Source organism: Pedobacter namyangjuensis, from assembly GCF_003313325.1.
GTDB classification, from domain to species: domain Bacteria; phylum Bacteroidota; class Bacteroidia; order Sphingobacteriales; family Sphingobacteriaceae; genus Pedobacter; species Pedobacter namyangjuensis.
This window is the reverse complement of record NZ_QMHQ01000003.1, coordinates 536,433-594,103: the sequence shown is the minus strand read 5'-3', so window position 1 is coordinate 594,103 and position 57,671 is coordinate 536,433. Positions and strand designations below refer to the sequence as shown.

General features: G+C 36.3%; 52 protein-coding genes (2 of these 52 cut by a window edge). 24 read left to right on the top strand and 28 right to left on the bottom strand.

Annotation, left to right across the window (positions count from 1 at the left end; genetic code table 11):
• The 6 genes from DUT69_RS14455 to DUT69_RS14430 form a co-directional block, all read right to left on the bottom strand.
• On the bottom strand, positions 1–74 hold the 5' end (the start) of the coding sequence (locus tag DUT69_RS14455) for a SusF/SusE family outer membrane protein (protein WP_113653952.1). Its footprint begins 1,708 nt before the window's first position; only the first 74 of its 1,782 coding nucleotides appear in the window; the start codon lies at positions 72–74; the stop codon falls past the left edge of the window.
• A gap of 6 nt (positions 75–80) precedes the next feature.
• On the bottom strand, positions 81–851 hold the full coding sequence (locus tag DUT69_RS14450) for a hypothetical protein (protein ID WP_113653951.1): 771 nt from the start codon (positions 849–851) through the stop codon (positions 81–83).
• A gap of 11 nt (positions 852–862) precedes the next feature.
• Entirely contained in the window at positions 863–1,360 is a 498-nt protein-coding gene (locus tag DUT69_RS14445) for a DUF5004 domain-containing protein (protein WP_113653950.1), read from the bottom strand.
• A gap of 13 nt (positions 1,361–1,373) precedes the next feature.
• On the bottom strand, positions 1,374–2,747 hold the full coding sequence (locus tag DUT69_RS14440) for a RagB/SusD family nutrient uptake outer membrane protein (protein ID WP_113653949.1): 1,374 nt from the start codon (positions 2,745–2,747) through the stop codon (positions 1,374–1,376).
• A gap of 21 nt (positions 2,748–2,768) precedes the next feature.
• Positions 2,769–5,831, bottom strand: coding sequence for a SusC/RagA family TonB-linked outer membrane protein (locus DUT69_RS14435; protein WP_113653948.1), 3,063 nt, complete (start codon positions 5,829–5,831; stop codon positions 2,769–2,771).
• 446 nt (positions 5,832–6,277) lie between these two features.
• Positions 6,278–7,288: a LacI family DNA-binding transcriptional regulator gene (locus DUT69_RS14430; RefSeq protein WP_113653947.1), complete on the bottom strand. Its 1,011-nt coding sequence runs from the start codon at positions 7,286–7,288 to the stop codon at positions 6,278–6,280.
• A 42-nt stretch (positions 7,289–7,330) separates the two neighbouring features.
• On the opposite strand from DUT69_RS14430, the gene DUT69_RS14425 reads away from it, so the two are divergent.
• The 5 genes from DUT69_RS14425 (at position 7,331) to DUT69_RS14405 (ending at position 12,476) form a co-directional block, all read left to right on the top strand.
• Positions 7,331–8,524 (top strand): alpha/beta hydrolase-fold protein, encoded by a 1,194-nt coding sequence (locus DUT69_RS14425; RefSeq protein WP_113653946.1) that lies wholly within the window; start codon positions 7,331–7,333, stop codon positions 8,522–8,524.
• 52 nt (positions 8,525–8,576) lie between these two features.
• A complete protein-coding gene (locus DUT69_RS14420) occupies positions 8,577–9,596 on the top strand; it encodes a threonine aldolase family protein (RefSeq protein WP_113653945.1) in 1,020 nt (339 codons plus the stop codon).
• Position 9,597: 1 nt separating this feature from the next.
• Positions 9,598–11,109 carry an acetyl-CoA carboxylase biotin carboxylase subunit gene (gene accC / locus DUT69_RS14415; protein ID WP_113653944.1) on the top strand — a complete coding sequence of 504 codons (1,512 nt, stop codon included), beginning with the start codon at positions 9,598–9,600 and terminating at the stop codon, positions 11,107–11,109.
• A gap of 76 nt (positions 11,110–11,185) precedes the next feature.
• On the top strand, positions 11,186–11,773 hold the full coding sequence (locus DUT69_RS14410) for a riboflavin synthase (RefSeq protein ID WP_113653943.1): 588 nt from the start codon (positions 11,186–11,188) through the stop codon (positions 11,771–11,773).
• 244 nt (positions 11,774–12,017) lie between these two features.
• Positions 12,018–12,476 (top strand): DUF4268 domain-containing protein, encoded by a 459-nt coding sequence (locus DUT69_RS14405; RefSeq protein ID WP_113653942.1) that lies wholly within the window; start codon positions 12,018–12,020, stop codon positions 12,474–12,476.
• On the opposite strand, the gene DUT69_RS14400 is transcribed toward DUT69_RS14405, so the two are convergent.
• On the bottom strand, positions 12,457–13,611 hold the full coding sequence (locus DUT69_RS14400; protein ID WP_113653941.1) for a tetratricopeptide repeat protein: 1,155 nt from the start codon (positions 13,609–13,611) through the stop codon (positions 12,457–12,459). The two genes, DUT69_RS14405 and DUT69_RS14400, sit on opposite strands and share 20 nt — an antisense overlap.
• A gap of 136 nt (positions 13,612–13,747) precedes the next feature.
• Here DUT69_RS14400 and DUT69_RS14395 point away from each other — a divergent pair, with 136 nt between their 5' ends.
• Complete coding sequence (locus DUT69_RS14395) at positions 13,748–14,047, top strand: hypothetical protein (RefSeq protein WP_113653940.1); 300 nt, start codon at positions 13,748–13,750, stop codon at positions 14,045–14,047.
• Positions 14,048–14,066: 19 nt separating this feature from the next.
• On the opposite strand, the gene DUT69_RS14390 is transcribed toward DUT69_RS14395, so the two are convergent.
• Positions 14,067–15,842: a sensor histidine kinase gene (locus DUT69_RS14390; protein WP_113653939.1), complete on the bottom strand. Its 1,776-nt coding sequence runs from the start codon at positions 15,840–15,842 to the stop codon at positions 14,067–14,069.
• 134 nt (positions 15,843–15,976) lie between these two features.
• Between DUT69_RS14390 and DUT69_RS14385 the strand changes: the two genes are divergently transcribed.
• Positions 15,977–16,564 (top strand): porin family protein, encoded by a 588-nt coding sequence (locus DUT69_RS14385; protein ID WP_113653938.1) that lies wholly within the window; start codon positions 15,977–15,979, stop codon positions 16,562–16,564.
• Positions 16,565–16,658: 94 nt separating this feature from the next.
• Here the strand turns inward: DUT69_RS14385 and DUT69_RS14380 are convergent, their stop codons facing one another.
• The 3 genes from DUT69_RS14380 to DUT69_RS14370 all read right to left on the bottom strand — a co-directional run bounded on the left by DUT69_RS14380 (position 16,659) and on the right by DUT69_RS14370 (position 20,264).
• Complete coding sequence (locus DUT69_RS14380; protein WP_113653937.1) at positions 16,659–17,576, bottom strand: YihY/virulence factor BrkB family protein; 918 nt, start codon at positions 17,574–17,576, stop codon at positions 16,659–16,661.
• A 321-nt stretch (positions 17,577–17,897) separates the two neighbouring features.
• Positions 17,898–19,028, bottom strand: coding sequence for a 4-hydroxyphenylpyruvate dioxygenase (gene hppD / locus DUT69_RS14375; protein WP_113653936.1), 1,131 nt, complete (start codon positions 19,026–19,028; stop codon positions 17,898–17,900).
• A gap of 69 nt (positions 19,029–19,097) precedes the next feature.
• Positions 19,098–20,264, bottom strand: a complete 1,167-nt coding sequence (locus tag DUT69_RS14370; RefSeq protein WP_113653935.1) for a homogentisate 1,2-dioxygenase — start codon at positions 20,262–20,264, stop codon at positions 19,098–19,100.
• Positions 20,265–20,507: 243 nt separating this feature from the next.
• Here DUT69_RS14370 and rpiA point away from each other — a divergent pair, with 243 nt between their 5' ends.
• The 4 genes from rpiA to DUT69_RS14350 all read left to right on the top strand — a co-directional run bounded on the left by rpiA (position 20,508) and on the right by DUT69_RS14350 (position 23,767).
• A complete protein-coding gene (gene rpiA / locus DUT69_RS14365; protein ID WP_113653934.1) occupies positions 20,508–21,194 on the top strand; it encodes a ribose-5-phosphate isomerase RpiA in 687 nt (228 codons plus the stop codon).
• 101 nt (positions 21,195–21,295) lie between these two features.
• Positions 21,296–22,294 (top strand): fumarylacetoacetate hydrolase family protein, encoded by a 999-nt coding sequence (locus tag DUT69_RS14360; RefSeq protein ID WP_113653933.1) that lies wholly within the window; start codon positions 21,296–21,298, stop codon positions 22,292–22,294.
• A 155-nt stretch (positions 22,295–22,449) separates the two neighbouring features.
• Positions 22,450–22,758 (top strand): four helix bundle protein, encoded by a 309-nt coding sequence (locus DUT69_RS14355; protein WP_240186728.1) that lies wholly within the window; start codon positions 22,450–22,452, stop codon positions 22,756–22,758.
• A 121-nt stretch (positions 22,759–22,879) separates the two neighbouring features.
• Positions 22,880–23,767 carry a flavin reductase family protein gene (locus tag DUT69_RS14350; protein ID WP_113653932.1) on the top strand — a complete coding sequence of 296 codons (888 nt, stop codon included), beginning with the start codon at positions 22,880–22,882 and terminating at the stop codon, positions 23,765–23,767.
• Between the two features lie 7 nt (positions 23,768–23,774).
• Here DUT69_RS14350 and DUT69_RS14345 read toward each other — a convergent pair whose 3' ends face one another.
• The 6 genes from DUT69_RS14345 to DUT69_RS14320 all read right to left on the bottom strand — a co-directional run bounded on the left by DUT69_RS14345 (position 23,775) and on the right by DUT69_RS14320 (position 29,529).
• Positions 23,775–24,308: a C40 family peptidase gene (locus DUT69_RS14345; RefSeq protein ID WP_113653931.1), complete on the bottom strand. Its 534-nt coding sequence runs from the start codon at positions 24,306–24,308 to the stop codon at positions 23,775–23,777.
• Positions 24,309–24,435: 127 nt separating this feature from the next.
• Positions 24,436–24,807, bottom strand: coding sequence for a hypothetical protein (locus tag DUT69_RS14340; protein WP_113653930.1), 372 nt, complete (start codon positions 24,805–24,807; stop codon positions 24,436–24,438).
• A gap of 91 nt (positions 24,808–24,898) precedes the next feature.
• Positions 24,899–25,600, bottom strand: coding sequence for an SDR family NAD(P)-dependent oxidoreductase (locus DUT69_RS14335; RefSeq protein WP_113653929.1), 702 nt, complete (start codon positions 25,598–25,600; stop codon positions 24,899–24,901).
• A 73-nt stretch (positions 25,601–25,673) separates the two neighbouring features.
• A complete protein-coding gene (locus DUT69_RS14330; protein ID WP_113653928.1) occupies positions 25,674–27,458 on the bottom strand; it encodes an aromatic amino acid hydroxylase in 1,785 nt (594 codons plus the stop codon).
• A gap of 384 nt (positions 27,459–27,842) precedes the next feature.
• Complete coding sequence (locus tag DUT69_RS14325) at positions 27,843–28,319, bottom strand: GtrA family protein (protein WP_113653927.1); 477 nt, start codon at positions 28,317–28,319, stop codon at positions 27,843–27,845.
• Positions 28,320–28,443: 124 nt separating this feature from the next.
• Positions 28,444–29,529, bottom strand: a complete 1,086-nt coding sequence (locus tag DUT69_RS14320; protein WP_113653926.1) for a calcium:proton antiporter — start codon at positions 29,527–29,529, stop codon at positions 28,444–28,446.
• A 152-nt stretch (positions 29,530–29,681) separates the two neighbouring features.
• Here DUT69_RS14320 and DUT69_RS14315 point away from each other — a divergent pair, with 152 nt between their 5' ends.
• Positions 29,682–30,881, top strand: coding sequence for a C40 family peptidase (locus DUT69_RS14315; RefSeq protein ID WP_113653925.1), 1,200 nt, complete (start codon positions 29,682–29,684; stop codon positions 30,879–30,881).
• 2 nt (positions 30,882–30,883) lie between these two features.
• A complete protein-coding gene (gene arsC / locus DUT69_RS14310) occupies positions 30,884–31,225 on the top strand; it encodes an arsenate reductase (glutaredoxin) (protein WP_113653924.1) in 342 nt (113 codons plus the stop codon).
• A 123-nt stretch (positions 31,226–31,348) separates the two neighbouring features.
• Here arsC and DUT69_RS14305 read toward each other — a convergent pair whose 3' ends face one another.
• Together DUT69_RS14305 and DUT69_RS14300 are read right to left on the bottom strand one after the other, a co-directional pair.
• The gene (locus DUT69_RS14305; protein ID WP_240186727.1) at positions 31,349–31,984 is read right to left on the bottom strand and encodes a hypothetical protein; all 636 of its coding nucleotides are present in this window, start codon (positions 31,982–31,984) and stop codon (positions 31,349–31,351) included.
• A 209-nt stretch (positions 31,985–32,193) separates the two neighbouring features.
• Entirely contained in the window at positions 32,194–33,834 is a 1,641-nt protein-coding gene (locus DUT69_RS14300) for a glycine--tRNA ligase (RefSeq protein WP_113653922.1), read from the bottom strand.
• Between the two features lie 363 nt (positions 33,835–34,197).
• Here DUT69_RS14300 and DUT69_RS14290 point away from each other — a divergent pair, with 363 nt between their 5' ends.
• From DUT69_RS14290 to DUT69_RS14250, 9 genes are all read left to right on the top strand, one after another.
• Positions 34,198–35,118, top strand: a complete 921-nt coding sequence (locus DUT69_RS14290; RefSeq protein WP_113653920.1) for a glycerophosphodiester phosphodiesterase family protein — start codon at positions 34,198–34,200, stop codon at positions 35,116–35,118.
• Between the two features lies 1 nt (position 35,119).
• Entirely contained in the window at positions 35,120–35,830 is a 711-nt protein-coding gene (locus DUT69_RS14285) for an ATP-binding cassette domain-containing protein (protein WP_113653919.1), read from the top strand.
• Positions 35,830–36,372, top strand: a complete 543-nt coding sequence (locus tag DUT69_RS14280) for a hypothetical protein (RefSeq protein WP_113653918.1) — start codon at positions 35,830–35,832, stop codon at positions 36,370–36,372. Before DUT69_RS14285 ends, DUT69_RS14280 begins: the two co-directional genes overlap by 1 nt.
• A 165-nt stretch (positions 36,373–36,537) precedes the next feature.
• Positions 36,538–37,059: an acyloxyacyl hydrolase gene (locus DUT69_RS14275; protein ID WP_113653917.1), complete on the top strand. Its 522-nt coding sequence runs from the start codon at positions 36,538–36,540 to the stop codon at positions 37,057–37,059.
• A gap of 98 nt (positions 37,060–37,157) precedes the next feature.
• Complete coding sequence (locus DUT69_RS14270) at positions 37,158–37,790, top strand: porin family protein (protein WP_113653916.1); 633 nt, start codon at positions 37,158–37,160, stop codon at positions 37,788–37,790.
• 170 nt (positions 37,791–37,960) lie between these two features.
• Positions 37,961–38,695, top strand: a complete 735-nt coding sequence (gene gldF, locus DUT69_RS14265; protein ID WP_113653915.1) for a gliding motility-associated ABC transporter permease subunit GldF — start codon at positions 37,961–37,963, stop codon at positions 38,693–38,695.
• The gene (gene gldG, locus DUT69_RS14260; protein ID WP_113653914.1) at positions 38,683–40,434 is read left to right on the top strand and encodes a gliding motility-associated ABC transporter substrate-binding protein GldG; all 1,752 of its coding nucleotides are present in this window, start codon (positions 38,683–38,685) and stop codon (positions 40,432–40,434) included. The genes gldF and gldG overlap by 13 nt, the downstream gene beginning before the upstream one ends.
• 32 nt (positions 40,435–40,466) lie before the next feature.
• Positions 40,467–41,591, top strand: a complete 1,125-nt coding sequence (gene dnaN, locus DUT69_RS14255; RefSeq protein WP_113653913.1) for a DNA polymerase III subunit beta — start codon at positions 40,467–40,469, stop codon at positions 41,589–41,591.
• 289 nt (positions 41,592–41,880) lie between these two features.
• On the top strand, positions 41,881–42,564 hold the full coding sequence (locus tag DUT69_RS14250; protein WP_113653912.1) for a VTT domain-containing protein: 684 nt from the start codon (positions 41,881–41,883) through the stop codon (positions 42,562–42,564).
• Positions 42,565–42,848: 284 nt separating this feature from the next.
• Here the strand turns inward: DUT69_RS14250 and DUT69_RS14245 are convergent, their stop codons facing one another.
• The 7 genes from DUT69_RS14245 to DUT69_RS14215 form a co-directional block, all read right to left on the bottom strand.
• Positions 42,849–43,805 carry a zinc dependent phospholipase C family protein gene (locus DUT69_RS14245; RefSeq protein ID WP_113653911.1) on the bottom strand — a complete coding sequence of 319 codons (957 nt, stop codon included), beginning with the start codon at positions 43,803–43,805 and terminating at the stop codon, positions 42,849–42,851.
• 40 nt (positions 43,806–43,845) lie between these two features.
• Positions 43,846–44,259 (bottom strand): hypothetical protein, encoded by a 414-nt coding sequence (locus tag DUT69_RS14240; protein WP_113653910.1) that lies wholly within the window; start codon positions 44,257–44,259, stop codon positions 43,846–43,848.
• A 170-nt stretch (positions 44,260–44,429) separates the two neighbouring features.
• On the bottom strand, positions 44,430–45,521 hold the full coding sequence (locus DUT69_RS14235; protein WP_113653909.1) for a DUF695 domain-containing protein: 1,092 nt from the start codon (positions 45,519–45,521) through the stop codon (positions 44,430–44,432).
• 45 nt (positions 45,522–45,566) lie between these two features.
• Complete coding sequence (locus DUT69_RS14230) at positions 45,567–46,799, bottom strand: DUF3999 family protein (protein ID WP_113653908.1); 1,233 nt, start codon at positions 46,797–46,799, stop codon at positions 45,567–45,569.
• Positions 46,780–49,146, bottom strand: a complete 2,367-nt coding sequence (locus tag DUT69_RS14225; protein WP_113653907.1) for a DUF2339 domain-containing protein — start codon at positions 49,144–49,146, stop codon at positions 46,780–46,782. The genes DUT69_RS14230 and DUT69_RS14225 overlap by 20 nt, the downstream gene beginning before the upstream one ends.
• An 805-nt stretch (positions 49,147–49,951) precedes the next feature.
• Entirely contained in the window at positions 49,952–51,814 is a 1,863-nt protein-coding gene (hscA, locus tag DUT69_RS14220) for a Fe-S protein assembly chaperone HscA (RefSeq protein ID WP_113653906.1), read from the bottom strand.
• 270 nt (positions 51,815–52,084) lie between these two features.
• On the bottom strand, positions 52,085–53,320 hold the full coding sequence (locus DUT69_RS14215) for a glycosyltransferase (protein ID WP_113653905.1): 1,236 nt from the start codon (positions 53,318–53,320) through the stop codon (positions 52,085–52,087).
• A gap of 250 nt (positions 53,321–53,570) precedes the next feature.
• Between DUT69_RS14215 and miaE the strand changes: the two genes are divergently transcribed.
• On the top strand, positions 53,571–54,152 hold the full coding sequence (miaE, locus tag DUT69_RS14210; protein WP_113653904.1) for a tRNA-(ms[2]io[6]A)-hydroxylase: 582 nt from the start codon (positions 53,571–53,573) through the stop codon (positions 54,150–54,152).
• On the opposite strand, the gene DUT69_RS14205 is transcribed toward miaE, so the two are convergent.
• Together DUT69_RS14205 and DUT69_RS14200 are read right to left on the bottom strand one after the other, a co-directional pair.
• On the bottom strand, positions 54,149–55,228 hold the full coding sequence (locus tag DUT69_RS14205) for a DUF3810 domain-containing protein (RefSeq protein ID WP_113653903.1): 1,080 nt from the start codon (positions 55,226–55,228) through the stop codon (positions 54,149–54,151). The genes miaE and DUT69_RS14205 overlap by 4 nt on opposite strands.
• Before the next feature lie 76 nt (positions 55,229–55,304).
• A complete protein-coding gene (locus tag DUT69_RS14200; RefSeq protein ID WP_113653902.1) occupies positions 55,305–56,639 on the bottom strand; it encodes a dihydroorotase in 1,335 nt (444 codons plus the stop codon).
• Positions 56,640–57,226: 587 nt separating this feature from the next.
• Here DUT69_RS14200 and DUT69_RS14195 point away from each other — a divergent pair.
• A protein-coding gene (locus DUT69_RS14195; RefSeq protein WP_113653901.1) for a DEAD/DEAH box helicase crosses the window boundary here: on the top strand, positions 57,227–57,671 show its beginning. It continues 896 nt past the right edge of the window; the window shows 445 of its 1,341 coding nt (coding positions 1–445); its start codon is at positions 57,227–57,229; its stop codon lies beyond the right edge, outside the window.

The window sequence follows — 57,671 nt, the reverse complement described above, 5'->3', positions numbered from 1 at the left end:
CTAAAATCAGTTTTTTTACAACCTATTGCAATTGCTACAACTGCTAATAGGATATATAATATTTTGCTTTTCATTGGATTTTAGTTAAAAACAGTGTAGGTTACTTCTGTAACTGGACCTGTTGTTGCTACGTTTGCACCTGTGGCATCCTTAATGCTTCCGGTAAATTGATAGCTAAATTTGCTCAATTTTGTTCCCGCAGTTAGCGTAATAAGTCGCTCAGGAATAAAAGAGTAAGAAAATAAAGTTGCCGATTCTTTTGTAGTTACTAAGGCATTTCTTGTTGCAACCACTGCGCCTAAATCGTTGTAGAAAGTTAAAGTAACCTTTACATCAAACATACGTTGCAGATTTTGTTCAGTAGCTAAATTTTGGTGAAAATATACCGTAGTCATATCAGTTTGATCTAATTTAGAAGGGAATACACGAAATTGATTTGGTGTAAATACTAACGGATCAAATTTGTAAGGTTTATAATCTGGAGTTTGTTTAGTTCCATCTTTACTTTTTCCTAAAAAACCGAAGTTTATCAGCTCTGCCGGACTTTGACCAAATAAGGTTGTAGCAGTAAATTTAAAGGTGAAAATATTGCCCGAAACTCTAGTCATTTTTGCGGCCTCAGAAGAGCTTCCCCATTGTCCGTTGGTAAGCGCATCTTTACCGCCACCAACGCCATCGTTAGAAAACATCCATAAATACACATCGGTTTGTCCTGCCATCGGCGTTCCGGTTACATCTAATCTAATCGTTACCTCATCTTCAGCAGTAAAAGTAGCCGGACTTAATGTTACTTGAGCAAATGCAAAAGCAGTGCTCAACGTTAATATAAAAGATAATATTAATTTTTTCATGATAAATCAGCTTACTTTTTAGTGAATTGATAAGTGTAGCTTAGAATGGCTTTACCATTGGATTTTTTTACTTTTTTAAGGTAAAACTTTCCAGACTTAAGTTCTGCGTAAGAACCTAAGGTTAACTCTGAAGTTACTGTGCCGTTTTTAAGCGTAATAATTGTTGGTGCAATGGCATTGTCTACTGCCCAGGTTCCAGTATTAAAATCAGCAATTTTTGGAGAGTTGCCCGGCGTAATTGTAAAGTTAGTAGGTGCACCACTTGCATCGCCTTGCAAAGCGATGGTTAAATCTTTATAAGGATAGACTGCGGTAATGTCTAATTCTTTATAAGGAAAACCTTTTGTAGCGGCATCTTCATCTTTTTGGGTAACTTTTGTTAAGCCCCAAGTGCCTTGCAGTTCTTTAACCACGTTAGTGTCTGAACCAATTGGTCCAAATTCTTCTGGCTTACAGCTTCCTAATAAAATGAAGCAAATTGCCATGATAATATATTTAATGTTTTTCATTTTAAATCAGTTATTAGTTACAACCACCTTCTGGATTACGTTGAAAAGCTGTATTAGTAGCCATTTCGCCTTGCGGGAATTGCAATACTAAACCCGGACAATTCCAAACTGCACCACGTTTATCAATGTTCTCGCCTTTGGCACCAATACGTTTAATTTCAGAAATTCTGTTTCCTTCGCCAGCAAATTCGATGCTGCGCTCCAAACGGGCATTGCTTTTAATTAAGCTTGCCGAAGATGCTAACGGGATAGATTTAGTGCCTCCGTAAGCCCTTGCCAAAATATCATTTACATCTTGAGCACCCACAGTGAGGTTTGTTCCAGTTTCTGCAGCCGCTTCTGCTCTGATAAGTTTCATCTCTGTTAAGTAAAGCACAGGAACTTCGAATCTATCGGCATTGTATTTCTTGGTTACAATAAAACCTGGATATTTTACATTATCGTACAATGCTTTACGCACATCTGTAGGCGTATTTACGCTTGCATAAAACGCGGCAGAAAATCTTAAAGTTGGCAAGTTAAAGTCTGAACGAAATTGTCCTCTAAGTTCGCCTCCTGGCTCAAAAACGCCTCTTGTATTTATTAACTTGAAAATAGCTTCAGGGTTTGCAGTTTCTGAGAAACGATTGGCATAAGTTCCCAAAGTAAATTTATTACTGGTTATTACCTGGTTAGCATATAAATAAGCGTTTTGGAAATCGTTCATTTGGAAATAAACTTTTGCCAATAAAGCTTTTGCCGCCCATTTAGTTGCATAACCACCATTTTCATCCGGCAATTTGTTTTCAGCAATTTTCAAATCTGCAATAATAGCATCGTAAACCTCTTTTACCGTAGCTCTTGTGCCTTGAGATATTTGAGTAGAAGTTCTCAATGGCACACCAAGATGGCTGTTGTCTGTAGTGAAACCATAAGGTTGTGCAAATAATTTAACCACTTCAAAATGGCTAATCGCTCTTATAAATCTCGCATCGCCTTCTAAATTATCTCTTAAAGCAGATGTTTTATCCAAGTTTTCTAAAACTGTATTTGCTCTAAAAATGGCTTGATAAATGTCAGTATACATTCCATTTTTGAAATCTCCGAACACAGAAGTTTTACGATTGAAGATCTCACCAAAATCGGTATTCAATTGCGATCCGTCTAGTTGATCGGCGAGCAACTCGTTAATAACCTGTATTTTTCCGCCAAACATTTGTCCGCCGGCTACAATTTGATAAGCCGATACCATTACCGCCTTAACAGAAGCCTCGTCTACTAATGCCTTATCTTTTGGTATAGCTTCAACAGGATCGCTTTCTAGGTATTTTTTACATCCACTACCCACCATTACAACAACAGAAAGGATAAGGAATGATTTTAATATGTTTTTATAATTGATTTTCATTTTCTATCTATTTAACTGTTATTAAAATGAAGTTGATAAGCCAAAAGTTATTGATTTCTGTTGTGGCGTAGTTAAATAAGTTACGTTCGGACTCATGTTTCTGTCTTGTGGATTTTCGAAATCACGAGCAATCTCTGGATCGCCACCTGGGTATTTAGAAAAGGTTAACAAATTCATTCCGGTAGCGAATACTTTAAGGTTGCGTAGTCTTAATTTTTGTACAAATGTTGCAGGAACGCTATACGCCAAGGTAACTTCTCTTAAACGAACAAACGTTGCATCGTACAAAAACATAGTTGAGTTGTATTGCCATTCGCTTGATAAACCCGCATAAGTACCGCTATTCATGGTTAAGCGAGGAAAATCAGCAATGTCTCCAGGTTGTCTCCAACGATTGGCTATATCTGTTCTAATATTCCAGTCGGTAACCACACCCAATTGGCGTTTTGCAGAAGCATCGTACAAGTTTCCGCCAATTGCGAAAGTGAATAAAGTATTTAATTCGAAACCTTTAAAGCTAAAGGTATTAGTTAAACCACCTACGTAATCTGGTAAGATTTTTCCAACCGGAACGCGATTATCTAAAGAGAAGGTTTTAGTTTCAAAACCATCTTTATCTAACCAGATTGGTAAACCGTCTGCAGGATCTACACCTTTAAAACGCACTAGGAAATTTGTGCCGATAGGGTAACCCTCAGCAATACGGGTATCGTTGGTGCCACCACCAACTGCATCTGGTGTTAAGCCATCAAGGCTGATTACTTCATTATAATTTTTAGAAACATTTAAACGGGTAATCCATTTAAAGTCTTTCGAATCTATGTTTGTTGTATTAAGGCTAAGCTCTACACCCTCGTTTAAGATCTCGCCTACGTTAATCCATCCAGTTCCAAATCCAGTTGATGGAGAAATACCGCCATTAAGTAAAGCGCCTTTGGTTCTTTTGTTATAGTATGAAATCTCTCCCGTAATACGATTTTTAAACAAGCCAAAATCTAAGCCTAAATCAAAATTTCTGCCTTCTTCCCACTGTAAATTCGGGTTGCCCACATTGCCCGGTGCCAATACAGCAGTTCCCTGACCGTTATATCCGGTATTTAAATAGGTAAATCGCTGATAATATTCTGCCGAGGGAAAGTTAGAACTACCCACCAAACCATAACTAGCTCTTAGTTTTAAGTTGCTAATTACTTTATTGTCTTTCATAAAATCTTCTTCGCTAATGTACCAAGAAGCAGAAGCTGCAGGGAAATAACCAAACTTGTTGTTTGGTCCGAATTTAGATGAACCATCTCTTCTAGCTAAAAGCTGTAGGTAGTATTTATTGTCGTAAGAATAATTTAAACGAGCAAATAACGAAGCAAATGTATCTCTGTTTGCATTGCTCACATAAAAACCTGGCCCAGCAATTAGTGCCATAGTTCTTAAGTAGTTTTCTCTATTCTCTGAGAATGGCTCGTTCGCCTCGCCATAAATCCCACCTGGGTAATAATTTCTGTAAGAAAGTTGAGATTCGGCACCAACCAAAGTAGTTAACTTATGTTTGTCGGTAATTTGCCAATCGTATGTTGCGGTTCCAGTAAATGTTCTGTTAAAAACTTTAGTAGGGTACAAGTTAGCATAACCAACCGAAGCATTTCTTAAAGATGCAGGCGTGAAGATATTGTCTTGTACATCAAGGTTATCCATATTAAAAATACCTTTAATGCTTAAGTTTTGCACTGGTTTTAATTCCATTGTAATACCCGCTAATAAACGCTCATTTCTGGTTTTCCAATCCAATAAACCTAAATTACGAGCAGGGTTTGCGCCATTGCTATAAAAAGTGCCATCTGCATTGTAAACTGGGTAAATAGGTAAAGCTGTAGACATTGCATCACCTAAACCACCGCCCCAAGCTGCGTTAACGCGTTGGTTAATACCTTTATCGTAACCTACGTTAATACTGGTAGAAAAGTAAGTAGTTGGTTTAATGTCGAAATTGGTTCTGAAACCATAACGCTCGTAAGAGTTACCAACTAAAAAGCTTGCATTATCGCTGTAGTTAGCAGATATGTAGGTTTTTATTTTGTCTGTACCTTGACTAAATGATATAGCCTGATCGTTAGATTTACCAGTTTGCGTTAAAATATCCCACCAATCTGTATTGGTTTGTTGTGCTTGTGCCCAAGTAATGCCACCCGGAAGAGGAGCAAGGCCAGTGTTGCCATCATTTGTCCACGCTTCTTGACGAAGTTGTAACCACTCTGTGTTGTTAGCGAACTCAGGTCTGTTTGCATAAGTGCTCAAACCATATTTGCTAGAAAGGGAAATAGTTGGTTTGCCTGCTTTACCTCTTTTAGTGGTAATTAGAATTACACCGTTTGCGCCACGAGAACCGTAAATACCGGCAGCACCAGCATCTTTTAAAATCTCTACCGATTCAATATCGTTAGGATTAATGGTTGCTAATGGGTTTTGGTTCATTGCTCCTCGGTTTCCAGTAATAAAAGGATCTGAAGTAACAGGAATTCCATCAATTACATATAAGGGATCTCCGCCAGCACTAATAGAACCAATACCTCTAATTCTTATAACAGATCCACTACCAGCTAAACCAGAACCTTGTGTAACCTGTACGCCTGGCGCTTGCCCTTGTAAACTGGCCTCAAAACTTGGGGTTGGTAAACTGGTTAGCTTATCGCCTGTTACTTTAGATATTGCGCCAGTAACCTCACGTTTGGTTTGCGTTCCGTAGCCCACTACAACAACTTCGTTTAGGTTAGTTTGTTCTCCAGCCAACTCGAAATTAAGTACAACACTTCCGCTACCAACAGTAACCGTTAGTTTTTTTGAGGCAAAGCCGATGAACTTAGCCGTCAAGGTGTAAGTTCCTGCCGTTAATCCTGTAATTCTGTAGTTACCATCATTGTCTGTAGCGGTAATTTTTTGGGTGCCATCAACCTGAACTGATGCACCCGGAATCGGAAGTTTTGAGTCATCTAAAATTTTACCTGAGATGCTTCCGGTTTGAGCATAAGTTGTTAATGTGCAGAGCGCAAAAAACATCAACAGACATAGCTTGATTGGGTAATTTTTTTTCATAGAAAAAGCCCGTTTTTAAGTTTAAATATTTGGTTATAAATTATTGTGTATTACACTATTGTAAATTTAATGTAGCATAACAATAATCAAAATTTTATATCATATTTTTTTTGAACACCATTTTTTTTAGAAGTTTTTTGACGTAAAGAGCGAATTATTTACTGTTTTTTGTTTTATAAATATTTTATGTATAATTTTTAATTATCTGATTTATAGTGTTTTGTAAAATTTAATTTCTAAAATTGGTGTATTATTTACACTAAGTTGTTTTCGTAGACTTTTTCGGGTAGGTTTTCGGGAACGTTCCCGAAAATTTCGGCAACTTTTCTAAAATCGCTCATGTGCGAAAGTCGAAATTCTGCGTATTTTCAGAAAACTTAGGATTTTTTTGAAAAAAATAATGCTGTTTTTACGCTATAAAACGAGCTGTTTTTCAGCTCATATTCTTACTTGGAAGTAGAGCGTCTTTGCATCACTTCCGACTTTAAAATCACTTCAGTATTTGGACTGATTTGATCAGGATTTTCGAGCATTTTAAACAGTAATTCTGCAGCGGTTTTACCTAAATCTGCAGCAGGTTGGGTAACCGTACTTAAAGCCGGGTTTAGTAGCGGTGAAATTTCTAAACTAGAGAAACCTATAACTTTAATATCATTTGGCACATCAAGCTTTAGGTCGTAACAAGCGTAATACGTGGCAAAGGCTAAACGCTCTACAGAAGTAAATACGCCATCTGGTTTTAGCTCGGTAAATGCTGATTTTAGGTGATCTATGTTCTCTTTGTAATTGTTGGTACAGTCTATAATCAGCTCATCGCTAAATGTGATGTTATGTTTTTTTAAGGCATCTATGTAACCCTGCATACGCGTTTTGCCAATAGACAGTGTTTTGTTTACAGCTAAATACGCAATCTTTACGCAACCTTGATTAATTAAGTGTTCGGTAGCTGAAAAACTCGCTTCGTAATCGTTGGTAATTACCCTAGGTGTTTCAATATCTTCATAAACACGGTCGAAAAAAACCAGTGGCAATCGTTTTTTAGCTAATTCGTTCAGGTAGTTATGGTCGTTGGCTTCTCCAGAAACAGACATGATAATTCCATCGGCCCTGCCATTATGTAAATGCTGTATAAAGGAAACTTCTTTTTCAAATTGATCATTAGTAGCATACACTAAGATATGATAACCCTTTGCGCTTGCTACACTTTCAATCCCTTGAATGGCTAAGGAGAAGTAGTTGTTTGCTAATTCTGGAACAATTACAGCAATTGTTTTGCTTTTTTGTTCGCGTAGGTTACTAGCGTAATGGTTTGGCTGATAGTTAAGTTGCTTAGCCATAGCCAAAATTCGTTCTTTGGTGGCTAGGTTTATATCGCTATTATCTCTAAATGCTCTAGAAACGGTAGATGTAGATAAATTAAGTGCCTCGGCTAATATTTTGATATTTACATTATCCATTTATACGTAGTACTTTTTATAGGTATTTTGCTGTAAATATAAATGATAAAAAAAGTAATTATTTCTACTTATTTGTTAAATCATTATAAATTAGGACTATCTATGAAAAAAATCACATTATTTTTTGCCGTTCTATTTCTACCATTTGCGCTCTTTTCGCAAATTAGGTTAGCGTTTAGACTAAACGGCGTTCCTAAGAGTAAAGATAGCCTGCCAACTTTTTTTGTAGCAGGGAGCTTTAATAACTGGAATCCCCGTGATTCATCGTATAGTTTTAAAAGGATAGCTGATCAATTCGAATTGATTAAAAATATCCCGGCAGGTAACTACGAATATAAAATTACTAGAGGAAATTGGGAAAAGGCAGAAAGTGATGCGGAGGGAAATCCCAAAGCAAATAGAAGTTTGAAATTAGTTAAGGATACGATAGTCTATATTTCTGTTTTAAATTGGGCCGATGAATTGGAAAAGGAGCCAATAAAACATACAGCTTCAAAAAATGTAAAATTGCTTGACAGTGCATTTTTCATCCCTCAACTTAATAAAAAAAGAAGGGTATGGATTTATCTGCCACCATCCTATAGTACTTCAAAGAAATCTTACCCAGTAATCTATATGCATGACGGGCAAAATTTGTTCGATGCAGCAACAAGTGGTTTTGGCGAGTGGAAAATTGACGAATTTTTGGATAGTGTTGCTTTAAAAGGCGGAAAAGAATTTATTGTAGTTGGCGTAGACCATGGGGGCACAGAGCGATTAACGGAATATAATCCTTATGATAGTGAATATGGCTCTGGGAAAGGAAAGCGATACGTTGCTTTTTTGGCTGAAACTTTAAAACCTTTTGTAGATAAAAATTATAGGACAAAATCAAATTTTAAAAATACCACGGTTGCTGGCAGTTCTATGGGTGGTTTAATTTCTATGTATGCAGTTACGGAGTATCCAAAAGTTTTTGGCAATGCTGGTGTGTTCTCTCCCGCATTTTGGATAGCAAAAAAAATGATTGACGATTTAAAAAGTGGAGTTTCGAAATTAAAAGCGCATAAAATTTACTTTGTTGCCGGAGCTCTTGAAAGTGAAAAGATGTTGATTGATATGGAAAATGTATACGGTATTTTAAATCCCCTTGGTAAAAATGAAAATGTCGTTTTAGTCGATAAAGCTGACGGCAAACATCAAGAATGGTTTTGGGCTAGAGAATTCGCAGATTTTTATAAATTTATAGCTAAATAGAAACTGCTGAAAATTGGAACATTTTTAACTTCCAGCTATACAACAAATAATAATGATAGATTTTAGAAGCGATACAGTAACTAAGCCAACCGCCGGCATGTTGGATGCGATGATGAGTGCCAAAGTTGGCGACGACGTTTTTGGCGAGGATGAAACGGTAAATGCGTTGGAAGAGAAGTTGGCGACGATGTTTAATATGGAAGCGGCGATGTTTTGTCCTTCTGGTACAATGAGTAACCAAATTGCCATTAAATGCTTTACTAACCCTATGGATGAAGTTATATGCGACCAAACTGCTCATGTTTACCGCTACGAGGGTGGGGGAATCGCCTATAATTCATTGGCGTCGGTACGCTTGCTAAACGGCGAACGAGGTATTTTAACGCCAGAAATGATTGAACCTGAAATTAACGAAGACAATATCCATTATCCAAATTCGAGTTTGGTAGTGTTAGAGAATACGGTAAACAAAGGTGGTGGAAAATGTTATACGCTATCGCAGATAGAACCTATACATAACCTTTGCGCTATAAAGGGTATTAAATTGCATTTAGATGGCGCCAGAATTTTCAATGCGCTCGTTGCAACCGGAAACAAAGCAAAAGACTACGGCAAATACTTTGATGGCATTTCTGTTTGCCTATCTAAAGGTCTGGGTGCGCCGGTAGGTTCTGTTTTTTTAAGTGATGCGCAAACTATAAAAAAGGCGAGAAAAATAAGAAAGGTTTTAGGAGGAGGGATGAGGCAAGCTGGTTTTTTAGCGGCCGCCGGCATTTATGCGTTAGATAACCATGTTAAAAGATTAGCAACAGATCATAGCCACGCTAAGGCTTTGGCAGCAACCTTAACTAACGCTAGTTTTGTTAGTAGTGTTATGCCGGTAGAAACCAATATTGTGCTGTTTGATATTACACCAAATTTAAAAGTTGATAGTGTAGTAAAAGCATTGACAAATAAGGGAGTTCTTTGTAATGCTACATCAAATAAAACGGTTAGGTTTGTTACACATTTAGATGTAGCTGCGGCTGCGATAGATGAAACCATAGAAATAATTACGAAACTTAATATTTAATATGAGTAAGCTCGATTTAAATATCACCAAAATATTAGTTGCCAATAGGGGAGAAATCGCTTTGCGTATTATGCGGTCCGCTAAAGAAATGGACATCAAAACCGTTGCTGTTTTTTCTGAAGCGGATAGAAATGCATTGCATGTTCGGTATGCTGATGAAGCCATATGCATTGGTCCGGCGCCTTCAAATCAGTCTTATTTAGTTGGCGAGAAAATAATAGCAGCTTGTAAAACAACTGGCGCACAAGCTATTCATCCCGGATATGGGTTTTTGTCGGAAAATGCAGGCTTTGCGAAAGCAGTTGCGGACGCAGGGCTAATTTTAATCGGCCCAACGCCCCAAGCTATGGAGATTATGGGCAATAAACTTTCGGCAAAAGCAGCAGCGCTAAAGTATAATATACCTATGGTTCCTGGTACCGAAGAAGCGATAACCGATATAAGCGAAGCTAAACTTAGGGCGGTAGAAGTTGGGTTCCCGATTTTAATTAAAGCGGCAGCCGGTGGCGGCGGAAAAGGAATGCGTATTGTAGAAAAAGTTGATGACTTTGAAGAACAAATGCATTTGGCGGTTAGCGAGGCAACTTCGGCTTTTGGAGACGGAGCTGTATTTATTGAGCGTTATGTTACGTCGCCACGCCATATAGAAATTCAGGTTTTGGGAGATACCCATGGCAATATTGTTCATCTTTTTGAGCGGGAGTGCTCTATACAGCGCAGGCACCAAAAAGTAGTCGAAGAAGCTCCATCAGCTGTGCTAACACCAGAAATACGAGAAAAAATGGGTAAATGCGCCGTAGATGTTGCTCGGTCTGTGAATTATGTTGGCGCCGGAACCGTTGAATTTATCCTAGATGAAAATCTTGACTTTTTCTTCCTAGAGATGAATACCAGATTGCAAGTAGAGCATCCGGTTACCGAAATGATAACTGGCTTAGATTTGGTAAAAGAACAAATCAAAATTGCCAAAGGCGAGGTGTTGTCCTTTAAACAAGAGGATTTGAAAATTAACGGGCATGCGGTAGAATTACGTGTTTACGCAGAAGATCCCTTAAATGCCTTTTTGCCTGATATAGGTACATTGCAAACTTATAGTACCCCAAAAGGTAATGGTGTTAGGGTTGATGATGGCTTTGAAGAAGGTATGGAAATACCGATTTACTACGATCCGATGATTGCCAAATTAATAACTTATGGCGCTACCAGAACAGAGGCGATAGCGAGAATGGTTAGGGCAATTGATGAATATGACATTACAGGCATACAAACTACGTTAAGCTTTGGTAAATTTGTAATGCAACATGAAGCGTTCACATCTGGCAAATTTGATACACATTTTGTAAGCAAGTATTTTAATGCCGATAGTTTAAAAGAAGACGATGAACGAGAAGCATTATTGGCTGCAATAACAGGGGTATTATTGTTGCAAAAAGACAAAGGTAAAATTGTTACGGCTACTCAAAATACTGCGCAAACCAGCAATTGGACAAAAAACAGGAAAAACTATAATTAATGAATTGTCGTTATGAGCCACAAGAAAGATTTTCTTAAAATGTTTCGCCAAGTTCAATCAGACATAACCTAAAAAAATGTTTACAGGGATAATTGAAACGCTCGGAGAAATTAAAAATATAGTAAAAGAAGGAACAAATATCCATTTTACGGTATCGTCTGCAATAAGTAACGAACTTAAAGTAGATCAAAGCGTAGCGCACAACGGTGTTTGCTTAACGGTAGTTTCGCTTGCTGATGGATCGCACACGGTTACCGCAATTGAAGAAACGCTGAACAAAACCAGCTTGGGCAATTTGATAGTGGGCAGCAAAGTTAATCTAGAACGATGTATGCAAATGAATGCTCGTTTAGATGGCCATATTGTACAAGGCCACGTAGACCAAACTGCAACTTGTATTTTAGTAAATGAATTAGAAGGAAGTTGGGAGTATCGCTTCAATTATAATGCATCTTTGGGCAACGTTACGGTAGAAAAAGGCTCCATCTGTGTTAATGGAATTAGCTTAACGGTAGTTAATTCTCAATCCAATGAGTTTTCGGTTTTTATTATTCCATACACTCACGAGCATACAAACTTGCACGAAGTTAAAATTGGCGACACCGTTAATTTAGAATTTGATATTATCGGTAAGTATGTGGCAAGGTTAATGGGAAATAAGTAGTTTAAATCAAGGGACAAAAATTTTTAGAAAAGCAAATTTGTAGTTCTTTTGAAGAGTCAGTCCTGCTTTCACTGCAATCTTTTTTGCACAGTTGCCCTAAGCGTTTGGAAGGGCGGTGTAACAAAAAAGGATTTTCGTTCTATCAGGTTTAAACACGAAGGTTCGGTAAAAAACTGAAGATTTTTAAAAAAAATAATCTTTGACAATATCTATAGGATTTTGTCAAAGATGCATCGAACAAATAATGTATAGTAAAGAAGAGGCATCAAAGCTACGGCAACAATTCTGGATTACTTTCGGCAAGTATTTAAAGCCTATTCCTTCAGCCGAAGGCTTAACTATAAATTGGGTTAATTACAAAACGGGTGTAAAAAACATTTTTTTTAAAATGGATGCTGGCCAGAAAGAGGCAACTATCTCTATCAATATCCAACATCAGGATGAGGTAGCCAGACAACAGTTTTTTGAGCAGTTTTTAGCCTTAAAATCTATCTTTACCAACACACTAAACGAAGAATGGGATTGGGAATTAAATGCAACAAACGAATATGGCGTACCCTTTGCGCAGATTTCTAAAACAATACAAGGTGTAAGCATATTTAAACAACAAGATTGGCCAACGCTTATATCATTCTTAAAACCAAGAATTATAGCATTAGACGAGTTTTGGACCGACGTAAAACCTATTTTTGAACAGCTTTAGATGTTGTAATTGTAGTAATTCTTTCCTTGCTATAATCTATTTGCTCTTTTTCTTTTAGTGTGTCTGGTTTGCTTTTTAAGTAAAGAGCGTAGTAATTGGTAGCATTTTTAGCTTGATTTAGCTTAAAATCGTAAAGTACACCTAGCCTGTAATAAAGTGTGTTATAATCGCCAAAAGTTAAACCCCTTTTATAAGCAGTAGCTGCATTTAAATTTTGATTTCGTTCTTCTAAAATTCCGCCCAATAATGCATAGTAAAGTGGGGTGTTACCAGAAATGCCTTCTTCTATCGTCTTTTTTGCATATTCAGTAGCTTTATCGTAGTTCTTTAATTCGCGATAGCATAAAGACATAAAGTACAAATTACTTTCATTAAGCATACCAGATTGCTCCAAAATTTTAAACGAGGCCAGTGCTTTGTTATAGTTCTTCAAAAAAAAGTAGGCTTTTGCAACAGTCGAAAGTGTATTTGGATTAGCGCTAGATAGTAAAAGCTTTTCGCCTATGGTTACAACCTCTTTATACTTGTTTAGCTGTAAGGCAATTGGTAACTGTGCTTGTTGCAAAACAAAGTGACTTGTGTCTGCCTGTATAGCTATTTTAAGAACGTCGTAGGCTGGCTGGTACATTTTTGCTTTGCTGTATTGATTTGCCAATTCGTACGCAACATCTGCATCAACTCTGTTTAAAGCATTAGCTATTTTTAGGTATGCAGTTTTAGCAGAATCATCCTCTGCATAATCGGCAATTTGCTTATAGGCATTAAAATTCGTGCTGTCTGTTTTTATTATCTCTTCTAAGTAAGATTTCGTTTTAATTTTATTTCCTCGCCTTGCGTTAATATTTGCCAAGCTAAATAAAACAGGTAAAGTATTTGGTTGGATGGCATTTATTTTTAGGTAATTCTTTTCTGCATCCGGAAGTTTGCCCGCCATCATATTGCAATAGGCCATTTGCGTTAAAGCTTTTACATCTTGTGTATCGTTAGGGTATACACTTTGTAAGTATTGTGCAGCTTCGGCATAGCGTTGCGACTGGTAAAAATCTAATAGTTTTTCTTTATCTAAGGCTGGGCTTTGTGCAAAGACAGTTGCGCACAAAAACGAAAAGGCTAAGCAAAAAAGGAGATTTTTCATTGTTTGATATTTTAAACTAATTTATTAGTTATTTATTTTAATTGCAAATCTCTTTATGCATTTAAACTAAAAAACAAACTTTTTTGGCCTGAAAGTGTTGTAAAGAAAACAATAGTTAAAATTAAAAACAGAAAATATGGATACCTTAAAGAAGTTTGAATTGATGGAAAAGATTGTAAGGGAACTGGAAGACTTACAACATTCGCAACAAGCAATAATTCAAAAAATAGGAAAAATTGAAGTAGATAATATCGAATTGGGTGATAAGAAACTTGATAAAGATTTGCCTGATATGCACCAAAGAGTTGCAGATAATCTAGACTCTATAGTTGATATTTTAGCTTATTTTGCAGATAAAACCCAAAACTTTGGTAATAAAAATAATGTGGATGCACTTAAAGAGCAACAAGCCATTAACGAAGTTACCGGACAATAATATTTAATATGCACCCTTTTTAGGAGGGGTGCATATTTTCATCCGTAGGTATAGTTATAGAGAACGTTGAGCCTATACCTTCTTTACTTTCTACGGCGATCGTACCGTTATTACGTTCCATAAATTCTTTACATACCATTAGTCCCAAGCCAGTTCCCCTTTCGTTGGCTGTACCACGTGTACTATTGTCGCCAGCAAAAATCTGCTTTAATTTATTTTTAGAAATACCAATGCCGTTATCTTTTATACGGACCAACATTTTATGGTCTTTTTGGTAACTGGCGGTTATAACAATTTCGCAATGTTCTACGCAGAATTTGATAGCGTTGTTTAAGATGTTTCTGATAACAATTTGTACCATCAACATATCTGCGTAAACCATCTCGCCTGGAAATACATCATGAATGATGTTTATTTTTTTAGCCGATGCAGAGGGCAGATGGTAATTTATCTCGTTTATAATAAGATTTCGCAGGTTAAAACTCTCTTTTTTAATCCCGTAACCCTTTAATTGGCTTCTAGACCAGTGTAACAAGTTTTCGAGTAAATCTGTTGTGTAAATAATATCTTTTCCTAACGTTGGGATTAGCGATTTAAATTCTTCTGCACTAATAGAACCGTCGTTTGTCATCTTCAAAACTTCCGAAAGGTTAACTAATGGTCCGCGTAAATCATGAGAGATAATAGAAAAAATTCTGTCCTTTTGTTGATTGAGTTTTTTAAGCTCCGTTGCTTGCTTTTCGTTTAAAATTGATTCTCTTTTTATGTGCGTTAAATCCTGCAATTTTATAATACTGAAATTATCGCTGATTTTATTTTCATTCAGAAAAATCAAGTCTACGTTCAGGTAAATTATCTCCTGACGAATTTCTAAACTTAAATCAAAATTTCCCGGTTCGTGATTTTCAATATGCTTTAGCAACAGCGTTTCTTTAGGGAAAATTTCTTTGATATTTACACCAACCAAATTACTTGTCTTAAGGTTTTCTATGTATCTGAGCAGAGATTTATTGTAATCTATAATTCTGTTTTTATGATCTAAAACGATAAAGCCATCATGCATTAGTTCTAAAACTTTCTCTCTGGCGATGGGTATAATATCAAAAAGCTTAAACCGGTAAACGCCTACAAAAATTAGAAAGATGGCAAACATGAATGCAAAAGGCGTAAGGTCTATAAAACCGAAAGGCCTAATTCCTACCATATACACGATATTGGATATCCACGGTAAAAAGGCGGCTATTATAACGATGTAATTTTGATTTCGGTAAATCCTGTCAGAAGACCGGAATTTTTGAACGATCAGAAAAGTTCCGCATGCTAACAGGATGTAGAAATATAAGGTAAATACAAAATACCAAGGAGCCCGAGTTAAATCTGCCATTGGAAAGGGGCCAGCATAATTTACGGCAATACTTTTATAATACAGGTGGTGGTAAGAATTTGTCCACACCATTAGCATTGTTATAACAGGAACTATAGCTATAGAAAGAATGTTCCGTTTTTTCTTTATCCAAGCTTCCTTACCACAAAAATACAAGCAGAAAATAAACCAGAGTAACGGTAAGGTTGTGATACCAATATACTCTATACTTATTAGAAATTTAATTTGAGATAGCGTACTGCTAGAAAGTTCAAGTCCGTAACCTATAGACCAAATTGCATTTGCAAGCATCATAATGGAGAACCATCTTACAATGTTTTCTCCACGCCTATAAATGATGTTTGCCAGTACTATGGATAAACACCCACATACTATCAGAAAAACAGCATACACATTAAATTCGAACTCCATCAAAAACAAAACGCAAATGTATAATTAAATATAAATTGAAGTTAAACAAACAGGCGTATATAATTGTATTATTTACTTAATAGTTAAAAATATCGTTATTTTTGAATTGAAATCATCTCTAAATTAATCATTTTATGAAAAAAATTAACTTACTATTCGTGTTGCTTTTTTGCTCCACTATGGCATTCTCACAAGTTTTACCATCTTTCCAGTTTGGATTAAAAGGAGGTTTAAACCTTTCTAAATTTAGTACCGAAAACACTTTTAGTAGCGATAATCAAGCTGGTTATTATGCAGGGGTATGGGCAAGAATCGGCGCTGCGGGCATTCATTTGCAACCAGAGCTTTATTTATCTGGAAAAAATACAACGCTGGTAAGTAGCACAGGAGAAGAAAATAAAGTAAAGTTTACAAGTTTAGATGTTCCGGTTTTGGTTGGAACTAAGATTGGTGCCGCAGGTATTGGTGTGCGTTTAAATACCGGCCCGGTTGTATCGTTTATTTTAAATGAGGACCAAAGTTTTGGTAATGCAGCATCAAACATTTTTAATGGAAGATTTAAGGATCAGGCTTTCGCGTGGCAATTTGGTGCTGGTTTAGATATTAAAAAGTTAAACTTCGATCTGAGATATGAATTAGGTCTTACCGATTTGAACAAGGCTGGTTACGGCGAAACTAAACTGAGTTTATTTACGCTGGGCATTGGTTACAGATTGTTCTAAAATATTAATGCCTTATGCTAAAATTGGATGGACTTTATTGTTCATCCAATTTTTTTTTGCCTAAAATTTTGATGGCTTTGATAATACTAAGTTCTTAATCTTCTTTTTGAATTTCCTTTAATTCATATAAGAATGCACCTTTTATTGGTCTTATTCCGTTGCCAGCCTCGCTTAAAACTTTTACAAAACAAGCGCCATAGTAAAAAATAAACGACGAGTAAAAGACAAACAGCATGATTAGGATGATAGAACCAGATGCTCCATAAATATTGCCAATATTACTTAGCGGAAGCATGATTCTTAAAATATATTTCCCTAAAGTAAAAAGTACCCCAGTTAATATGCCACCCCTGATAGCGGTTTTCCAGCTTGGTCGGCCATTGGTTAAAAATCTGAATAATACGGTAAACCAGACTGTTACAATTGCAACAAAAAGTAATTGATTTAGTACGGATAGGAAAATTCTGCCGAAAGTGGGAGATGCGTTATTAATGTAAGTACCAATAAAGCCTTGAATACTATCTGTAACTAATCCTACAAAAAACAATATTCCCGCTAGTAAGATAATTATCATCGATCGGCCACGTAATTTTAGCGTAAATAATATGCCCAATTTATCGTTTACACCTAAACTCCAAATTTGTTCCATCGAATTTTTTATAACACTGAAAAGTGTGGTGGCAACAAAAATGAAAAAGATAAAACTAAGTACAGTTCCCCACCAATTTTGGTCTATTCCTCTAATGTTAATTAGCGTATCTCTAATTTGAGCAGTTCCGCTATCATCAAAAATACTGGCTAATCTTTCTAACAGTTGTTTAGCAAGCATCCTTCTGTCTACAAAAAAGCCAAACAATCTGATCAGGATAAGCAAAATAGGAGGAAGGGCGAAGTTTGCAAAAAAAGCTGTCGCACCCGCTAAACGTAGAGGATCGTTTTTTTGGAAAAGTTTAAAAGCTAATCTTAAATGATGTAAAAATAACTTTGATCTTTCTATGGCATTTGCGTACATCTAAAACGTTTTCCGTGAGTTTCAAAAATAACAAAATAACACAAAAATGATGGTTTTAGTTTGTTTTTTTTATCGCCTCAGCTAATATTCGGAATAATATTTATTGCATACAAAACTATTTACACACTCAAATGGTTTAATATCAAACTTAAACTTATGAATAACTTTTTTAGAACTATTATTGCCGGTTATGGCGCCAAAAAATTAGGCGGTGGCTGTTTATCGACCATACTAATTTTTGTGATAATTTATTATGCTTTAGGGCATTGTTAAAATTTTTGTCGTCATCGTCAGCTAAACTGACAATGACGACAAGATAGTCTACAAATTACCTCTTAGCTCTTGCTCTCTTTCTAGAGATTCAAATAATGCCTTGAAATTACCAGCGCCAAAAGATTGTGCGCCTTTCCTTTGTATAATTTCGAAGAAAAGGGTTGGTCTATCTTCTACAGGTTTTGTGAAAATTTGTAGCAAATAACCCTCTTCGTCGCAGTCTACTAAAATTCCTAAACTCTTAAGCAACTCTACTTCCTCGTCAATTTCTCCTACACGTGTTGGCATCATTTCATAATAGGCTTCCGGGGGTGCGCTTAAAAATTCTACGCCTCTAGCTTTTAATTCTGTTACCGTTTTAACTATATCTTTTGTTGCTACGGCAATGTGTTGCACGCCTTCGCCCTCATAAAACTCCAAATATTCTTCAATTTGCGATTTTTTCTTTCCCTCTGCAGGTTCGTTTATCGGAAATTTAGAAAAACCATTTCCGTTACTCATCACCTTGCTCATCAAAGCAGAATATTCAGTATTGATTTGTTTATCGTCAAAAGAAAGTATGTTTACGAATCCCATTACTTCTTCGTACCATTTTACGGTTTCATTCATCCGGTTCCAACCCACGTTGCCCACGCAATGGTCGATATAAAGTAGCCCTGCGTCAGTTGGATTGTACTCGCTTTTCCATTCGCGATAGCCAGGCATAAAAATTCCATTATAGTTCTTACGTTCTATGAACATGTGTACAGTCTCGCCGTAAGTGTAAATTCCGCTCATTTTCACTTCGCCATGCTCATCTGTTAAAGTTTGAGGCTGTAAATAAGGTTTAGCGCCCCGTTTTGTAGTTTCTTCGAAAGCGCTATAAGCATCATCAACCCAAAGTGCTAAAATTTTAACCCCATCGCCATGCGTTTTTACATGTTCGGCAATCGGATTATCCGATTTTAAAGCTGTAGTTAAAATCAGCCTAATTTTTCCTTGTTGTAAAACGTATGATGCTCGATCTCTAACGCCAGTTTCTGGACCGGCATAAGCTAAAGACTGGAAGCCAAATGCTGTTTTATAATAATGTGCAGCTTGCTTGGCATTTCCTACATAAAATTCTATATAATCTGTTCCGTTAATAGGAAGAAAATCTTGTGCTTTTGCTATTTTTTCTGCGAATGTTTGTGTTGTCATGGATTTAAAATTAAAAAGTTTGGCGTTTAGCGGTTGGCGTATTAAACGCTTTACGCAAGACGCATAGCGCTATTCGACATTTATTTGCCAGCTAGTATGGTAGCTTTCATCTTCAATATCAACAGCATCTTGCGTTAACATTAATGGTCTAAAAGGATCAATCATTACAGCTAATTCTTCAGTACTTTCTTTACCGATAGATTTTTCTACCGTTCCGGGGTGAGGACCGTGTGGGATACCGCCAGGGTGTAAGGTAATTTGACCTTTTACCACGCTTTTACGACTCATAAAATCGCCATCTACGTAATACAAAACCTCATCGCTATCTACATTACTATGGTTGTAAGGTGCCGGTATTGATAACGGATGGTAATCGTATTTACGAGGTACGAAAGAGCAGATCACAAAATTGTGTCCTTCAAAAGTTTGGTGTACTGGCGGAGGCTGGTGCAATCGGCCGGTTATTGGTTCAAAATCATGTATAGAAAATGCCCAAGGATAATGAAACCCATCCCAACCGACAAAATCGAAAGGATGAGTGCCGTAAGTATACGGGTACATGATACCTTGTTTTTTAATCAATACTTTAAAGTCTCCAAGTTCATCAATTGTTTCTAAATCTTGAGGACGTTTTATATCTCTTTCGCAATATGGCGAGTGCTCTTCTAATTGACCAAACTGATTGCGGTATCGTTTTGGAGTTCTTATAGGGCTAAAACTTTCTACAATGAATAATCGATTTTTCTCATCGTTAAATTCTAATTGGTAAATAGTTCCTCTGGGGATAACCAAATAATCTCCATATTCAAATTTGATTTTTCCGAAGCCAGTTTTCAACGTTCCAGTACCCTCGTGTATAAAGATAACTTCATCAGCCTGACTGTTTTTATAGAAATAATCGGTCATCGATTTCCGGGGTGCAGCTAAAGAAATATGTAAATCGCTATTCACCAAAACTGGCTTCCGACTTTCTAAGTAATCATCAACAGGCTTAATGTTAAAACCGATTAAGCTGGTATGTCTTAAATGTTTCTCTCTAGCAATTTTAGGCTCAACATTATATGGTTCGCCCAATTCTTTTACAATAGTTGGGGGATGGCAGTGGTATACCAATGAATATAAACTAGAAAACCCTTCGGTAGAAACCAATTCCTCAGCATACAAATTGCCATCTGGTTTACGAAAAACTGTATGTCGTTTCGGTGGAATAGTTCCTAAGGTATGATATATAGGCATAGCTGTAGGTATTTGGTTAGACTGTAAATATATAACGATTAAAACGTTAAAACGTTTTGTAGTGATGCTAAGGAATAGCTAGAAAGAATATTGAGCAAAGATGATTTTAGATAGCATAGCATATCTAAAGGCAGCAAGAACTTCGCTTGCCGTACGATTTTGATATTTGGTTGTGCTAATCATTTTACCTCGGCTAAATTAGGCTTTTAAACATTAAGTACAAATTAATTCATACTTTTAAATATGTCTAATGAAAATCAAAACAACGAAAAATTAGCAGTAGCCGAAAAGGCAATAACTTTTGTAAATGACGGAGACATAGTTGGTTTAGGAACAGGCTCTACGGCAACCTTAGCAATACAACAGTTAGCAAAGCTGATAGCAAACGGTCTCAAAATTCAAGCCGTTCCAAGTTCCGAAGCAACTAAAGCGCTAGCTATTTCGTTGGGTATTCCATTACTAGCTTTAGGAGAAGCAAGTTCCATAGATATTAGTATAGACGGAGCAGATGAGTTTACGGCAAACCTTGAGTTGATAAAAGGTGGCGGAGGTGCTTTGTTCAGGGAGAAAGTAATGGCTTCATTAAGTAAGAAGAGTATCATTATCACCGATAGCAGTAAAAGGGTTGAAAAACTTGGTGCATTTAAGGTGCCGATTGAGTTTAATCCGAACGCGGAAGCTTATGTTTTTAAAGCATTGCAAAAGTTGAGTAGCCATCCCGTAAAACGGATAAAAAACGACAAAGTATTTGTAACCGATAACGGCAATTGTATTTTTGATACGGATTTCGGATTAATTGATAATCCAACAGTTTTGGCCAGCGAATTAGATCAAATTGTAGGTGTTTTGGCGCATGGCATTTTCGTAAACCTTACTTCAGTTATTTTAATGGCGCATGGCGATGAAATCATCAGTTTTACAAAAAAATAAAGCAAAGCTGATTTGAAGGGATTTATAATTTAACTGGAATAAAAATTTTTAAACCTTATTCTATTCCTTAGCTTTACCGTATATTCTTAACCAGATATCATATGAAACTAGTATCCTATAAAACTGAAGACGTTGAACATTTAGGTATTTTTGTTAACGGACATATTTACAACCTAAATTCTTGCAATAAGTTAATTCCAGATAATATGGCTGAATTTCTTCAAGGTGGAGAACCCTTGATGGAGCGAGCTAAGCAAATTAACGAGGATATAATAAGTGGTACGTTAACACCTAAGGAAGAAGTTTTTTATCAAATATTGGCACCAGTTCCGCATCCTACTTCTTGTAGAGACGGTTATGCTTTTCGCCAACATGTTGCAGCGGCCAGAAGAAACAGAAAGGTAGATATGATTGCCGAATTTGATCAATATCCAATTTTCTATTTTACCAACCATAATGCCATTCAGGGGCCTGGTGAAATTGAATGTATGCCAGACCATTTCCAAAAATTAGATTTTGAACTTGAAGTGGCCGTTGTTATTGGTAAAAAGGGCAGGAACATAAAGGCTGCAGAGGCAGATGATTATATTGCTGGATATACGATTATGAATGATATGAGCGCTCGTACCCTGCAAATGGAAGAAATGCTTTTAAATTTAGGTCCGGCTAAAGGCAAAGATTTTTCTACCGTTATTGGTCCTTGGCTGGTAACACCAGATGAATTAGAAAAGTACAAAGTGGCACCGAAAGCAAACCATGTAGGTAATGCTTACAACTTAAAAATGACTTGTCGTGTAAACGGAATTGAAGTTTCTGCAGGGAATATGGCCGACATGGATTGGACGTTTGCTGAAATTATTGAACGTTGCGCTTATGGTGTAGATATTTTACCTGGCGATGTAATTGGTTCTGGAACCGTTGGTACAGGCTGTTTCTTAGAATTAAATGGCACAGGTATATTAAACGATCCAAACTATAAAGTACAATGGTTGCAAGCAGGCGATGACGTAGAAATGGAAATCACTGGATTAGGCAGTTTAACAAATATTATTACCAAGGTTGATACTGATTTTTCTTTGTTGGCTTTAAAGAAAATTTAAAGCGTTACAATGTTTAATGATTAAAATGTTGGAATGTTTAGAATTAACAGCGCATCAAAAAAATGGGAAAAATTGATAGGTTTGAAGATTTAGAAATATGGCAAATTGGTAAACAAATTGCTATAGAAGCTTAACGAATTTCCGATTTAGAGCCTATGAAATCAGATTTTGGATTGAAAGATCAATTTAGAAGAGCTGCGATGTCAATATCAGACAATGTTGCAGAAGGTTTTGAATATAATAATAATCCTGATTTTATTAGATTTCTGACCTATGCAAAGGGTTCATCTGGAGAATTTAGAAATAAGGTAATCATTCAAAAAGAAGCCAATAAAATAAAGGAAGAAGATTATCTGTTACTATATACAAAAGCCATAGAATTTTCTGCAAAAGCAAAACGTTTTATAGATTATTTAAGGGATTTTGAGAAGAAAAAGAAAGCTTTAAAAAAGGGGATTATTTGAGTGCCTAATCAACTTTTGATATCTCAATTTGTTTGCCTCTTTTAACACTCCAATTTTACAACAATTTCATTTTACAACGGTTTCATCAATCCAAAACATTCCAACATTTCAACTTTTATAAATGCTAACACTAAACACATCAGATCTCTCTCCCGTTCATTTGCAAAACTATTTGCAATATGCTATTGCACCACGTCCGATATGTTTTGCCTCTACTATAGACGCCGAAGGAAATATTAACCTAAGTCCGTTTAGTTTTTTTAATATGTTTAGCACAAATCCACCCATGTGTATTTTTTCTCCAGCTAGGAGAGTGCGAGATAACACCACAAAGCATACTTTAGAAAATGTATTAGTCGTAAAAGAATGCGTTATTAATATTGTTGACTATAGCATGGTGCAACAAATGAGTTTAGCCAGCACCGAATATGGGAAAGGTATAAATGAGTTTGAAAAGGCAGGTTTTAGTATGTTAGAATCGCATTTGGTAAAACCGCCACGAGTTGCAGAAGCACCAGTACAATTAGAATGTGCTGTTAAAGAAGTTATTGCCTTAGGAGATCAGCATGGAGCAGGAAATCTTATATTAGCCGAGATAAAATTAATTCATATTAAAGAAGAAATTTTAGATAGCGAAGGTAAAATAGATCAGCAAAAAATAGATTTGGTAGCTCGTTTAGGTGGAGATTGGTATTGCAGAGTTACACCAGAAAGTTTATTTAAAGTAGCAAAACCTCTAACTACTTTAGGTATCGGTGTTGATGCTTTGCCAGTTTCTGTTCGTAACTCTAAGGTGTTAACGGGTAATGATTTGGGTATGCTAGGCAATATAGAACAACTACCATCTGCCGAAGAAATAGACGATATACAATGGAATGCTAAGGTAAAAGATATTTTAGATGCCACAATTGGCGATGCAACAAACAGAGAAAGGGAACTGCATGAATTAGCGCATCAGCTTTTAGCAAGCGGTAATGTTATTGATGCACTTAAAATCGTTTTGCTTTAAAAACCGATTACTCTACTATAGAAACCGCCTTTAAAAAGCGACTTTTATAATAACCATTTAACTCGGTAATTGTAACGCCATTTGCTTTTCCAGAACTAGAATGGATAAATTTTATTCCATCTTTATCTATCGAATAAATGATTCCGACGTGGCCAACGCGTCTAACTTTTGGGTTCGAACCTGTAAAAATTAACACGTCGCCTACTTTAGCTTCATCTAATTTAACCGGTACACCAGCTTTTACAAACTCTGGAGAAGAACGAGGAACTTTGAAGCCAAAGTTGCTAAAAACGTAGTTTACAAAACCAGAACAATCAAAACCTTTTTCTGGATTACTTGATGCATATCTGTAAGGCGTGCCCAACATAGATTTTGCAAAATCTAACAACTGCGAACTTGGCGAATTGGAAACCGTAGGGATTTTACTTAGTATTTTCTCCATCATAGATTTATATCTCGATGGGAGAGAGCTATTGTCTTGTGCGTTAGCCGTAATAGAAAACAAGCCAACTAAACAAAGGATGAATATTGTTTTTCTCATATTAAGTTTCCAAAGATAGGAAAAAAACACAAAGCAGGTAAGATGTTGATAACTTGTTTGTTATTGAAGCCGTTAACGAAAAAAGCCCCGATAAATTATCGAGGCTTCGAAATAAATTCTAATTTTTTTAGATAGTAGCGAACATCGATTGTGCTTTTTCGCCGATAATAGGCATTGGTTTAGCTTCGTTGTTAATTGCTCCAATTAACCCAATTATCCAAACAATAAACAAACCTAAATAGATAATGTACATTAAATAGGCAAGTGCAACAATTCCTGTAGCGAAAATAATAATACCGACTACAAACCCTAATCCCCATGACAAAATGATGGAAACAATATGGAAAAGTAATGTTTGTCTTAAATGATAACCTCCTATGGCAGTGCGGTTATCTTTGTGCATTGCAAAGTAGGCAATTAGCCATCCAATAATTGTAAAGTAACTGATAATTGCAGCGGTTTTGCCGTTGTCTGTGGTCGTTAGGTTGCTGTTTTCCATAAAAATTGATTTTCGTTTTTAGTTTATTGAAAATTAGGCAACAAATGTTAACCGAAAATGTTTTAACTATCAATTAATTACTTTATCACAGCTATGGTGTAGTTACGGCAACTGGCAAGGTCTTTCCATTAAAAAACTTGTGTCCGGTTCGAGCAAAATCGGCCACGTATTTGCCCATTTCAAAAGCTAGTACAGGGCTTTCGTAACCCGGAAATGCAGTTTCCAGCATTTCTGTTTGCGCAGAACCCAAAGCTAAACAGTTAACTTTTATGCCACTTGGTGCCAATTCTAAGGCCAAACATTCTGTTAATGTATGTAATGCGCTTTTGCTGGCAGAATAAGCTGCTAAGCCAGCGAATTTAATACTCCCCTGAAATCCGCCCATGCTACCAATGTTAACAATGTGTGCACCAGCTTCCATAAAAGGTAATGTGCATTTAATCATTTTAAAATGGCTCATCACATTGGTTTCTAGCATTGTTGCTAAATCAGCCTCTGTTGTTTCTAAAAACGATTTGTTTATCAGTTGTCCGGCATTGTTTATTAAAATATCAACCTTACCCAACTGTTGTTTTAAAAATGGAGCTAAAGCAGCGTAATCGTCGTTTATTAAATCAAATTCTACAGGTAAAAGCGTACACTCTGGATTGATTTGCTTAGCTATTTCCAGGAGCTTTCTTAATTTATCTGCTGAGCGGGCAATGCAAACGACTTTGTTTTTACTGTCTAATGTAAGCTCTAGTGCAGCTTCAAAACCAATTCCGCTGCTAGCGCCTGTAATAATTATGTTCATTTGGTAAAGTTATAAGTTATAAGTTGTAAGTTTTACGTTAACTTAAAACGCATAACTTACAACCTAAAACAATTTAGTCTTCCTCGTTTATTAGTTGCGTAACCGGATTGGCAATAACGTGTAAGCCATCATTAATCAATTTTGTATAATCCGCTTCGCTATTGGCTTTCATCTCTAGGTAAACCCTAAGTTCTTTTTCAAAATCGGCATCCAATTGCTTATGGTAAACAATTTCCAAAATTTCCAATGCACAAAGCCAGTCTGCTCTGTAATTTGTTTTTAATGTTGCAAAAATTCTTTTCAATTCGGTTAAATCGGCCACACCCTCTCTAAAACTTCTTACTTGCTGGTACAAGCTATGAAGTTTTTGGGTAGGCTCGTCGTAAATAACCTTATGAGTTTGTTCCTTACTTACAAAAACAATTTCCTCGTATGCGTCTTTATCTGCAGCGCCATTAAATACCGAAATTATTTTATCTCCAACCGCCATATCATAAACGCCCCATTCTGGCTTGAACAATATATTTCCGTTTTCTTCGGTAACTGTACAATCTTCAAATGCGATTAAAATTACTTTATCAGCTTTGCTTACAATCTCTTTTACCTTACCAACAACGGTAATTCCACTTTCAAAATTTAAAGTTGCTAATTCAGCTATGCCAATACCTGCATCAATTAAATCCTGATTGTCAAATTCTTCCAAAAGCTTTTTAAAACCTTTTAATTTACCAACGGGTGAAGAAAAACCATCTGCATGATAATTTTTACCATGGCCATCCAACTGTTCCCCATTAAATGCTAAAGCAGATGGGCCGGTTGTTTTTAAAAACGTAAGCTCATCATCTTTATCCATCCCTAAATCGGTAAAAATTCCCGTTACCTGCAGGCCTGAACTGTATACCGCCGTGCTTGGGTTTTTACATTCAATTGCCTTTAATATGCTTTCACTACCACCGCGTCTAAACGCCATTGTGTTAGCAAATGCTTCTAAAACATCAATTAAATTCTGAAAGGTAGGTGTTACAAATAATTGCGGTTGTTGTTTCGTAATATCGTATTGATAATTAATCGTATCCAGATTGTACCAGATTTTTTTTATATCCGGGTTCATACAAGTTGCGCTTTCGCCGATAGAAGAAAGTAAGCCTGCGCCGTAAATTTTAGGATCTTCTAATGTGCCAATCAAACCATATTCTACCGTCCACCAATGTAACCGGCCAAGCAAGGCCATTTCAGACGGTTCGCCCATGTTGTCTGCAATATTGCGCAACGTTTTTTCTGCCTTCGCAATTTCTTCTTCATCGCCATTAACCGCTTCCTTTAAAATAGAAAGCTTTCTAATTGCCTCATAAAGTTCAAAATCCTTGCTGCTAAACATTGCTTTTGCGCCAATAGAGCCAAAATAACTTAAGTAATTGTTGTAGTCGGTATCGGCAATAATGGGCGCATGACCAGCACTTTCATGAATAATATCTGGTGCAGGTGTGTATTCGATATGGTTAATCTGTCTAATATCTGCCGCAATAACCAATACACGGTGCGCTTGGTATTCCATAAATGCCGCTGGCGGAATAAAGCCATCAACCGTAACTGCGCCCCAACCAATTTTACCCAAATTGTCGTTCATGGTTTGCAAATCCGGAATGTATTCAATGCTTAATCCTGCTCTTTGCAAACCTTTTATATACGGATAATACGCCACATGCTTTAAATAGCTATAATTTTGACGCATCACATAACGCCAAACCGCTTGGTCAATCGGCGTGTATTTCTCGTAGTGTTGCTCAACTATAAATTGCCTCAAATGTTTAGGCAATTTGGCTACTTGTTGATTATTAAAATCATTAAAATCACTCATATTGCATGTGTATATGTATAATGGCTAAAATAGCTTCTTAAAGCTAGTAATCCAAAAAAAAGAATGCGGTTTTACGCTTAAATGATTAGTATCATATTAATTAGAAAAGCAATTTCTATGCGCTCTAGGTTGCCCTTGTCCTGCCCATGCTTCAATCTTTTAGCGCTTTGGTTTTGCAAACCTTCGCTTTGCTAAAAGGATTTTCGCGTAGGTCAGGTTTAGTTAACAAGAGCTTTTGCAATAAAGCGAATTATATAGAAATAGTGGGATTTAATCACGCTCAGGTGGCTATTATGGTTTTCAGCTTTGCGATAAAAGGGTAACTATAACCAGAGCCGAACGCCAAGCGCAAACCTTGAAGTATATTTTAGGCTTTATTAATAGTTAATGCTTCTTAACCTTGAACGTGAAATATTTCTGAGAAAAATAACTGAAAACAGCTAAAATTAAAGTTATGCAAGCTTTTGCAATGGTCGGATAAAATAAAAATCCCTCTATTAAGATTTTCATCAACGCATAATTTAATAAGATATTTGTACCGTAAACGGTTGCATATCTAAACAACTGAATTCTTCCTTTAAGGTTCGATTGGGTAAATACCAAATACTTGTTCAGCATAAAGCCCACAGAAAATGTTACTGCCGATTCGAGAATTAACGCGGCAATAGGTGCGGTTATTAAAAAATTACCGACATGTACATCCTCTTGGTGTAAAATGAAATTGTAGATGATGTAGTAACCGACAATTCCGGTAGCAACCGTTGTACCACCGCTGGCCATGTACCTAAACGTATGTAAGGAGAACCATCTCTTAAATGGAGGATAGAAAAAGTCTATCACTTTAAGTGCTAGTTTTCTCATCCTAATATTATAGCGTTACTGGGCATTCGTTGTTGTTGCAATTTCTATAGCACGCAAATGTAGCTATTGATTTGTGTTTAAGAAAATTTATAACTTAACGAATGCGCAGTTTTAAAATTATCACCTATGGTGCTACAATAGTAAATAAGTAGGATGCAAAAATTACCAGCAGTACTACGCCCGGCAATATGTTTGTACGGCCAGAACCTAAGGAGAGCATAATGGTAAACAACGAAAGCAATAAAAGCGCAATAGATTTGGTGTCAATACCAAGCGTAATCGTCAATCCAGAGATAATTGATACTACGGCTACTACCGGAATAGTTAAGCCGATTGTAGCTAATGCCGAACCTAGTGCTAAATTCAAACTGGTTTGTAGTCTGTTTTTTCTTGCCGCTCTATAGGCCGCTAAACCTTCTGGTAATAAAACCACCGCTGCTATAATTACACCAACTAACACTTTCGGCGCACCTGCACTAATAACGGCATTTTCTATATCTGGCGCCAAAGATTTTGCCAGCAATACTACAATTCCTAGGCAAACTAGCAAGAGTAGTCCTGAACTTAGCGCTACTTTATTTGTTGGTGGTTCGGCATGTGTTTCTATGCTGGTAGCATCATTTCCCGGAGGAAGAAAAAAGTCTCTATGCCTTACGGTTTGCACTAAAACAAATATGCCATATAAAATCAATGAGGTAATAGCAACAAAAATTAATTGCGTATTGGTGTAAAAAGGTCCTTTAATACTTGTGGTGTAGTTAGGAAGAATAAGGGTTAGTGTTAAAATAGCCGTTAAAGCTACTAAAGCAACCTTAACGCCATCTAAACTGAAGCGTTGCTGCTTAAATTTAACGCCACCTGCTAGTAGGCAGATGCCCACCATTCCTGTAAGAATAATCATTACCGCTGCAAAAACAGTATCTCTGGCAAGTTCCTCGGTGCCAGGCCCACCAGTAAGCATAAGAGACACAATTAACGAAACTTCTATCGTTGTTACCGCTAGTGCTAAAATTAAAGTTCCAAAAGGTTCACCAACTCTATGCGCTACAACTTCGGCATGATGAACAGCCGATAACACGCTTCCTATCAAGAAAAAAACAAGTATAATTGTTTTAAATGTTCCTATCCCATCAAGCGGTAAAAAATAGGCTAACCAAGCTAAAATGGGAATAGCAATTGTCCATAACGGCAGAGGTAATTTTTTGAGCATCTTGTAAATTTAAATGGTTTCAGTATAAAATCAGTTTAACAAAATTTTGGCCAAAATGTTTGTATTAGCTTTAACCAATGTGTTTGTAAGGATTAAATTACGTTGTTTAGGTGTTTCCAATTTATTGTAACTTAGTAGATCAATTACTACCTATGAAACAAATTGTTGGTGTTTTTATGTTAAGCTTTATTTGTTTAAAGCTTAATGCGCAAACAGATTCTGCAATTTTTACCAAAATTGCAGAGCAGGTAAAAAAACAATATGCACCAGATAAAAGATCGGTTTATTTTAACCTGCGATTTAAACAAGATTCTGTTTGGCTGGAGAGTAGTTCTAACATCGCTTTGCAAGAATTTGATAAAGTAAAACCAAATCTTCCTAACTTAAAATTTCAGTCTACTTTAGTTCCCAATGAGTCTTTAGGCGGACTAGAGTACGGTGTAGCGAATTTATCGGTTTCTAATAATAGGGCAAATCCTCAGCACGCAGCAGAGCTGATGACCCAAATGCTGTTGGGAACACCAGTGCGGATTTTAAAAAAACAAGGTGGTTTTTATCTGGTTAAAACGCCTGATAATTATTTGTCGTGGACGGATGGAAGTGCGATAAAACCCATGACTAAAGAGCAGTTTGAGGCTTGGCAGAGTGCTGAGAAAGTAATTTTTACGGCAGACTATGGGCATTCATATACTGGACCAACGTTAAACGGTTATCGAGTATCTGATTTAGTTAAAGGTAACATCTTGCAAATTCTAGCTTACGGAAAAGTGATGAGTAAAGTTATTTATCCGGATGGTAGAATTGCTTATTTAGAAACCAAAAACGTAATGCCTTATAAAAAATGGTTGAAAGAACTAAACCCGAATGCGAAATCAATTATTAAAACTGCTGAGACTTTAATTGGCGTTCCTTATTTGTGGGGTGGTACTTCTTTAAAAGGTGTAGATTGTAGTGGCTTTACAAAAACTGCCTATTTTTTAAATGGTGTAATTATTCCTAGAGATGCATCGCAACAAGCATTAATTGGTACAGCGTTGGATGTTTTAGAAAACGATAGTATCAGTGTGGAAAAATGCCTTAAAAATTTAAAAGCTGGAGATTTGCTTTTCTTTTCTGCCGCAAAGCGAAGAGGCATTAATGGAGGAAGGGTTTCGCATACTGGAATATATATGGGCAACGGTGAATTTATTCAAAGTGCCGGGATGGTTAAGGTGAGTAGTTTAGTGCCGACTGCTTTAAATTATGATGCCGGACAAAGCGTAACTTTGGTTGGCGCCAGGAGAATTTTAACAGCTATTGGCCAACCAGAAATAATAAGAGTAGATCAACACGATTGGTACGGAAAAAATTAAATATGATTACAATTTACCATAATAACAGTTGCACCAAAAGTCGCATTGCATTAGCTGAACTTACAAAAAGTGGCGAAGACTTTGAAGTGATTAACTATTTGGAACAAACGCCAAGTATTAAAGAATTGAAAGAAATTGTCCAAAAATTGGGCATTAAACCTTTTGAGCTAATTCGGGTAACGGAAAAGCTTTATAAAGATGAATTTAAATCCAAAGATCTAAGCGATGACGAATGGATCGAAGTTATGCACAAAAATCCTATCTTAATTCAACGTCCAATTATAGTTTCTGGAGATATTGCGGTAATTGCTAGGAGTGAAGAAGAGCTGGATAAGGTGATTTAAAATTTCTTACCTCGTTGAATAGTAATAGAAGATGTCAATCCTGAGCCTGTCGAAGGATTTTTGATGACTCAAAACATTTCGACAGGCTCAATTTGACGTTTTTTAAGCTTTAGAATCTAATTTCTATAAATCATAAGTTGAAACAAAACTTTCATAAGGCCCCTCTGGGTAAAAATAATAGATACCGTATACCTTTGTTTTCTCGGGCAATTCTTTTAATGTCCTATGGTTAACTTTAACAGCCTTTTTAAGCTGACTCAAGAGCATAGCAGAAAGCTTTTTGTTATTAAACCCTTTCAGCAACGTCGTTTTTCTTAACTTAATATCTTCAGCTATTTCATATTCTACAACAGCAAAATCGCTTTTGGTTCCGTTAAAATTCCTCAATACTTCTAAATTTTCTTTTGGGAGCCAAACGCTTAATTCATGTTGATTTTTAAATGACATTTTGCTTTTCTTTATCCAACTTAAAACTGCTAATTTCAAATCTAGATTTTCTTTGTGTCTAACATCTGCATCGGGATATTTAACCAGGTCAAATTTTTGATCCTGTTGTACAGCTCCAGAACAGTAACCAAACCTTAATTCGCCATTGTAATTATAGGCGAAAATTAACCAAGTCGAATTTTTCTCAGTATAAAAAGCACAAGAACTACTTAACCAACTATGGATTTTAAGTTTTTTAACTTGTTCTCCTTTATATAAGCTAATAATCTGAATTTCTATGTTATGATATTCTTTGTCTTTCTTATCTGGCAAAACTTCAATGATTTTAGCCAGCGCTACAAAATCGTTCGATCTAAATTTCTCATCTAATGCAGTTCGTGCACAAGAACAAGCGTATATTGAGTTGAAGCTAAACGTTAGAAGAAATATTAGAAGCATCTTTTTCATAATTAAAAGTAATAAAAAAATCCTTGTCGGTTTTACTCAACAAGGATTTTAGCAATCTACAGCCTTATTATTTATTAAGCCAACAAATTTCTCCAGCTAACTTTACCTTCAATAATAGTATGTAATTCTTTAATTTCTATACGTTGTTGCTCCATCGTATCTCGATGACGAATAGTAACGGTATCGTCTTCTAAAGTTTGGTGATCTACAGTAACGCAGAACGGTGTACCAATAGCATCTTGTCTGCGGTAACGCTTACCAATAGCATCTTTTTCCTCATAAATACAGTTGAAATCAAATTTCAGTCTATCCATAATTTCACGAGCTTTTTCTGGCAGGCCATCCTTTTTAGTTAATGGGAAAACAGCCACCTTATAAGGCGCTAAAGCTGGGTGTAAACGTAACAAGGTTCTGCTGTCTTGTTTATCAGCTGTGCTTAAATCTTCTTCCTCAAATGCATTAATCATCGTTAACAAGAACATTCTGTCTAAACCGATCGAGGTTTCGATAACGTATGGAACATAATTGCCATAAGGCTTGCCCTCTTCGTTTAAATCGTTATCAAAATACTGCATTTTCTTGCCAGAAAACTCTTGGTGTTGAGTTAAATCGAAATCAGTTCTACTGTGTATGCCTTCCACTTCTTTAAACCCAAACGGGAATTCAAATTCGATATCCGTTGCTGCGTTAGCATAATGGGCTAATTTAACATGGTCGTGGAAACGATATTTCTCTGTTGATGTTCCCAAAGCTTGGTGCCATTTTAAACGAGCTTCTTTCCAATAGGCAAACCATTTTTTATCCTCGCCTGGGCGAACGAAAAATTGCATTTCCATTTGTTCAAACTCACGCATACGCATAATAAACTGGCGAGCAATAACTTCATTTCTAAATGCTTTACCAATCTGCGCAATCCCGAAAGGAATCTTCATTCTTCCAGATTTCTGTACGTTTAAGAAGTTCACAAAAATACCTTGTGCCGTTTCTGGGCGAAGATAAACTTCGTCGCTACCTTCTGCCATAGCACCAAATTGAGTGCTAAACATCAAGTTAAACTGGCGCACATCGGTCCAGTTAGAGGTTTTGGAAATCGGACAAATTACTTTGTAATCAACAATTAAGTCTTTTAGTTGTGCAAGGTTTTCAGATTTAAGCGCCAAATTCATTTCAACCTCAAGCGCCAAACCTTTTCTTACAAATTTCCAGCTTGCCTCTTCGGTAAAAGGATGTTGTGCGCTATCTAAAACTTCCGTTTCACTTCTAAAACCTGTAATCCAGCTAGCCTGGTCTTCATCGCTTTTTGCTAAAATACCTTGTTGAAATTCTTCAAATTTAGCCTTGTTAGCTGCACTAAAACTGGCCAACTCCGAGTATAGTTCATCAATTTTGTTTTCCAATAACTGATCGGCACGGTAACGTTTTTTCGAATCCTTATTATCAATCATTGGGTCGTTAAAACCATCAACGTGTCCGCTGGCCTTCCAAACTTTAGGATGCATAAAAATTGCTGAGTCAATCCCCACAATATTTTCGTGCATCTGCACCATTGCTTTCCACCAGTAAGTTTTAATGTTGTTTTTTAATTCGGCACCTAATTGTCCGTAGTCGTAAACGGCACTTAAACCGTCGTATATTTCGCTGCTCTGAAACACAAAACCGTATTCCTTAGCGTGTGATATTACATTTTTAAATTGTTCGTCGTTTGTTTTAGCCATAGTAGCGCAAAGATAATAAATAAGCTAAAAGGTTGAAGGTAAAAGGTGAAAGGATTTTCGCTACTAATTGGTGCAAATAAATACCTCCATTTGTCATCCAGAGTAAAGCGAAGGATCTATTTTTATATTTTCTTTAAAAAGCAAATCACTGCCATGATTAATGTTGGCCCTGCTAACCGCTTTACTTATCCCGATGAAAAATCGGGATTCGTGCTCGCTTTTATCAGGTTTAGTTTGCAAAGGCAGTTCGAATATTAAAGTAGAAAAGCAACGGTTCGACAAAAACCTGCGAGGTTTAAAAAGCTAACAATAAAAAAATATCATCCTTAAAAAAAGCATAAACAATAACACTATTTTTGGTGCATGAAAAAACTGAATTTCCTTTTTTTGCTTGTTTTTGCTGGTTGCATATCTTTTGTAGCACCAAATAAAAAACAATATATCTCGTTTAAAACACCTAAAGAATTTAACGATTTTTTAAACAGAAAAGCTGGTGCATTTCCTTTAATTTCTGCACATCGCGGCGGACCAATGCCTGGTTTTCCAGAAAATGCCATTGAAACTTTTGAGAATGCAACACAAATCCAACCCGTAATTATAGAGTTTGATGTAGCTTTGAGCAAAGATTCTGTTTTGGTAATTATGCACGATAACAAATTGGATCGAACTACAACTGGAACGGGAGAAATTGGTAGTTATACATACGCAGAGCTTAAAAAGCTAAACCTGAAGGACAACGAGAGCAAGGTTACCGAATTTAAAATCCCGACCTTAGATGAAGTATTGAATTGGGGCAAAAACAAAGTGATCTTTACTATCGATGTTAAAAGAGGTGTGCCTTTTGCAAAAATTGTAGACGCAGTTCGCAGAACAAAGTCAGAAACCAATGCCATTGTAATTACTTACAATGCAAATCAGGCTGCGGAAGTTCACCACCTTGCGCCAGATTTAATGATATCGGCATCTGCCAGAAAAATAGAAGACATTGAGCGTTTAAACGAAGTTGGCGTGCCTAATGATAAAATAGTAGCCTTTACCGGAACCGCTGCCGCTGATAAAAGCGTTTACGAGTATTTGCATGCTAAGGGCATAACTTGTATTTTAGGAACAATGGGCAACTTAGATAGAAGCGCAAAAGCTAATCCAAACCAAAAAGTTTACGAAAAGCTTCTGGCAAACGGCGTAGATATCATATCAACAGATGAACTGGTTCTCGCTGGCGAGCAGTTTGATAGCTATCGCAATGCAAATAAATTAAAACTTAAGAACTTAACCCTAAAATAAATTGAGTGTAAAAGTAAGAGCTTTAGCTAAGCATTATGGCGACCAAAGAGCTGTAAATCAAATCAGTTTTGAAGCAAATCCGGGTAAAATACTTGGTTTCTTAGGTCCGAATGGCGCAGGCAAGTCAACCACCATGAAAATGCTTACGGGGTACTTGGCGCCAACATCCGGCGAAGCCGAAATTTGTGGTAAAAATATTTTAAACGAACCTTTAGAGGTAAAAAGTTTAATTGGCTATTTGCCAGAAAATACGCCACTTTATAATGATATGTACATTAAAGAGTTTTTAAGTTTTGTAGGCGAAACCTACCAACTAAAGAACTTAAAGCAAAGGGTGGAGGATGTAGTTAAACGAGTTGGCTTAACACCAGAACAGCATAAAAAGATTGGTATGCTAAGTAAAGGCTACAAGCAACGTGTAGGTTTGGCACAAGCCATTATTCATAACCCGCAAGTGCTAATTTTAGACGAGCCAACTTCTGGTTTAGATCCAAATCAGCTTACAGATATTAGGGCGTTGATAAAAACATTAGGGGTTAACAAAACGGTTATTATTTCTACCCACATTATGCAAGAAGTAGAAGCGCTGTGCGACGAGATAATTATCATTAATAAAGGCGAAATTGTGGCAAACAACACATTAGCCAAACTAAAAGAACAGTATCAGGACAGCTCTTTAGAAGAAATTTTTAGAAAACTTACTTTAAACTAATGAATTACAGTTTACGCATTTTTATCTTTTTAATTTTTATAAACCTAGCCGCAAACGCACAAAGAAATAATGTCGTTGTTGGACCGTCTATTTATCTGCCAACAGGTAATTCTAGCAATGTTAGTGGTTTCGGGTTGGGCGCTTACGTAAAGGCCGAAGTTGGCTTATCGCCTAAATTTTCTATAACTGCACAAGGTGATTATACTCATTTCCTTGGAAAGCGAATTAGGGTAATTGGTACATCTATACAATCTATTACAGCTGTGCCCATTAAGGGCGGTTTAAAGTATTATACTGGCGAAGACTTTTATTTGGAAGGCCAATTAGGTGTAGCACTTCCAGTAAGCGGTACTACAAAAACAACCTTTGCCTGGAGCCCTGGAGTTGGCACTTATCTTAAAAATAAGAATAACAGTAATTACATTGATTTGGGTATTAGGTACGAAGCTTGGACAGGTGCCAGTGTGTCATCAACAAGTGGCAGAAGCTTAAGTAGCTTTAATTATTTTGCCATTAGGGCAGGATATGCCTTTAATTTGTAGGTTGCTAATTGTTTTAAAAACCTGAAAAATTATTTAATTGATTTACATTTGATTAACTATTTGTTTAGTAATCAGAATTTCATAATTCTTATAAGTTGTAACGATTGGCAGTATTGTTGTGTCTAACCTCGAAAATTAATAATTAACTAATTTAATCTTACAACAATGAAAAAATTATTATTATCGTTAGCATTAGTAGCTGGTTTAGGTTTTGCAGCAAATGCACAAACTGAAGGTGCTGTTAATAAAATCAGTGTAGGTCCTGATTTTTTGTTGCCGATTGGTGACAACACTAATGGTTTAGCTTTAGGTTTTGGCGGTTCGGCTATGGGTGAGTTCAACGTAGCTAAATCTTTAAATTTAACTGTAAATGCTGGTTACCTTTCGCTCGCTCCTGAAAAAGAACTTAAAGATTTAGGCGCTACTAATTCTGGTGTTATTCCATTGAAAGCAGGAGCTAAATATTACTTTGGTGGTAATTTTTATGGCGCTGGCGAAGTAGGTGCTGCAATATTCACTGAAAACAATGCAGGTACTGCATTCACTTTTGCTCCAACTATTGGTGCATCGTTTTCTGTAGCGGATAAATCAAGTATTGATTTGGGTATTCGTTATGAAGGTTGGTCAAAAAATAGCACTACATTATCATTCATCGGAATCCGTGCTGCTTATGCATTTGGTTTATAAGCCAATTTAAAATTTATAAAGCCTTGATAATTAATTTTATCAAGGCTTTTTTATTTGTACTAATTTTATAGTTTTGTTAAAAAAACCAATCAAACAAAATGAAAAAATTATTTCTATCATTAGCGCTTGTTGCAGGCTTTGTTGCTGTAACCTCGGCTCAAGACAAACCAGTTTCTTTCGGTGTAAAAGCAGGTGTTGCTTTCCCTAATTTAAGCTTTTCTGCAATGGGCACCTCAGTTAGTTTAGATGCTAAAACCACATTTTATGTAGGAGGTGTCGCAGATATTAAAGTATCTGACATTTTCTCAGTACAACCTGGCTTAACTTTTATGAGTAAAGGAACAAAATCTAGTTTGGACGACGAAATGACCAGCCAAGATGCATCTGTTAATTTCTCTTATTTGGAGCTTCCAGTAAACCTAATGGCTAATTTTAATGCTGGTACTGGTAAATTCTTCGTTGGTGCAGGCCCTTACGCAGCTTATGCTTTATCAGGAAACGCAAAATCTGGAGATGTAAAAGAAGATGCTGAATTTGGTTCTGGAGATGGGCAAGCAAAGAGAATGGATTTCGGTCTAAATTTCTTAGGTGGTTATCAGTTGCAAAATGGATTAAATCTACATGCAGGCTATGGTCTTGGCTTAAGCAATATCATTAACGATGAAAGCACTGGATTTGACATGAAAACCAAAAATCGCGTTTTTTCAATAGGCTTAGGCTTTATGTTCTAAGTTTTAATTACGAAATAATAAAGGCTTCTCACAATGTGGGAAGCCTTTTTTGTTTATAGGTTTTTTTAAATACTTCGCTCACGAGAAGAGAATTTTTTCCATTCGTATTTAAAACCATTAATTTGCAAACGTAAATATTTACTTAACTTCGGCAACACTAATTGCTTTGCATGTACGCAGTATTTAAACGAGAATTATTTAGTTTTTTGAGCTCGCTAGTGGCCTATATCACCATTGGTGTATTTTTATTAGCCTGTGCGCTTTTGCTCTGGTTTTTTCCAGAAACGTCAATTTTGGATTATGGTTACGCAGAAATGAACGGTTTTTTTAGCCTTGCCCCATTCCTGTTTATGTTCTTAGTTCCGGCTATTACTATGCGCTCTTTTGCCGAAGAACGAAGAGAAGGCACCTACGTGTTATTAGCAACAAAGCCAATTAGTGATAGCCAGATTATTTTAGCAAAATATTTTGCATGTGTGGTACTCTTGATATTGGCTCTTTTGCCTACTTCAATCTATTTCTTTAGTATTTATCAGCTTGGTTTCCCAAAAGGCAATATAGATACGGGAGCGGTAATTGGATCTTATTTAGGCCTGTTTTTTTTAGGTAATGCTTTTACGGCTGTAGGTATTTTTTCATCATCAATAACTAAAAATCAGGTAATTGCATTTGCCGTAGCTGTGTTTGTATGTTTTTTGGCTTATAGCGGTTTCGAAGCGGCTAGCAAAATTTTTGTAGCCAGTTCTGTAGAAACCATCTTGTTAAACATCGGCATAAACGAACATTATCAGTCTATTAGTCGCGGTGTTTTGGATACCCGAGACCTGGTCTATTTTATTTCTTTTGCATTAGTGTTTTTAGGTTTAACGAAGTTGATTTTGGAGGGCAAGAAATGGAAGAATTAAAGAGGAATGGAGATGGCGCAAGGAAAAAGGAGCAAGGGTTTAAGAACAAGGCGCAAGGACCAAAGAGTAAAAGATATTTGAAAATATTTGGCTTCCTTACTTTTTTAGTACTGATAAATATTTTTGCGCAAAATTTTTACACCCGATTTGATTTTACGAAAGAAAGACGATACACTTTATCTGCAAAAACAAGAGATGTATTAAAAAACGCTAAAAAGGACATTTTAATAACGGTTTTTTTGGATGGAGAAATGCCATCAGCTTTCAAGCGGCTACGTAATGCAACACGTGATTTGTTAGCTGACTACAAAGCCGAAGCTGGAGTAAACATTAAGATCCTGTTTGTTGATCCGTTAGAGGGCAAGATTGCCAACGACCAAGAGGAAGTAATTACACAACTTGCCGAAATTGGCATTAATCCATTAGCAGTAAACATTAAAAGCGATGCAGGGATAACACAAAAGATCATTTTTCCGATGGCTTTGATTGAAAGTGATGATAAGCCAATTGCGATTAATTTATTAAGTAAAACAGGTGGCGCTGCCACAGATTACGAAGCAAAAATTACCAGTTCTATTCAGGATTTAGAATATATAGTTACCTCTGCAATTAAACGTTTGCAAACTGGCTATAGCCCAAACATTGGTTTTACAGAAGGGCATGGCGAGCCAAATAACCAGCAATTGTATGATGCTATTGTATCGCTTTCATCAAACTATTACGTAACTCGAGTTGATTTGAATCTGGCCAATAAAGAAGGCTTGGATAATTTGGACGTGATGGTGATTGCAAAACCTCAAAAAGCATTAACCGAATTGGAAAAATACAAAATCAACTATTTTGTAATGAAAGGCGGTCGAGTAGTTTGGGCGATAGATCAGGTAAATGCCAATTTAGATCAATTGCAACAACAGCCACAGATGATGGCAAATAATTACGATTTAAACTTAAACGACATGCTTTTTGAGTACGGTGCGAGAGTAAATTATAATTTGGTAACCGATGTGCATAGCGCCATGATTCCAATAGCTACAGGGTCAGGTCAACAAGCACAGATAGATGTGGCGCCTTGGTTTTACTTTCCGGTTTTACTGCCGGATACAAGCAACTTAGTGGTTAAAAATATTGATGGTGTAAAGGCTGAGTTTGCCAGTACGGTAGATACCATAGGCGTGGCTAACGTAAACAAAAAGATTATTCTGAGTACATCTAACTTTAACAAAATTTTCGATACGCCGAAGCTATTGTCGTTGCAAATGATTGCTGAACAACCTAAGCAAGAGGAATATACAAGCGTTCCAAAGCCCGTCGGAGTACTATTGGAAGGAAGCTTTAAATCAGTTTTCCTTAACAGACCGGTGCCAGAAGGGATCACCGAAAATTATAATGTACCTGCTCAGAGTAAGCTTACAAAAATGATTGTTATAGGCGATGGGGATGTGTTCTCAAATCAGGTAAATAAAAACGATAATTCCACATTTCCATTAGGATTTGATCGTTACACACAACAGAATTTTGGCAATAAGGCATTGCTTTTAAATATTGCCGATTATTTTACCGATGCCGATAATTTAATCGCCTTGCGTAATAAGGAAATTAAAGAAAGATTGCTAGATAAAACGGTTTTACGTACCGAAAAATTGAAATGGCAGCTGATAAATTCTTTAGCGCCATTGGCATTGTTAATATGTTTCGCAATTTTTCAACATTATTACCGCAAACACAAGTATGCTAAGTAATTTTTCTATTTTTGATAAATACAAAATAAGCTATGAGATTTATAGTATCAACTTCAACATTATTAAAGCATTTACAAACGGTAAATGGTGCATCTAGCAGCAGTACTGTTCTACCAATATTAGAGAATTTTCTTTTCGAAATTAAAGAAGGAAACCTTACTATTTCTGCTACTGATTTACAAACTAGTATGACAACTTCTTTGGCTGTAGAGTCTAAAGAAGAAGGAAAAGTAGCCGTACCATCTAGAATATTATTAGATACTTTAAAAACATTACCAGATCAGCCAATTTCGTTCAATATCGATGACAATTCTTTTTCGATTGAGATTAGCGCTGGAGATGGAAAATATAAATTGAGTGGCGAAAACGGTGATGACTTTCCTAAAATTCCGGTTGTAGAGAACGCATCTAGCGTAAATTTACCAGCTTCGGTTTTAACAGAAGCAATTACAAAAACCATTTTTGCAGTTAGCAACGATGAGTTGCGCCCAGCAATGACAGGTGTATTCTGTCAACTTTCGCCTCAGCACATTACATTCGTAGCTACCGATGCACATAAATTGGTTCGTTACCGCCGTATGGATAGCAAGGCCGATAAAGCTTCTTCTTTCATCCTTCCAAAAAAAGCCTTAACGTTGTTAAAAGCTGCATTGCCAAATACAGATGTTAATGTTTCTGTAGATTATAATGCTACAAGTGCTTTTTTTAAATTCGAGAATATCAATTTGGTTTGTCGTTTAATTGATGAGCGTTACCCAGATTACGAAGCGGTAATTCCCGGCAATAACCCTAATAAATTGGTTATTGATAGAGCTTTGTTTTTAAATACGTTGCGTAGAGTTGTAATTTTTGCTAATAAAACCACACACCAAGTACGTTTAAAAATTAGCGGTAGCGAATTGCATATTTCTTCAGAAGATTTAGATTTTGCTAACGAAGCTCACGAACGTTTAAGCTGCCAGTACGAAGGAGAAGATTTAGAGATTGGATTTAATGCTCGTTTCTTAATTGAAATGTTAACCAATTTAAGTGGCGAAGAAGTTACTTTAGAATTGTCTACGCCTAATCGTGCAGGGTTGTTAATTCCGCAAACTAACGACGAAAATGAAGATGTTTTGATGTTGGTGATGCCGGTAATGCTTAATAACAGTTACTAAGTAGAAGAAGGACAAAAGAGCAAAGAATAAAGATTTGCTAGTTTAAATAAATATAATGGCTCGGTTTTACCGGGCCATTTTTTTTTGATTTATTTCTCCAACTCATCATTCTAGCGTAGCATATCGAGGAAATATCTCTAACATTTTGCTGTGCTCAGGAGACTTCAACTTCTTGTTCCGAGTTTGAAATAAGGAAAGATGAACGTAAAAATATTTAATTGCAGTCATATTTTAAATTTTAGAGGTTTATCAAAACGATATCCTTACTTTTGTTAAAAATTATATAACATTGGAATTCTTCGATCTACTAGTACAATTACTTACCAATACCAAAGAGACTTTAGAGTTAATTATGCAGGAGTATAAAACCTGGACTTATCTCATTCTTTTTCTGATTATTTTTGCTGAAACCGGTTTTGTAGTTACGCCATTTTTACCCGGCGATTCGATGTTATTTGCTGTTGGTGCCTTAGTTGCTGGCGAAGGAACAGGTTTAAACATCTGGTTTATGCTGTTGATTTTGATTTTTGCCGCAATAGCTGGTAATACAGTAAACTATAGGTTAGGAAAATATTTCGGAATTAAGGTTTTTAAGGAAAATAATAAAATCCTGAAATTAAAATATTATCACCAAGCACACGAGTACTTTGAGAAACACGGCGCTAAAGCTATCGTTTTTAGTCGTTTCTTACCAATTTTACGAACTATTGCGCCATTTGTTGCTGGTGCAGCCAACATGTCTTTCGGTAAGTTTACTTATTATAATGTTATTGGTGGTGTAGCGTGGATTGGAAGTTTATTATTTGCTGGTTTCCTTTTAGGTAAAATTCCGTTTGTAGAGAAAAATTTTGAGATTTTAGTATTGATTATTGCCGTTGGAACTTTCGTTCCGGTAATTTACGCAGCTTTAAAATCTGTATTTTCTAAAAAGCCTATTGAGAAACAAATCGAAGAAGAGATTAAGGAAGATTAGTAAATTCTTTCGTCATATCAAGGGAGCGTAACGACGAGATATCTCAGCCTGTTTGGTATCGGCTACAACTCATTCAGTTCCCAAGATGGAAAGAGATTTTTCCTCGTGAAGAACTCGTTCGAAATGACGAATTAGGATAGATTTTCATCCATTGTCAGCTCGATTGCCAATCTAAAAGCTTAAGAGAGATTCAGCAGTTAATAATTGGCATTACGATTTCCGCCTCAGCGGTAATGGCGAATAAAAAATCATTCATTGTTATTATACTTAGCCAACGGATTATATTAATTTTCTCTTCCAATAATTTTGCCTTCTTTATATTTTTTGTTTAGTAGTTCAGCTGCTTTTAATTCCTCTGCGGTTGGCTCAACTTTAATCAGGTTTTTAAGCGTAGGCTGGCCAGCATCTACCCAAGCCGAAAACCAATAAGAGCCTATCATTATAATGGCAGAGCGCATTTGCTTTTCCACCATGCCATTCATTTTATCTTGGTACGCCTTTGAATAAGCTTCTGAATATTGCTTAAGCACTACGTTGTTTCTTTCTGTAAAGCTATATTTTTGATCGGATGGAAAAGATCCATTTAAAATTGATTCAAAGCGTACAACGGTATCTACCAACGAATGCGAATGTTTAACAATTTTCCAAGCTTGTTTTAAAGGATCGTCAATATATGCTGCTTTACCGACTACGAAATTATAATTTCCTGCAAAAAGCTCTGGGATTCTGCTTTCCCAAAATGCATGTAGGCCATGTTGGTTGGTTAACTGTCCGTTATGATTGGCTGTTGTATGCAAAGGAACGTGGGCATCTCCAATATAATGGCCTAAATCTGCAGCATACTTAAGTATTTTTAGCGAGTCGTGGTTTTTGAAGGCGTTAACCAAGCTGTAATACGAACGTTGGATTTGCCAGGGAACAATTCCGTTTTCGTTTAATTTTTTCTGTCCGTATTTTGCCAGTGCATCATTAAATTTTTCTGGTATACTATCGATATGTTTCTCGTAATTCTCAACGTCCAAGTAATGTCGCGGGGCTTCTAGTGTATCTAAATATCTACGTTTATCTGGGTCTACGGCGTGTTCGGTAATGTATTTATGCCCGGTTTTAAAAAATCCAAGCATATCTGGTGGCAACGTAAAAATTGCCAATTGGTTTATCCGCCGATGCGCAAAAAAGCCCCAAGAAGTACATAATAGAAAAGGGATGATTAACAAAGCAATGGTTGTTAATCTTTTCATAAAATGAAGATAATGAAAAATTACTTGGTTTTAAATGAGTTTAGGCTTGCGTATTGATATTAAGTCCGTATTTAGAAGTAAGCAAAAGAAATATGAATGCTACCAACGTTCCGGCGAAGCCGAAGTAAGCATCAATTAGATCTGGTGTGTTTAACACGGGAATCCAAAGTTCGTAAATGAGGTTTGCCAGTATTAAAAAAATGCCTAGAAAGTTAATGAATTTAAAATTTATACCTAACATTAGCCACAAATAACCAATGCTAGCGTAGATAAAATAACTTATGGCGAGATTGGAGATGTTGAAATAGAAATCGGGATATTGTTGCGTGATGAAATCGAATTTTAGGAAATCTACCGTTCGGCCTAAAAACAATAACATTACCACTACTAATAAAAACAAAAATGTTAATGCTGTTGATATTTTAGGAATGTACTTAAATTTTACAGCGTCCATAATTATTTCACTTTTACAGGTTGACCATTAAAAAATAAACCCGACTTAGTGGATGCCGATTTTTCTTCGGCAGAAACGAGGGCGGGACTATATTTACCGATTACCGATGCAAATGCTTTCCTTATCTAAGTCTTAGGTAAATATTTAAATCTGTTTTTGAAGAGTGATTTTTAATTACCTGTAAAACGATTGAAGGACTGCCAGTACTTATCTTTATAGATATCAAAAGTTATGCTAAATTTATCTCCGTATTTTGCGATAATTTGTTCTGCAACTTTAGGTGGTTTTCTAAAATCTTTACATGCGAAATAAATTTCTCTAATGGCATCTGCAGTTTCTCTACCAATATTTAAATAACCCTCGCTATCCTTTAATTCCTCCAACAAAACATCTTCCAATTCATTTAATTCGGCCAAAGTTTTGTCACTTGGGAAACCATTTGGGTCTGCATTAAATTTGGTTTCAATCACTAAAATCCAAGGATGTGAAGCTTTGTTTTCCCAATTTAATAAATCCATATTTACTACCGCCAAAAGTGGTTTTCCGTTTTGGAGAGAACCTTCTAAAATAGAGTGATTGTTGGTTTCGGTGCTATGCCACACATCATCGTATTTTTCTATAAATTCTTTTTCTCTCCAGATTAAAAAATCCTTGAGCTTTTTGATAGAAATGAGCTCTTTTTCAGCTTTGTCTTTCCCAACTACAACGATGTTATCTATGGTTGTTGCAAAGTTCAGTTCCCCTAAAAGATTGTCTATAAAAATAAATGTACCATTGGTTATTTCATCTTTATTACTTTCGTTTAAGTTGTCATTTACTAAAACAATATCAATCTCATCTGGATAATTTGCATCTTCGTTGTAATAAAAGCTAATATTATCTTTAGAAAATTCGTAATCTCCCATTTTAATACTAACATCTTCAATGTCTAAAGCGGGTTTGAAAGCAGTAAATTTCCATCCATTTATGTCGGGTGCTGCGTTTACCAATTCTTCTACAAAAACAATATTTTTTACTCTACCATCGGCCGTTAAAATCAGTTCTGCAGTGTCTTCATTCATCATTCCTGTTAAAAAATAATAGCCTTCTCTTAGCTGCCCCAGCTTAGGAGAAAGCTCGCTGAAGAATTCTTCTTCTATTTTTTTACCCTCTTTTACTACTTGATAGAATGACTTTTCATTCTCCTGAAACCATTTCCAGAAATCGTTATAGTTTTTGATGGTTTGTTCTTTAGAACCAAATATGTTTTTTAGAAAGCTCATAGGTTTTGTTGAATGTTTTTTTCTTGTTTTATTCGTGGCTCAACGTTAGTTCTTTAACATTTTAAACGCAAAAAAGCCTAGCAAAGCGATGATTAATACCATTAATCCGTATAACCACAGCTTGTTTTCAAAGAGTGGGGTCTTCTTTGGATCGGATTTAAAATTAGGATTTAATTGCTCGTCGCCAACATCTAAAGTATTTACAGTCATGGGAATTTTATTCTCGAAATTTTTAAGTTCGTAAACAGGCGTTGTGGCGTCTTTGCTGCCGTAATATAAAAAGTAATTTAAATTCTGGTCATCAAACCTTCCCACCAGCTCGTAAACCGGACCTTTTAACTCAAAAGACGAAATATGCAAGGGCTTATTGTCGTTATTTTCGATTGTTAATTTTAACCTAGATAGTAAGGTTCCCGGAAAGTTAAATTCTGGAAGTTCTAAAGAACTAATTGTGCCAGCAAAAAGTGGCTCGTAATTATATTGCATACCTTTTTCCGTTTTAAAACTATCGGTAGCATATTCAATCGTTAAGTTTCTGTAGAAGTCAATATCTCGAGATAGGTTAATTTTTAAATAGGATAGGGGCGTTGGTTCAGCCAAGTCTATTGTTGCACTAGTGGTTTTGTTAGCTTTGTCATTCAGAATGTTATAATTTCTGTAAGCAACAGTTTTATAAACGCCTTTTAACGTATCTGTTTTAAGTACTTTTGCTGCGGTTAATTCTGGTTGCTCAGATGCTTTAATGGCCATTCTAAAATACTTATAACTTGCAGTAGGGAAGTTAAGCTCACTAAATTTATAATCGGTTTGGTTATTTTTAATGGCTAAAATCCTGTAATCCTTTAACAGCGTAAACCAATTTTGGTTATCGTTGCTACCTTCTAAAACTACTCTCCAATCAAAATTTAACTGCTTAAACGAAAGTTTAATTTGGTTAATCGTACTTACAGCCGAAGCCTGAAAAGTATAGTAAAATGCATTTGCGTTACTACTTTTATTTATGATATTAAAAGGTATCTCGCTTTCGGTAATTTGATTAGCGCTTTGCTCCAAAATATAAGGTACTTCTACGGTGTCTTTACCTTTATAACCGTAAATTCGCAGATCTGCCAAGCCAACTTGCACTTTACTAAAAAGCTGGTTTGGAAGTTGCAAGCCGTTCCAAGTAGTGCTTATTCCCTTTAATTCTCGTTTATATTTATATTGATTTGTTTGCGCCTGTAAACCTAAAGTTCCGCACAAAAACAAAGCAAATAGTTTAATTTTCAGTTTTAACATCGTCTATAATTAAATGTTTGTATTTGTTATAAAGGAAGGATATGAGTAATAAAAGTACACCTAACGATACGAAGACTATGGTTTTCGAAATGGTATCCAGCGAAGCAATATCATATAAGAAAAGCTTAAGCAATGTGATGGCAAAAAGCACAATAGCTCCGATACGTAGAAACTTTTTGTTTTTCCATAAACCGATGCCAATTAATACTAGCGAGTAAACGCCCCACAAAATGCTTAAGCCTAATTTGTATCCAGATTGAAGGCCTGCAATTTCTAACCAATGTAAAAGCTCGCTGCTGAGCACCCAAAGTATAGCAATGTAAAGCAGATAATCGAATGCTTTTTTAAATTTCACCTTAAAAATATCAGCTTTTGCTAATTTATAGCAGGAATAAATCAATAATCCAAAAAATGCTATAGCAATATATCTTACACCGATATTTATACTCCCGCTTATAAAATACTTATTGACTTGATGAATAAAACTGTGCCTCAATTCACTCAAAATAAATAAGCCTTGCACCAAAAATGCTAAAATAGTTACGGTATTTATTGAAGCATTTGCAACAGCAAGTTCTTTACTTTTTATCTTTTTAATATTTAACAAGGTTAATGCGCTAGCAAAAAACATAGAATAAATAAATACTGCAATTGTCTTAAGGTTCTTGTAATCGACATTGTATTCGTAATAAGTGTTCCCTTTTGAACCTGTGTTTATTTTTGTGCCTTCAAATAGATTGCGGAAAATGTTTCCAATTTCGGTTCTAAACGTAAAATAAGTAACGATGATTAAAATACTGGGTATGGTATAGGTTAAGATATCGGTAATTACTTTGTTAATGCCGTTGCTAAGGGTTTCAGATTTTGACTTTTTGTTAATGAACAACATAGCCGTAAAACAGCCGATGAATATAACACCACATAAAAACTGAACATTTATAAAGGGCTTTGTTATGCTATAATCACCCAAATAATTAAACTCTGAATTGTTGTGCGACCAATCTTCTAATAAGCTTAAAAAAGCCAAAAATATTAATGGAAATGAAAGTTTTTGATAAATGGATATGTTTTTAGATTTTCCTAAATAGAATAGGATAGTAGCCTCCATGGCCCAGAAAATTGTTACCCAATTGCCACTTAATTGTACCGGTATGGCAAGTGTAATAAAGGTGATTACCATCGCCAAGATAAAGTAAAATAGGTTTTTGTCGGCCAATTTTAACCGGTAAATAAACAAGCAAACCACAAAGTGGATGATAGCATTAGCCAAAGTGAATAAGCCCAACAGTTCGGCTCCATTTTTATGTTCGGCCAATAAAAAGTAGCCGATTCCGTAAAAAACAAATGAATTTAACAGGAGGATTATTACGTCACTTATGCCAAAAAGTTCGGCTTTTCTAAGTTTGTAGGCTAAATTGCAACCGTAAAAAATGGCGAAGAAAATACTTGAAAAACCAAAAGCCAAAGTAAAATTTTTGGTTTCGTAATCAGCAGCTAACCACGAACAGAAGATGATCCAAGTAAAAGAGAATGATAGATAAAAGAGCGACTTCCAGTGTTTTTTGAAGCTTAAAACTAAAATTCCGATATTAATAATCGTCATGTAGCTAAACAATACGGCTACTTTTCCGGAACCATCGCTCAGCAAAAAAGGTACCGCATAAGCGCCAACTAATCCAATGTGCGCAATAACAGGTTTGTCGTATTTTACGGCGGCAAAAACGGTAAAACACGTAAAAACTACCATTAATAAAAATGCTAGCGGCTGCGTAAGTAATGCATAAAAATCGTAAGCAGCGTAGGTTATAAAATACATGATTGCCATTGCGCCACTTAGTAAAACTGCGCTAAAGCTTTCGTATTTTGCTTTTAATTTCAGCGCAAATCCTGTTAAGCCAACGCCAACCAAATAACCTAAAATTATACGGGTAAGTGGACTAAGTAATTCTTTATCTATCGCATATTTTGCGCCAATTATAACCCCGATGATTAAAATCAGGATACCAATTTTGCTAATTAAATTCTCACCGATGAATTTTTCAAAGTCAGACTTACCCATGTTAGCACGATTAAATTTATCGGCAAAACTAGGTTGACTAGGTTTTATGGGTGGAGCGGTAAAAGTTGGTGGTGTATTTTTTGGAGGAAATACGGTTGCAAATGGCGGAACATGTACCGGTGGTAGCTCTGCTTCTTTTACAAGTTCATTTACTATTGGACTTCCACCTTTTAAAGCTATAATTTCCTGCTTTAAACTATTTATTTCCGCTTCAAAATTCTGTTGCCTTAGCGACAGATTTTCGAGTTTTAGCAATAGCGTATTTAACTTTTCCTTATCATTCTCCATTCTTACAGCGTAGTATCGTAAAATATAGTTTTTTTAAATATAAGAATGATTGCTGCAAGGATAACTATTTTCTGCGATTTAGTTTAATTATACTTCGGGAAGGAAGTATATATATTATTGAACTTATTACAAAAGCAACAGCAGAGTTACAAGCGTAGAACAACTATTGACAACTGATACACACAGATTAACACAGCTTTTATTGTGTGCTCTTCGTGATTTGTAATACATAAGCATTACCGGGTTTTAAATATTTTATTATTTCGTCATACCCAACTCGATTGGGTATCGTAATGCGCTCTATTTCAATACGAATTTACATATCGCAAATCTGTAACAGCAAAGAGTTTTAACACAAGAGCAACAGCAGAGTTACAACCATAGAACAAATATTGACCACTGATACACACAGATTTTATTGTGTGCTCTTCGTGATTTGTAATCCAGAAGCATTACGGGTTTTAAATATTTTATTATTTCGTCATACCCAACTCGATTGGGTATCGTAATGCGCTCTATTTCAATACGAATTTACAGATTGCAAATCTGTAACAGCAAAAAGTTTTACACAAGAGGAACAGCAGAGTTACAAGCGTAGAACAAATATTGACCACTGATACACACAGATTAACACAGATTTTATTGTGTGCTCTTCATGATTTGTAATCCAGAAGCATTACCGGGTTTTAAATATTTTATTATTTCGTCATACCCAACTCGATTGGGTATCGTAATGCGCTCTATTTCAATACGAATTTACAGATTGCAAATCTGTCACATCACACAGCGCCAAAAAACAAAAAAACTACTGTTCGTCTATGCTCTTGCCCTTCATTGCTTGTCCAACGGCCATATCCATCAATCGCTCTGCAAATGGGCGAGTAAATTCGTTCAGCTCATCAGCTTTCTTAAGGATAAGATCTTTTTCGCCTGCCGATAAAGCATCTTTCAACGCGTCAATATAGTTGTTGGTTTCTTGTATTTCTTCAGCAGTTAAAATCTCGCTATTTTTCGAAATAAATCGCTCTGCGGTGTAAACCAACTGCTCACCTTCACTTCTAGCTTCAATTAGCATGCGTTGTTCAACATCGCTTTTAGCATTTTCAATGCTGTCAATCAACATCTTTTCTACCGTATCATCGTTTAAGCCATAACTAGGTACCACATCAATTTCCTGCTTTACGCCAGAACGCAACTCTATAGCCTGTACCGTTAATATCCCATCCGCATTTAGCAAAAAGTTAATGTCAACCTTTGGCAAGCCAGCCGGCATTGCCGGAATTCCCTTTAAATCGAACTCGGCCAGTTTTCGGTTTTCTTTAACTAAATCGCGTTCTCCTTGGTATACGGAGATTTTCATGTTCACTTGCCCATCAATAGAAGTGGTATACTGCCTGCCTCCTTTGGTAGGTACCTTGCTATTACGAGCAATAATTACATCCATTAAGCCACCCATGGTTTCTATACCCAAAGAAAGTGGCGTAACATCTAACAATAAAATATCAGAGCGATTACCCGCTAAAATATCAGCCTGTATGGCTGCACCTAAAGCAACAACCTCATCAGGATTAATATTGTCATGCGGTTCGCGACCAAAGAAATCGCTAACTGCTTTTTTAACGTAAGGTGTACGGGTAGAGCCACCAACTAAAACAACTTCGTCTATGTCGGCAATAGTTAAATTTGCATCAGTTAATGCTTGTTGGCAACAAGTTAATGTTTCTTGTACTTTACCAGTAATTAGTTTTTCAAAAGTAGTTTTATCTAGCGTACACCAAATTTCGCCAACTTGCTCGTTGTAAAGATTTTGAGTTGATAGCGCTTTTTTTGCCGACTCTGCTTGCAAGCGTAAAGTTTGCATCAGTACATTATCTTTGGCAACTTCCTTGGCGTTTAACTGGTTTTTTTCAATCCAATAGTTTAAAATAGCTCGGTCAAAATCATCGCCACCTAAAAAAGTATTGCCATTAGTTGCCAAAACTTCAAAAATTCCATTTTGTATTTGCAGAATGGAAACATCAAAAGTTCCACCACCTAAATCGTACACCGCAATGGTTTTTTGTTGCGTCGGATCTAATCCTAAACCGTAAGCTAAGCTTGCCGCAGTAGGTTCGTTAACAATACGCAATACATCTAATCCGGCAAGTTTCCCCGCATCTCTCGTAGCTTGGCGCTGGCTGTCGTTAAAGTAGGCCGGAACCGTAATTACCGCTCTATTCACCGGTGTTTTTAACGCATGTTCAGCTCTAGCTTTTAGTTCTTTTAAAATTTCTGCAGATAATTCTATTGGTGTATAAAATCTATCGCCAGCTTGAATTTTAACTAAAGCATCACTGTCGTCGTCGATAATTTTGTAGCTGAAAATATCTTGGTGGCTAGCAACATCTTTATAAGAACGGCCTAACAATCTTTTAACAGAAAAGATAGTATTGGTAGGGTCTGTAGTTAAAAAAGCTTTAGCTTCGTTACCAACCTCAGCAGCTCCATGTTCGTTAAAATGCACAACAGAAGGTACTAAAAGCCCTTTTCCAGTGTCGTTAATTACTTGAGGTTGTTTCTCTGGATTGATAAATGCTACCAAACTATTGGTTGTGCCTAAATCTATACCAACTATAATCTCTTCTTGTTGAAACGAACCCGTAGCCAGGTTAATGGATATTTTTGCCATGTCGCAAATTTACGGAGATTGTTGCAATGTTTTGATGTTGAAATGTTTTAATGTTGTAAAGAAAGTGCATAGATGGCCAACTCCGATCTTGTTTTGTTTTTTTGAAAACGAACGGTTCGGTAACTCTTCGGGTACAATAGCCCTGCTGTACCTCCAAGCCCGATGAAAAATCGGGGCTTTCCGTCCCATCAGGTTTAGCAACAAAGCTTATCTGCTTTTGGCAAGAAGCGACCTCACAAAAATAAGTTCCCAGTTTCTACGCTCAACTTTTCACTTCTTATTCTTCTCCTCAATCCACAAAGACATGTATTTTGTGCTTTGTACCGTATGGTGCTTAAGTATTTGGCCAAAGAAATTGTTATGGCGGTGGATGGCTAATTTGGCGTAAATGTCTTTTACTTTTTCAATAAATTGATCGGAGAATTTTTTGGCATTGTATCTTTCGTTTATAATTTTAATGCCGTTTTGCTGTGCACAATGCCATTGTTCTTCATTTTGGTAAAGCGCTACCGTTTTGTTTATAAATTCATCTACATCATCTTCAATAAATCCGTTCCATTCTAAATTGCCTTTCATGGCTTCGGCACCTACAGATGTTGTTGCAGAAGGCGTACCAACATGCATGGCATCTATAAATTTGCCTTTTGCGCCAGCACCGAACTGAATTGGCGCTAGCAGAATTCTGTGTTGCGAAATAACTTCCTTTGCATTGTCGGCTCTGCCTAAAATGTTAAAGTTTTCTTTCGTATTATTCAGCTGAAAAACTTTTTCGCTCGGATAAGCTCCATACACGTTAAGTTGCGCCTGAGGTATTCTTTTTCTTAAAATTGGCCAAATTTTAGTTTTTAAAAACTGTACCGTGTGCCAATTTGGTTCGTGTAGGAAATTGCCGATGAACACGAAATCCTTTCTTTCGTTAAAGGAAGTCCATTTTTCTATTTCGGCTGTAGTTATTTCTTTTTCTAAAAAAGGGAGGTAGTAAAGCAAGGATTGGTCGATTCTGAACTTATGCTGCAACAGTTTCACTTCTTCTTCTGAAATAATTAGCGACAAATCGCACCTTAAAATAGAGGCAATTTCTCTTTTAGCCGTATCGTTAAATAAATGCTCTGGTTCATCGTTTTTACTTTTTGCAACTGCTTGTCGAGCATGCCTTAAAAAGTGCAGGTCTTCCGTATCGAGGATTGTCATTGCCGAAGGGCATTCTTGTTGTACACGCCAGCCAAATTGCTCTTCAATTACAAAACGGTCATAAACTACAAGGTTTGGTTTTGCGTCTTTTATAAAATCATTAAAGCTCTCGTCGTTTAGTTTGATTTGTTTTTCGGCAACACCAAGAGAAGCTAAATTGAAACTGAACTCGCTTTTGGCAGCAGCGCAACCAAAGGTAACTTCAAATCCGCTAGCTAAAAATAATTCTACTAACTGAACCATTCTTGTGCCTGCAGCAGAAGAGGTTGGTTCTGGCCATACTAAACCAATAATTAATAGTTTATTTGCATCCATGCTTTAAAGTTTACGCAAAATAAGCGTTTTTTGGCTTCAGCACATAAAATGATTTTTTAGCGGCTCGGGTTTTATGTTGCGAAGCATTGCTGACTTTAATGTATAAACCCTATTGCAGTGGAAATATCCCGATTTTTTCATCGGGAATTGGAACGGAAAGAGGGGCTACGGTGAGCGATATCGGAATACATTGTTTTTCTAAAAAATGTAAATCAAATATTTTTAAATTTGCGGGCAAACTAATGAGCACATGCTAGGACTAAAATTGTTAACAGACCCGCGTTGGGCAAACATTGCCGAATCGAATTTAGAAGAGATTTTAACCGACCATGCTTGGTGCGAACAAAAGGCTGCTACAAATGCAATTACTTTAATTACTCAAAACTCAGAGCACCAAGATTTAGTTGACGAACTAACTGCAATTGCCATTGAAGAAATGCAACACTTTAAAATGGTAATTGATATTATTAAACAACGTGGTTACGTTTTAGGTAGGGAGCGCAAAGACGATTACGTAGGCAGATTAGTTAAGTTCAGCAAAAAGGATGGAAGTAGAAATACTGCTTTTATAGATAGGCTTTTGTTTGCTGCCATGATTGAAGCCCGCAGTTGTGAACGCTTTCGGGTGCTTTCTCTAAACATAAAAGACGAAGAATTAGCTAAATTCTACCATGATTTAATGGTTTCTGAGGCTGGCCACTACACTACTTTTTTAAATTTTGCCCGTAAATATACTATTGATGTTGACGTAGATAAACGCTGGAAAGAATGGTTGGAGTTTGAGGGCGAATTAATACAGAGTTTCGGCAATAAGGAAGCTATACACGGTTAATTCAACTCTTTTCGATGAATATTCCATAACCAAATTACAATATTTTGATAGCTTTTAATGCCTGTTTTTTGTTTGTTCAACTTTAAAAATTTATCGAACGCTATACCCATGTAATTTGACATTTGGCCGTTATACTGTGCCCAAAATTCGCTTTCCGCTTTAAAATCTTTTAACACGTTTTCATCTATTTTCTCTCTCATGGCAACGTAATCCTCTGGAGATTTTATCTTTATTTCTAGTAGAATATAACGAAGCATATTATAGTTTACCGAATATTGCAGATTTGCGTCGCTACTGTTTTTTCCAACTAAATAAGCCACTAAGTTTGCTTCATCTTCTTTTGCCACACCTAGCTGATGGGCGATTTCGTGACAACTTACAAAAGGCAATACCCAAGCCGGTAGTTTCATATTCACATTTGCTTCGGCACTTAGAGGATTATAATAACCTTCGATGCCAATTTTGCTAACTAACCAACCATTTATTACAGGTTTTACCGATGGAGCTTTATAGTTAAAAAAAGAATCTTTAGAAGCCATTTCTTTATAGGCTAAAACCGACTGCCTTTTAAGGCTAATAATAGTGTAGTTATGATTGGCCTTTTGGTGTAAACGATTTGTTTTTGTGATAAAATAATTGCCCAACCTTACTAAATTTTCAACGGTGTATTTTTCGTCGCCAATATTGAGTTGTTTGTTTATGGTTGGCCTAGCATAATTTAAGCCCCAAAGAATTTTGAAACTAACGTAGAAAATTAAAATTGCGTTGGTTATAGTTAAAGGCACGTTAACCCTATCAGATTTGCGCCATCCTGTTTTTTTAAGTCGCCAGCCAAATTTAAAAATTAACCTAAGCAGAGCGATGATGATAAGGAAGTAAAATAAATCGCCTAGCGCATAAGGGAAAATAGAACTTAAAAATCTAAGTGTTATAGAAATAACTTGGTAAATGCCATTTGAGTAAGTTTTAAGTACAAAATCCGGAAATAGCTCAATTATAAAAATGAGTAAAGCTATACCGAGAAGAACGGCAGATTTTATAATCGTTTTACGAATGGACTTATCAAATATCTTCAACGTATGCTATTTCTAAAAAAAACTAAACGAGATATCTCTTCGCTTTGCTTGCTCGATATAAAGAATAAAATAAAAATTATCTCTCGAAAGTTAATCGCTTGCCAATTTGGTGCGTAACGAACTTGCCATTCAAATAGGCCAAATTTCCAGAAACAAAAGTGTGCGTTATGCTAGCTCTAAAAGTTTGTCCATCAAAAGGGCTCCAACCGCACTTGTAAAAAATATTTAATGGCGTTACCTTAAATGGATCGTTAAGATTCACTAGAACCAAATCTGCCCAATAACCTTCTCTAATAAAACCGCGTTTCTCAATGTCGAAACATATAGCGAGGTTGTGTGCAGTCTTTTCAACAATCTTCTCTAAGCTGATCTTTCCTTGTAGATACATTTCTAGCAATGCGGGTAAGGCATGCTGTACCAACGGACCGCCAGAAGGAGCTTGCGCATAGGGCAATTGTTTTTCTTCTAAAGTATGTGGCGCATGGTCGGTAGCTATAACATCTATATTATCTGCTAAAATACCTTGTAAAATTCCGGCTTGGTCGGTAGCGGTTTTTACAGCAGGATTCCATTTTATAAAATTTCCTTTGGTAGCATAATCTTGGTCGTTAAACCAAAGGTGATGGACACAAGCTTCTGCAGTTATTTTTTTGTCTTTTAGTGCAACGGAATTATCAAAAAGTGCAACCTCCTTGGCTGTAGAAATGTGCAGGATATGCAAACGCGTATTGTAGCGTTTTGCTAATTCTACCGCTAATGAAGACGACTTGTAGCAAGCCTCTGCGCTTCTAATCAAAGGGTGCATTTCGATGGTTAAGTCATCACCATATTTAGCTTTGTAGTTTGCAAGGTTTTCTCTAATGGTTGCTTCATCTTCGCAATGCGTAGCTACCAAAATAGGTGCTTTGCTAAAAATATTTTCTAAGGTTTTTTCATTGTCTACCAACATATTTCCGGTAGATGAGCCCATAAAAACTTTAATTCCACAAACATTTTTAGCGTCTGTTTTTAACACTTCTTCAATATTATCATTGCTTGCGCCCATATAAAACGAGTAATTAGCAAGCGAGGTTTCTGCCGCTATTGCATATTTGTCTGCTAATAATTCTTGCGTTAAGGTATTGGGAACAGTATTTGGCATTTCCATAAACGAGGTAATACCTCCGGCAACAGCTGCCATACTTTCGGTAAAAATATCTGCTTTATGGGTTAGCCCGGGTTCACGAAAATGAACCTGATCATCAATCATTCCTGGTAAAAGGTGTAAACCTTCGGCATTAATTTCTTGGGCACCAACAGCTGATAAGCCTTGCCCAATTTTTTCAATAATTCCGTTTTTTACTAAAACATCGGCAATAAACTGTTTGCCTTCGTTAACTAAAGTAGCGCCTTTTATCAAGTAAGTATTCATGGTTGTAAAGTTAGGAAATTGAGTTGAGATTGTGTTGAATCTCAAAGTCCGAAAGTCGGTAAGTTTGAAAGTCCGTAAAGTTTAGGGGTTTAAAAGGTTCTAGGAGTTTGAGATTTGGAAGTCTGTTAGGTTAATGACTTCAAGAAGGCGGAAAAACTGATTTGTAAAAGTTTTAGGCAACGGGGAAGAACTTTGGTTACTGTGGCTAAAGCCAATCGTCTTTTGTTTTGTTAACCGTTGGCTAAAGCCGACGGCAAAGAATAGTTTAAAATGTTTATTTATACTCTAAATTATAGAACATTATTTCATCATTGCCGTTGGCTTCAGCCAACGGACTGCAAATTTTGCATTTAGCTTTTTATAGCAGCAAAATTTTTGTTAATTAAACCTGATTTAGTGGAAATCCTTTTACCATTCCCCTTTAGGGGATTTTTGGGTAAAAGATTGAAGCGAGAGCAGGACTGAAATTGCCGAGAAGCTATTGTAAAAGTTTACAAAATCAATTATGATGCGTTTTAAAAGCTTGAATTGCCGAGTTTTGGACTATAAACTTCGGACTACAGACTTATTCTGTATCTTTGTGCGCTATGGCAAAATCGTTCGAAGAATTTAATTTAAACAGACAGATATTAAACGCGGTTGCGGATGCGGGTTATACCGTGGCTACGCCAATACAGGAAAAGGCAATTGCACCGGTATTATCTGGACAGGATATTTGCGGTATTGCCGAAACGGGCACAGGTAAAACCGCAGCTTACGTTTTGCCGATGTTAATGAAGCTTAAGTATGCGCAAGGCGATGCGCCAAGAGCATTAATTTTAGCGCCTACAAGAGAGTTGGCCATGCAAATTGCCGAAGAAGTAAAGCGTTTTTCTACCTATACTGATTTGCGCTCTGTGGTGATATTTGGCGGTATTGGTCCCAAGGCACAAAAAGAGCAAATTAAGGCTGGTGTTGATATTATTATAGCAACGCCTGGCCGTTTCTTGGATATTTACCTGTCGGGAGATATAAATACTAAATTCTTACAGT

Coding starts and splice junctions, on each gene's coding strand:
- DUT69_RS14450 (WP_113653951.1), bottom strand. CDS start 851: ATGAAAAAATTAATATTATCTTTTATATTAACGTTGAGCACTGCTTTT.
- DUT69_RS14445 (WP_113653950.1), bottom strand. CDS start 1,360: ATGAAAAACATTAAATATATTATCATGGCAATTTGCTTCATTTTATTA.
- DUT69_RS14440 (WP_113653949.1), bottom strand. CDS start 2,747: ATGAAAATCAATTATAAAAACATATTAAAATCATTCCTTATCCTTTCT.
- DUT69_RS14435 (WP_113653948.1), bottom strand. CDS start 5,831: ATGAAAAAAAATTACCCAATCAAGCTATGTCTGTTGATGTTTTTTGCG.
- DUT69_RS14430 (WP_113653947.1), bottom strand. CDS start 7,288: ATGGATAATGTAAATATCAAAATATTAGCCGAGGCACTTAATTTATCT.
- DUT69_RS14425 (WP_113653946.1), top strand. CDS start 7,331: ATGATAAAAAAAGTAATTATTTCTACTTATTTGTTAAATCATTATAAA.
- DUT69_RS14420 (WP_113653945.1), top strand. CDS start 8,577: ATGATAGATTTTAGAAGCGATACAGTAACTAAGCCAACCGCCGGCATG.
- accC (WP_113653944.1), top strand. CDS start 9,598: ATGAGTAAGCTCGATTTAAATATCACCAAAATATTAGTTGCCAATAGG.
- DUT69_RS14410 (WP_113653943.1), top strand. CDS start 11,186: ATGTTTACAGGGATAATTGAAACGCTCGGAGAAATTAAAAATATAGTA.
- DUT69_RS14405 (WP_113653942.1), top strand. CDS start 12,018: ATGTATAGTAAAGAAGAGGCATCAAAGCTACGGCAACAATTCTGGATT.
- DUT69_RS14400 (WP_113653941.1), bottom strand. CDS start 13,611: ATGAAAAATCTCCTTTTTTGCTTAGCCTTTTCGTTTTTGTGCGCAACT.
- DUT69_RS14395 (WP_113653940.1), top strand. CDS start 13,748: ATGGATACCTTAAAGAAGTTTGAATTGATGGAAAAGATTGTAAGGGAA.
- DUT69_RS14390 (WP_113653939.1), bottom strand. CDS start 15,842: ATGGAGTTCGAATTTAATGTGTATGCTGTTTTTCTGATAGTATGTGGG.
- DUT69_RS14385 (WP_113653938.1), top strand. CDS start 15,977: ATGAAAAAAATTAACTTACTATTCGTGTTGCTTTTTTGCTCCACTATG.
- DUT69_RS14380 (WP_113653937.1), bottom strand. CDS start 17,576: ATGTACGCAAATGCCATAGAAAGATCAAAGTTATTTTTACATCATTTA.
- hppD (WP_113653936.1), bottom strand. CDS start 19,028: ATGACAACACAAACATTCGCAGAAAAAATAGCAAAAGCACAAGATTTT.
- DUT69_RS14370 (WP_113653935.1), bottom strand. CDS start 20,264: ATGCCTATATATCATACCTTAGGAACTATTCCACCGAAACGACATACA.
- rpiA (WP_113653934.1), top strand. CDS start 20,508: ATGTCTAATGAAAATCAAAACAACGAAAAATTAGCAGTAGCCGAAAAG.
- DUT69_RS14360 (WP_113653933.1), top strand. CDS start 21,296: ATGAAACTAGTATCCTATAAAACTGAAGACGTTGAACATTTAGGTATT.
- DUT69_RS14355 (WP_240186728.1), top strand. CDS start 22,450: ATGAAATCAGATTTTGGATTGAAAGATCAATTTAGAAGAGCTGCGATG.
- DUT69_RS14350 (WP_113653932.1), top strand. CDS start 22,880: ATGCTAACACTAAACACATCAGATCTCTCTCCCGTTCATTTGCAAAAC.
- DUT69_RS14345 (WP_113653931.1), bottom strand. CDS start 24,308: ATGAGAAAAACAATATTCATCCTTTGTTTAGTTGGCTTGTTTTCTATT.
- DUT69_RS14340 (WP_113653930.1), bottom strand. CDS start 24,807: ATGGAAAACAGCAACCTAACGACCACAGACAACGGCAAAACCGCTGCA.
- DUT69_RS14335 (WP_113653929.1), bottom strand. CDS start 25,600: ATGAACATAATTATTACAGGCGCTAGCAGCGGAATTGGTTTTGAAGCT.
- DUT69_RS14330 (WP_113653928.1), bottom strand. CDS start 27,458: ATGAGTGATTTTAATGATTTTAATAATCAACAAGTAGCCAAATTGCCT.
- DUT69_RS14325 (WP_113653927.1), bottom strand. CDS start 28,319: ATGAGAAAACTAGCACTTAAAGTGATAGACTTTTTCTATCCTCCATTT.
- DUT69_RS14320 (WP_113653926.1), bottom strand. CDS start 29,529: ATGCTCAAAAAATTACCTCTGCCGTTATGGACAATTGCTATTCCCATT.
- DUT69_RS14315 (WP_113653925.1), top strand. CDS start 29,682: ATGAAACAAATTGTTGGTGTTTTTATGTTAAGCTTTATTTGTTTAAAG.
- arsC (WP_113653924.1), top strand. CDS start 30,884: ATGATTACAATTTACCATAATAACAGTTGCACCAAAAGTCGCATTGCA.
- DUT69_RS14300 (WP_113653922.1), bottom strand. CDS start 33,834: ATGGCTAAAACAAACGACGAACAATTTAAAAATGTAATATCACACGCT.
- DUT69_RS14290 (WP_113653920.1), top strand. CDS start 34,198: ATGAAAAAACTGAATTTCCTTTTTTTGCTTGTTTTTGCTGGTTGCATA.
- DUT69_RS14280 (WP_113653918.1), top strand. CDS start 35,830: ATGAATTACAGTTTACGCATTTTTATCTTTTTAATTTTTATAAACCTA.
- DUT69_RS14275 (WP_113653917.1), top strand. CDS start 36,538: ATGAAAAAATTATTATTATCGTTAGCATTAGTAGCTGGTTTAGGTTTT.
- DUT69_RS14270 (WP_113653916.1), top strand. CDS start 37,158: ATGAAAAAATTATTTCTATCATTAGCGCTTGTTGCAGGCTTTGTTGCT.
- gldF (WP_113653915.1), top strand. CDS start 37,961: ATGTACGCAGTATTTAAACGAGAATTATTTAGTTTTTTGAGCTCGCTA.
- gldG (WP_113653914.1), top strand. CDS start 38,683: ATGGAAGAATTAAAGAGGAATGGAGATGGCGCAAGGAAAAAGGAGCAA.
- dnaN (WP_113653913.1), top strand. CDS start 40,467: ATGAGATTTATAGTATCAACTTCAACATTATTAAAGCATTTACAAACG.
- DUT69_RS14245 (WP_113653911.1), bottom strand. CDS start 43,805: ATGAAAAGATTAACAACCATTGCTTTGTTAATCATCCCTTTTCTATTA.
- DUT69_RS14240 (WP_113653910.1), bottom strand. CDS start 44,259: ATGGACGCTGTAAAATTTAAGTACATTCCTAAAATATCAACAGCATTA.
- DUT69_RS14235 (WP_113653909.1), bottom strand. CDS start 45,521: ATGAGCTTTCTAAAAAACATATTTGGTTCTAAAGAACAAACCATCAAA.
- DUT69_RS14230 (WP_113653908.1), bottom strand. CDS start 46,799: ATGTTAAAACTGAAAATTAAACTATTTGCTTTGTTTTTGTGCGGAACT.
- DUT69_RS14225 (WP_113653907.1), bottom strand. CDS start 49,146: ATGGAGAATGATAAGGAAAAGTTAAATACGCTATTGCTAAAACTCGAA.
- hscA (WP_113653906.1), bottom strand. CDS start 51,814: ATGGCAAAAATATCCATTAACCTGGCTACGGGTTCGTTTCAACAAGAA.
- DUT69_RS14215 (WP_113653905.1), bottom strand. CDS start 53,320: ATGGATGCAAATAAACTATTAATTATTGGTTTAGTATGGCCAGAACCA.
- miaE (WP_113653904.1), top strand. CDS start 53,571: ATGCTAGGACTAAAATTGTTAACAGACCCGCGTTGGGCAAACATTGCC.
- DUT69_RS14200 (WP_113653902.1), bottom strand. CDS start 56,639: ATGAATACTTACTTGATAAAAGGCGCTACTTTAGTTAACGAAGGCAAA.